The organism is Pacificimonas sp. ICDLI1SI03, assembly GCF_054740865.1.
On sequence record NZ_JBSQAU010000001.1, the window covers coordinates 853,139 to 908,777 of the forward strand.

56 protein-coding genes and 4 tRNA genes (2 of these 60 cut by a window edge) are annotated in these 55,639 nt (G+C 60.8%); 19 read left to right on the forward strand and 41 right to left on the reverse strand.

Annotated elements, in window-relative coordinates:
• Positions 1-722, reverse strand: the 5' portion of a protein-coding gene (locus tag ACSMXM_RS04045; RefSeq protein ID WP_460314166.1) for a lipopolysaccharide biosynthesis protein. It extends 619 nt beyond the left edge of the window; only the first 722 of its 1,341 coding nucleotides appear in the window; its start codon is at positions 720-722; its stop codon lies off the left edge, out of view.
• 107 nt (positions 723-829) lie between these two features.
• Here ACSMXM_RS04045 and ACSMXM_RS04050 point away from each other — a divergent pair, with 107 nt between their 5' ends.
• Positions 830-1,900, forward strand: a complete 1,071-nt coding sequence (locus tag ACSMXM_RS04050; protein WP_460314168.1) for a CDP-alcohol phosphatidyltransferase family protein — start codon at positions 830-832, stop codon at positions 1,898-1,900.
• Positions 1,897-2,328, forward strand: a complete 432-nt coding sequence (locus ACSMXM_RS04055; protein WP_460314170.1) for an HIT family protein — start codon at positions 1,897-1,899, stop codon at positions 2,326-2,328. Before ACSMXM_RS04050 ends, ACSMXM_RS04055 begins: the two co-directional genes overlap by 4 nt.
• Positions 2,329-2,355: 27 nt before the next feature.
• On the opposite strand, the gene ACSMXM_RS04060 is transcribed toward ACSMXM_RS04055, so the two are convergent.
• The 7 genes from ACSMXM_RS04060 to ACSMXM_RS04090 all read right to left on the reverse strand — a co-directional run bounded on the left by ACSMXM_RS04060 (position 2,356) and on the right by ACSMXM_RS04090 (position 8,968).
• Positions 2,356-3,105 carry a phosphocholine cytidylyltransferase family protein gene (locus ACSMXM_RS04060; protein ID WP_460314172.1) on the reverse strand — a complete coding sequence of 250 codons (750 nt, stop codon included), beginning with the start codon at positions 3,103-3,105 and terminating at the stop codon, positions 2,356-2,358.
• A complete protein-coding gene (locus tag ACSMXM_RS04065; protein ID WP_460314174.1) occupies positions 3,098-3,895 on the reverse strand; it encodes an NTP transferase domain-containing protein in 798 nt (265 codons plus the stop codon). The genes ACSMXM_RS04060 and ACSMXM_RS04065 overlap by 8 nt, the downstream gene beginning before the upstream one ends.
• Before the next feature lie 31 nt (positions 3,896-3,926).
• On the reverse strand, positions 3,927-4,664 hold the full coding sequence (locus ACSMXM_RS04070; protein WP_460314175.1) for a sensor histidine kinase: 738 nt from the start codon (positions 4,662-4,664) through the stop codon (positions 3,927-3,929).
• Between the two features lie 53 nt (positions 4,665-4,717).
• The gene (locus tag ACSMXM_RS04075; RefSeq protein ID WP_460314176.1) at positions 4,718-5,761 is read right to left on the reverse strand and encodes a hypothetical protein; all 1,044 of its coding nucleotides are present in this window, start codon (positions 5,759-5,761) and stop codon (positions 4,718-4,720) included.
• 147 nt (positions 5,762-5,908) lie between these two features.
• A complete protein-coding gene (locus tag ACSMXM_RS04080; RefSeq protein ID WP_460314178.1) occupies positions 5,909-7,381 on the reverse strand; it encodes a capsule assembly Wzi family protein in 1,473 nt (490 codons plus the stop codon).
• 85 nt (positions 7,382-7,466) lie between these two features.
• Positions 7,467-8,621 (reverse strand): hypothetical protein, encoded by a 1,155-nt coding sequence (locus ACSMXM_RS04085; RefSeq protein ID WP_460314180.1) that lies wholly within the window; start codon positions 8,619-8,621, stop codon positions 7,467-7,469.
• Positions 8,622-8,683: 62 nt separating this feature from the next.
• A complete protein-coding gene (locus ACSMXM_RS04090) occupies positions 8,684-8,968 on the reverse strand; it encodes an Hpt domain-containing protein (protein WP_460314182.1) in 285 nt (94 codons plus the stop codon).
• A gap of 159 nt (positions 8,969-9,127) precedes the next feature.
• Here ACSMXM_RS04090 and ACSMXM_RS04095 point away from each other — a divergent pair, with 159 nt between their 5' ends.
• Positions 9,128-11,419 carry a coiled-coil domain-containing protein gene (locus ACSMXM_RS04095; protein WP_460314184.1) on the forward strand — a complete coding sequence of 764 codons (2,292 nt, stop codon included), beginning with the start codon at positions 9,128-9,130 and terminating at the stop codon, positions 11,417-11,419.
• 51 nt (positions 11,420-11,470) lie between these two features.
• Here the strand turns inward: ACSMXM_RS04095 and ACSMXM_RS04100 are convergent, their stop codons facing one another.
• From ACSMXM_RS04100 to cpdR, 3 genes are all read right to left on the reverse strand, one after another.
• A complete protein-coding gene (locus tag ACSMXM_RS04100) occupies positions 11,471-12,160 on the reverse strand; it encodes a 6-phosphogluconolactonase (RefSeq protein ID WP_460314186.1) in 690 nt (229 codons plus the stop codon).
• Between the two features lie 42 nt (positions 12,161-12,202).
• Positions 12,203-12,277, reverse strand: a tRNA-Val gene (locus ACSMXM_RS04105).
• Between the two features lie 49 nt (positions 12,278-12,326).
• Positions 12,327-12,716 (reverse strand): cell cycle two-component system response regulator CpdR, encoded by a 390-nt coding sequence (gene cpdR / locus ACSMXM_RS04110; protein WP_460314188.1) that lies wholly within the window; start codon positions 12,714-12,716, stop codon positions 12,327-12,329.
• 96 nt (positions 12,717-12,812) lie between these two features.
• Here cpdR and ACSMXM_RS04115 point away from each other — a divergent pair, with 96 nt between their 5' ends.
• Positions 12,813-13,691 (forward strand): N-formylglutamate amidohydrolase, encoded by an 879-nt coding sequence (locus tag ACSMXM_RS04115; protein ID WP_460314190.1) that lies wholly within the window; start codon positions 12,813-12,815, stop codon positions 13,689-13,691.
• Positions 13,692-13,886: 195 nt separating this feature from the next.
• Here ACSMXM_RS04115 and ACSMXM_RS04120 read toward each other — a convergent pair whose 3' ends face one another.
• Entirely contained in the window at positions 13,887-14,441 is a 555-nt protein-coding gene (locus tag ACSMXM_RS04120) for a cytochrome b (protein ID WP_460314192.1), read from the reverse strand.
• 79 nt (positions 14,442-14,520) lie between these two features.
• On the reverse strand, positions 14,521-15,330 hold the full coding sequence (locus ACSMXM_RS04125) for a SapC family protein (RefSeq protein WP_460314194.1): 810 nt from the start codon (positions 15,328-15,330) through the stop codon (positions 14,521-14,523).
• A gap of 126 nt (positions 15,331-15,456) precedes the next feature.
• Here ACSMXM_RS04125 and ACSMXM_RS04130 point away from each other — a divergent pair, with 126 nt between their 5' ends.
• The 3 genes from ACSMXM_RS04130 (at position 15,457) to ACSMXM_RS04140 (ending at position 18,203) form a co-directional block, all read left to right on the forward strand.
• Positions 15,457-16,851: a leucyl aminopeptidase family protein gene (locus ACSMXM_RS04130; RefSeq protein WP_460314196.1), complete on the forward strand. Its 1,395-nt coding sequence runs from the start codon at positions 15,457-15,459 to the stop codon at positions 16,849-16,851.
• A gap of 91 nt (positions 16,852-16,942) precedes the next feature.
• Positions 16,943-17,347: a MarR family transcriptional regulator gene (locus ACSMXM_RS04135; protein ID WP_460314198.1), complete on the forward strand. Its 405-nt coding sequence runs from the start codon at positions 16,943-16,945 to the stop codon at positions 17,345-17,347.
• On the forward strand, positions 17,295-18,203 hold the full coding sequence (locus ACSMXM_RS04140) for a C40 family peptidase (RefSeq protein ID WP_460314200.1): 909 nt from the start codon (positions 17,295-17,297) through the stop codon (positions 18,201-18,203). Before ACSMXM_RS04135 ends, ACSMXM_RS04140 begins: the two co-directional genes overlap by 53 nt.
• 25 nt (positions 18,204-18,228) lie before the next feature.
• On the opposite strand, the gene mltG is transcribed toward ACSMXM_RS04140, so the two are convergent.
• The 3 genes from mltG to ACSMXM_RS04155 all read right to left on the reverse strand — a co-directional run bounded on the left by mltG (position 18,229) and on the right by ACSMXM_RS04155 (position 20,880).
• Entirely contained in the window at positions 18,229-19,197 is a 969-nt protein-coding gene (gene mltG / locus ACSMXM_RS04145) for an endolytic transglycosylase MltG (protein WP_460314202.1), read from the reverse strand.
• Positions 19,198-19,290: 93 nt separating this feature from the next.
• Positions 19,291-20,547 carry a beta-ketoacyl-ACP synthase II gene (gene fabF, locus ACSMXM_RS04150; RefSeq protein WP_460314204.1) on the reverse strand — a complete coding sequence of 419 codons (1,257 nt, stop codon included), beginning with the start codon at positions 20,545-20,547 and terminating at the stop codon, positions 19,291-19,293.
• Between the two features lie 93 nt (positions 20,548-20,640).
• Entirely contained in the window at positions 20,641-20,880 is a 240-nt protein-coding gene (locus ACSMXM_RS04155; RefSeq protein ID WP_460314206.1) for an acyl carrier protein, read from the reverse strand.
• A gap of 143 nt (positions 20,881-21,023) precedes the next feature.
• Between ACSMXM_RS04155 and budC the strand changes: the two genes are divergently transcribed.
• Positions 21,024-21,794, forward strand: coding sequence for a meso-2,3-butanediol dehydrogenase (budC, locus tag ACSMXM_RS04160; RefSeq protein WP_460314210.1), 771 nt, complete (start codon positions 21,024-21,026; stop codon positions 21,792-21,794).
• 41 nt (positions 21,795-21,835) lie between these two features.
• On the opposite strand, the gene ntrC is transcribed toward budC, so the two are convergent.
• From ntrC to dusB, 3 genes are read right to left on the reverse strand one after another with little or no spacing between them, the layout of a single operon-like run.
• Entirely contained in the window at positions 21,836-23,263 is a 1,428-nt protein-coding gene (gene ntrC / locus ACSMXM_RS04165) for a nitrogen regulation protein NR(I) (protein ID WP_460314212.1), read from the reverse strand.
• Complete coding sequence (locus ACSMXM_RS04170) at positions 23,260-24,336, reverse strand: two-component system sensor histidine kinase NtrB (protein ID WP_460314214.1); 1,077 nt, start codon at positions 24,334-24,336, stop codon at positions 23,260-23,262. Before ACSMXM_RS04170 ends, ntrC begins: the two co-directional genes overlap by 4 nt.
• An 8-nt stretch (positions 24,337-24,344) precedes the next feature.
• Positions 24,345-25,367: a tRNA dihydrouridine synthase DusB gene (gene dusB / locus ACSMXM_RS04175; RefSeq protein ID WP_460314216.1), complete on the reverse strand. Its 1,023-nt coding sequence runs from the start codon at positions 25,365-25,367 to the stop codon at positions 24,345-24,347.
• Positions 25,368-25,450: 83 nt separating this feature from the next.
• Here dusB and ACSMXM_RS04180 point away from each other — a divergent pair, with 83 nt between their 5' ends.
• Together ACSMXM_RS04180 and ACSMXM_RS04185 are read left to right on the forward strand one after the other, a co-directional pair.
• A complete protein-coding gene (locus tag ACSMXM_RS04180) occupies positions 25,451-26,578 on the forward strand; it encodes a bifunctional 2-C-methyl-D-erythritol 4-phosphate cytidylyltransferase/2-C-methyl-D-erythritol 2,4-cyclodiphosphate synthase (RefSeq protein ID WP_460314217.1) in 1,128 nt (375 codons plus the stop codon).
• Between the two features lie 25 nt (positions 26,579-26,603).
• Positions 26,604-27,131, forward strand: coding sequence for a CinA family protein (locus ACSMXM_RS04185; protein ID WP_460314219.1), 528 nt, complete (start codon positions 26,604-26,606; stop codon positions 27,129-27,131).
• Here the strand turns inward: ACSMXM_RS04185 and ACSMXM_RS04190 are convergent.
• The 6 genes from ACSMXM_RS04190 to ACSMXM_RS04215 all read right to left on the reverse strand — a co-directional run bounded on the left by ACSMXM_RS04190 (position 27,062) and on the right by ACSMXM_RS04215 (position 30,973).
• Entirely contained in the window at positions 27,062-27,553 is a 492-nt protein-coding gene (locus ACSMXM_RS04190) for a type II toxin-antitoxin system RatA family toxin (protein ID WP_460314221.1), read from the reverse strand. The two genes, ACSMXM_RS04185 and ACSMXM_RS04190, sit on opposite strands and share 70 nt — an antisense overlap.
• 108 nt (positions 27,554-27,661) lie before the next feature.
• Positions 27,662-27,738 (reverse strand) — tRNA-Arg (locus tag ACSMXM_RS04195).
• 100 nt (positions 27,739-27,838) lie between these two features.
• Positions 27,839-28,642 (reverse strand): NUDIX hydrolase, encoded by an 804-nt coding sequence (locus ACSMXM_RS04200; RefSeq protein ID WP_460314223.1) that lies wholly within the window; start codon positions 28,640-28,642, stop codon positions 27,839-27,841.
• A gap of 67 nt (positions 28,643-28,709) precedes the next feature.
• Positions 28,710-28,784: transfer RNA gene (locus ACSMXM_RS04205), tRNA-Ile, on the reverse strand.
• A gap of 20 nt (positions 28,785-28,804) precedes the next feature.
• Positions 28,805-29,848 (reverse strand): polysaccharide deacetylase family protein, encoded by a 1,044-nt coding sequence (locus ACSMXM_RS04210; protein ID WP_460314225.1) that lies wholly within the window; start codon positions 29,846-29,848, stop codon positions 28,805-28,807.
• Between the two features lie 18 nt (positions 29,849-29,866).
• Positions 29,867-30,973: a polysaccharide biosynthesis/export family protein gene (locus ACSMXM_RS04215; protein WP_460314227.1), complete on the reverse strand. Its 1,107-nt coding sequence runs from the start codon at positions 30,971-30,973 to the stop codon at positions 29,867-29,869.
• A gap of 30 nt (positions 30,974-31,003) precedes the next feature.
• Here ACSMXM_RS04215 and ACSMXM_RS04220 point away from each other — a divergent pair, with 30 nt between their 5' ends.
• Complete coding sequence (locus tag ACSMXM_RS04220) at positions 31,004-31,660, forward strand: ABC transporter ATP-binding protein (protein WP_460314229.1); 657 nt, start codon at positions 31,004-31,006, stop codon at positions 31,658-31,660.
• 37 nt (positions 31,661-31,697) lie between these two features.
• Here the strand turns inward: ACSMXM_RS04220 and kdsA are convergent, their stop codons facing one another.
• From kdsA to ACSMXM_RS04250, 6 genes are all read right to left on the reverse strand, one after another.
• Positions 31,698-32,534 (reverse strand): 3-deoxy-8-phosphooctulonate synthase, encoded by an 837-nt coding sequence (gene kdsA / locus ACSMXM_RS04225; protein ID WP_460314231.1) that lies wholly within the window; start codon positions 32,532-32,534, stop codon positions 31,698-31,700.
• Positions 32,534-33,385 (reverse strand): 3-deoxy-manno-octulosonate cytidylyltransferase, encoded by an 852-nt coding sequence (locus ACSMXM_RS04230; protein WP_460314233.1) that lies wholly within the window; start codon positions 33,383-33,385, stop codon positions 32,534-32,536. Before ACSMXM_RS04230 ends, kdsA begins: the two co-directional genes overlap by 1 nt.
• A gap of 5 nt (positions 33,386-33,390) precedes the next feature.
• Positions 33,391-34,689, reverse strand: coding sequence for an HlyD family type I secretion periplasmic adaptor subunit (locus ACSMXM_RS04235; RefSeq protein WP_460314234.1), 1,299 nt, complete (start codon positions 34,687-34,689; stop codon positions 33,391-33,393).
• The gene (locus ACSMXM_RS04240; protein WP_460316354.1) at positions 34,689-36,503 is read right to left on the reverse strand and encodes a type I secretion system permease/ATPase; all 1,815 of its coding nucleotides are present in this window, start codon (positions 36,501-36,503) and stop codon (positions 34,689-34,691) included. Before ACSMXM_RS04240 ends, ACSMXM_RS04235 begins: the two co-directional genes overlap by 1 nt.
• Before the next feature lie 2 nt (positions 36,504-36,505).
• A complete protein-coding gene (locus tag ACSMXM_RS04245; RefSeq protein WP_460314236.1) occupies positions 36,506-38,410 on the reverse strand; it encodes a TolC family protein in 1,905 nt (634 codons plus the stop codon).
• A 111-nt stretch (positions 38,411-38,521) separates the two neighbouring features.
• Positions 38,522-38,851 (reverse strand): PilZ domain-containing protein, encoded by a 330-nt coding sequence (locus ACSMXM_RS04250; RefSeq protein ID WP_460314238.1) that lies wholly within the window; start codon positions 38,849-38,851, stop codon positions 38,522-38,524.
• A gap of 38 nt (positions 38,852-38,889) precedes the next feature.
• Between ACSMXM_RS04250 and dgcA the strand changes: the two genes are divergently transcribed.
• Positions 38,890-39,876, forward strand: coding sequence for an N-acetyl-D-Glu racemase DgcA (dgcA, locus tag ACSMXM_RS04255; RefSeq protein WP_460314240.1), 987 nt, complete (start codon positions 38,890-38,892; stop codon positions 39,874-39,876).
• A 112-nt stretch (positions 39,877-39,988) separates the two neighbouring features.
• On the opposite strand, the gene ACSMXM_RS04260 is transcribed toward dgcA, so the two are convergent.
• From ACSMXM_RS04260 to ACSMXM_RS04270, 3 genes are all read right to left on the reverse strand, one after another.
• Entirely contained in the window at positions 39,989-40,486 is a 498-nt protein-coding gene (locus ACSMXM_RS04260) for a pyridoxamine 5'-phosphate oxidase family protein (protein WP_460314241.1), read from the reverse strand.
• Between the two features lie 164 nt (positions 40,487-40,650).
• A complete protein-coding gene (locus tag ACSMXM_RS04265; protein ID WP_460314243.1) occupies positions 40,651-41,829 on the reverse strand; it encodes an acetyl-CoA C-acyltransferase in 1,179 nt (392 codons plus the stop codon).
• Between the two features lie 79 nt (positions 41,830-41,908).
• The gene (locus tag ACSMXM_RS04270) at positions 41,909-42,358 is read right to left on the reverse strand and encodes a MaoC family dehydratase (protein WP_460314245.1); all 450 of its coding nucleotides are present in this window, start codon (positions 42,356-42,358) and stop codon (positions 41,909-41,911) included.
• 77 nt (positions 42,359-42,435) lie between these two features.
• On the opposite strand from ACSMXM_RS04270, the gene ACSMXM_RS04275 reads away from it, so the two are divergent.
• The 4 genes from ACSMXM_RS04275 (at position 42,436) to ACSMXM_RS04290 (ending at position 47,709) form a co-directional block, all read left to right on the forward strand.
• Positions 42,436-45,423: an L-glutamate gamma-semialdehyde dehydrogenase gene (locus ACSMXM_RS04275; RefSeq protein ID WP_460314247.1), complete on the forward strand. Its 2,988-nt coding sequence runs from the start codon at positions 42,436-42,438 to the stop codon at positions 45,421-45,423.
• 161 nt (positions 45,424-45,584) lie between these two features.
• Positions 45,585-46,364 carry a TatD family hydrolase gene (locus tag ACSMXM_RS04280; RefSeq protein WP_460314249.1) on the forward strand — a complete coding sequence of 260 codons (780 nt, stop codon included), beginning with the start codon at positions 45,585-45,587 and terminating at the stop codon, positions 46,362-46,364.
• Positions 46,361-47,128, forward strand: a complete 768-nt coding sequence (locus ACSMXM_RS04285) for an MBL fold metallo-hydrolase (protein ID WP_460314251.1) — start codon at positions 46,361-46,363, stop codon at positions 47,126-47,128. Before ACSMXM_RS04280 ends, ACSMXM_RS04285 begins: the two co-directional genes overlap by 4 nt.
• Complete coding sequence (locus ACSMXM_RS04290) at positions 47,125-47,709, forward strand: retropepsin-like aspartic protease family protein (RefSeq protein ID WP_460314253.1); 585 nt, start codon at positions 47,125-47,127, stop codon at positions 47,707-47,709. The genes ACSMXM_RS04285 and ACSMXM_RS04290 overlap by 4 nt, the downstream gene beginning before the upstream one ends.
• Before the next feature lie 17 nt (positions 47,710-47,726).
• On the opposite strand, the gene trmFO is transcribed toward ACSMXM_RS04290, so the two are convergent.
• On the reverse strand, positions 47,727-49,067 hold the full coding sequence (gene trmFO, locus ACSMXM_RS04295) for a methylenetetrahydrofolate--tRNA-(uracil(54)-C(5))-methyltransferase (FADH(2)-oxidizing) TrmFO (protein WP_460314255.1): 1,341 nt from the start codon (positions 49,065-49,067) through the stop codon (positions 47,727-47,729).
• 72 nt (positions 49,068-49,139) lie between these two features.
• Here trmFO and ACSMXM_RS04300 point away from each other — a divergent pair, with 72 nt between their 5' ends.
• Complete coding sequence (locus ACSMXM_RS04300) at positions 49,140-50,411, forward strand: glycosyltransferase (RefSeq protein WP_460314257.1); 1,272 nt, start codon at positions 49,140-49,142, stop codon at positions 50,409-50,411.
• 27 nt (positions 50,412-50,438) lie between these two features.
• Here ACSMXM_RS04300 and ACSMXM_RS04305 read toward each other — a convergent pair.
• The 4 genes from ACSMXM_RS04305 to glpK form a co-directional block, all read right to left on the reverse strand.
• Positions 50,439-50,514, reverse strand: a tRNA-Ala gene (locus tag ACSMXM_RS04305).
• A 66-nt stretch (positions 50,515-50,580) separates the two neighbouring features.
• On the reverse strand, positions 50,581-50,736 hold the full coding sequence (locus ACSMXM_RS04310) for a hypothetical protein (RefSeq protein ID WP_460314259.1): 156 nt from the start codon (positions 50,734-50,736) through the stop codon (positions 50,581-50,583).
• Positions 50,737-50,789: 53 nt separating this feature from the next.
• Positions 50,790-50,969, reverse strand: coding sequence for a hypothetical protein (locus ACSMXM_RS04315; protein ID WP_460314261.1), 180 nt, complete (start codon positions 50,967-50,969; stop codon positions 50,790-50,792).
• Between the two features lie 129 nt (positions 50,970-51,098).
• Entirely contained in the window at positions 51,099-52,574 is a 1,476-nt protein-coding gene (gene glpK, locus ACSMXM_RS04320) for a glycerol kinase GlpK (RefSeq protein ID WP_460314263.1), read from the reverse strand.
• 40 nt (positions 52,575-52,614) lie between these two features.
• On the opposite strand from glpK, the gene glpD reads away from it, so the two are divergent.
• Positions 52,615-54,120, forward strand: a complete 1,506-nt coding sequence (gene glpD, locus ACSMXM_RS04325; RefSeq protein WP_460314265.1) for a glycerol-3-phosphate dehydrogenase — start codon at positions 52,615-52,617, stop codon at positions 54,118-54,120.
• A gap of 44 nt (positions 54,121-54,164) precedes the next feature.
• Entirely contained in the window at positions 54,165-54,440 is a 276-nt protein-coding gene (locus ACSMXM_RS04330) for a hypothetical protein (protein WP_460314266.1), read from the forward strand.
• An 84-nt stretch (positions 54,441-54,524) separates the two neighbouring features.
• Here ACSMXM_RS04330 and ACSMXM_RS04335 read toward each other — a convergent pair whose 3' ends face one another.
• Complete coding sequence (locus ACSMXM_RS04335; RefSeq protein ID WP_460314268.1) at positions 54,525-55,178, reverse strand: OmpH family outer membrane protein; 654 nt, start codon at positions 55,176-55,178, stop codon at positions 54,525-54,527.
• Positions 55,178-55,639, reverse strand: partial view of an outer membrane protein assembly factor BamA gene (gene bamA, locus ACSMXM_RS04340; RefSeq protein ID WP_460314269.1) — the 3' end only. Its footprint extends 2,286 nt past the window's final position; 462 of the gene's 2,748 nt are visible here — the last part of the coding sequence; its start codon lies off the right edge, out of view — the gene reads right to left on this strand; the stop codon is at positions 55,178-55,180. The genes ACSMXM_RS04335 and bamA overlap by 1 nt, the downstream gene beginning before the upstream one ends.

Genomic DNA, 55,639 nt, shown 5'->3' on the forward strand with positions numbered 1-55,639 from the left:
ACCGCAAAACGCCCAAGACCGGGTGTGTCCTGAAGCACCTGACGAGGGTGCGCTGGTACTTCCGACCAGCGAAGCGACCGGCTGGCACGAAGGGCCAGCGCCCATGAAAGCGCGCACGCGGCAAATTCGGCCAGCGACCATACAAGGATGAAGCTGCCGATCGATGGCGTGGCCAGCCACACGATGACCGCACCGACCAGCCGCGCGGCCGTCACCGCAGCCTCAACATTGGCAGCGACGGCAAAGCGATCATAGAGGCGAAGGATACCGTTGGGCGTCGATTTTACGAACAGGAGCGAAGCTGCAGCGAAGATAAGCGCGTAACGGACCAGCTGATCCGACCAGCCGAACACCGGCGCGAGACTGAGTACGAGAATCACGGCCAGCACAGCACCGACCAGGGCCCCGGCGATATCGAGCAGGATGCAGAATTTAAGCAAGGCAACGAGATCCCCCTCCCTGCCCGCCCGGAGCCGGTCCATTCCAAAGCGCACGACGACCTGCCAGGTCTGAAAGGAGACGAATGCGGTGACCGCCTGCGCCGTGCCGATGATCAGCGCGAACTGACCGTAATCCACCGGCCCCAGCGTGCGGGTAAGTATGGCAAGATAGATCAGGCTGAAAACGGCCGCGGCGGTGCGACCGCCGAGTAGCCAGGCGAAATTAGCCGCCAACCCTCGCAGACTGCCGGAACGTTGGCCGTGATAAATACCGTCGCTCATGAGCCAGCGCCTAGCCCGACACCGTGCGCCGCGCCAGCGGTTGGCGATGCGCTTCATCGGGTGTAGCAGGCCCTTCTAGAACAGTTTTTCTCCGCAGGTGATTATCAATGCCCGATCGTGTCCGCTTCACGGGCGAAAACAAGACAAGATTGTGGGGCCTGACCGCAGAGGAGCGTGCACGCCGCCTGGCAACGAAACATGAAGAGAAGAACGGTGCTCTATCCGGCGACAGTTACATCGAGGTCGATCGCCGCTTTGCCTTTGACCCGCAATGGTATGCCTATGTCGCTGAACGTCCCGGACTTGTCCTCACCCTCGGTGGCGAAACCGTCCTCGCTCATCGCGGCGCGCCGGAGCGCGTCGTCGCCCACGAAAGCGGCCGCACCATCTACAATCATGAACTGAGAAAACGGGAGCGCCCATTTCTCGACCGCTTGACGCCAGAGACAGTCCCGACTCTGGAGCGTGCAAGCTACTATTCCGCGTATAAGGGCGTCACAGATGCCTTGACCAAATATCTATGGCCCGAATGGGCGCTGTTCCTGACGCGCATTGCCGCTCGTCTTGGAATGACGCCGAACATGGTGACGTCGATCGGGGCCATTCTGTGTGTGGCGACGTTCTTTTTGTGGATGCACGGCTGGTATTGGACCGGCATGGCGAGTGCGTTCATCTTCATGGTGCTCGATACAGTCGACGGGAAACTTGCGCGTTGCACCATCACGTCCAGCTGGTGGGGAAATATTTTCGATCATGGTATTGACCTGGTCCACCCGCCCTTCTGGTGGTGGGCCTGGGGTGCGGGCCTTGGCGCTGTCGGCCTCTCGATGGATCCGACGCTGTTCTGGGGGCTGATCGCTCCGCTTGTCGCGGGTTATGTCTTGCAGCGCCTGATTGAAGGCTATTTCATCCGAGTGGCCGACATGCATATCCATGTTTGGGAGCGCGCGGACACCCGATTTCGCCTTGTGACCGCACGCCGGAACCCCAACATGGTCATCCTGTTGCTCAGCCTGCTTTTCGCCCGGCCCGACTTGGGGCTATGGGCTGTCACGATCTGGACCGGCCTGTCACTCGTCTTTCATTTCGTTCGGCTATGCCAGGCTGCGATGCGCCGCCGCAGCGGCGAAGAGCTGACAAGTTGGCTGGTTGGAACCGACATGAAAGAACCTGAATGAACGATACGATCGAGAAATTCGGATATCCAGCCACTCTGATCCACGAATATGATCATTGGGTGGTGCTGTTGCGCCCCGCCCAGCCGACCCTGGGCAGTCTGGTTCTCGCGGCAAAAAGCGACGCGCTTGCCTTATCGAAGTTACCAGCCGAAGCCTTCGAAGAGCTTGCTGATGTGACAGCGCATATCGAAGCTGTCCTGTCGGAGGCAGTGAAGTTCGAGAAACTCAACTATCTCATGCTGATGATGGTCGACCCTCATGTTCATTATCACGTCATTCCGCGTTATGAGGGAGATCGCAGCCGGGCCGGACGAGCCTATGCGGACGCAGGTTGGCCCAAGGTGCCGCAGTTAGGTGAGGCTGTGAACCTGTCCGAAGCCGATATTGCCGAGCTCACCGGCTGGCTGAAGAGCCTGTGGCCGCGATAACAACCCTTCCGTGGCGATAGCTGTGGGTCAGCTGATCCAGCTTTTCGTAAGGCTCCGGCCCGATTCCACATCTCTGGGAAAATCCACTTCACCCCATTCATGTCCCACGATTGGGGTCACGAAAACGGGGCTTTTGGGATCGAGCGCGAGGTAATGAATGACACGCAGATACCAGTTTCTAAGCCCCTCGTCCGTGGCCATCATTTCCTCGACCTTGTCACGGAATCGTTTCGCGCCGTCGTCCTGAAAACGCAGCAGCCCGATGGATTCGGCATGGCTTCGTTCCACCGGCAGGCGCTTGCCAATGTCGAGAAGACGTTCGCCATCTAGTTCAACGCGCATGTCGTCACTGTCATATCCCTGCTTCTTTATGTCCACTGTCACGCGGATGGGGGCAGAGGGAGCGGCCAGAACGAGGGCGATCAATTCGCGCGAAACCAGCGTATCGCCGTTCAGCAGCAAGAATCCGCGGTCCATATATTCGCGCGCCAGCCAGACAGAACCCAGATTGTCTGCAACATTGTAAAATGGATTGAAGATGGTCTGGATACGCACGTTTGCCGGATCGGTTCGTGCCGTCAGCTCGGCATCGATCATGTCCGCCCGAAAGCCCGTGACCACGAAGATTTCTTTCATCCCATTAGCGATGAGCATGTCGAGCTGCCATGACAGCAAGGTCCGACCGTTGAAATCGATCAGGCACTTCGGCCGATCTTCTGTCAGCGGCAGCAATCGCGACCCCTGCCCTGCGCTCAGTATGATAGCTCTTTCAATCACGTACGCTCGGTTCCTCGCGTTGCTTCAGAATAGATGTAACCTGCAGCAGGTCGGATTCGGTATCCACGTCGATAGCGGCCTCCGCTTCGTCAAGAATAACGGCCTCCACCGTGCATCCCAATCGCCTGCCGGCAAAGCGGAGCGCCTGCTGCAGCGAAAGCAGCCGCATTACGACCCCTAGCAGAAGGAGCGGACCAAAAGCAGCGACAATTGCGCGACTGGCCTTTCTGTCCTGTTCCACGGATTGCCATAGGTCTACAGCGGCTGCGGCGCTGGGATGTGCAAGAAAGAAGAGGTTGGCACCGGAATAGGCGCCACCCCGAAATTTCAACCAGGTTCTCTTCGATTCAGGAAACCGCGCCATCAGCGTCTTGCGCTCGACAACGGCAAAGCAGACGTCGGCTTTGCTGGCTCTCGCCGCGGCCAAAAATGTTTCCAGCAGTGCCGGCGTCAGAAGCGCGTGATCCGCCGTCGTCACGAGATACGGCCAGCAGCCGTCCAGCTCTGCGCGCACGGCGGCACTGACCGAGTTGCCACTGACTTTCGCCTCGACGCCCAAGGTCCCCAAGCCTGCCTTTTCGACCATCTCGTCTGCGCGTTGGGAGATTATGCGTGTGGCCCCAATCGAGGGCGTTTGCAGCAAGGCATCGACGACACGGCGCAGCATGGAACGTCCGCCAATCTCAATGAGTGGCTTTGGAACATTCCCCCGCCCCAAACCGCGTTCGGCATGCGCCGGACGGGCGCCGGCAAGAAGCAGGGCCGTCACCAGTTTGTCATTCTTCTTCACAGGATCGGCCTATCCGTCCCGATGAAGAGTGTCAGCCCTCTAAGGGCAATTCGAGAATGAACACGGCACCATTGCAGGGCCCATCTGCGTCAGGGTCCTCCACATAAAGCCGCCCCCCAAGCTCGGTCGCATGTGCTCGCGCGATCGCCAGCCCTAGTCCCTTCCCTTCAATCTCGCTCTGCAGTCGTTCGAATCGGGAAAAAATTCTTTCACGATCCGCAGGCGGGATCCCAGGTCCGGAATCGCTGACCCGGATGTAAACCGGATCGCCGGCCTGCAGCGCCACCTCGACCGTTCCGCCATGCTCGCTGAATTTGATGGCGTTGGACAGAAGATTGATGAGGATCTGCCTAAGCCTTTTTCGCCCTGTACGTGCGACGATTGCCGGGCCCTCACCGCCCTGCAGCAGCAAGGTCGCACCAGCGGCATCGGCGGCGGGCAGGAACATGGCCCAGACTTCCCTGACGATGCGCCGAACATCTCCCCGCGCGGCATGAATTTCCGTTTCTTCTTGTTGGTCAAGATCGACGAGCACGCGGCCAAGATGTTCGCACGCGTGTATTATGTCGGCGGCAAAAGCATCGTAGGTGCCGTGATCGCGAATCAGGCGGGCTTGGCCCAGCATTGCGGACAAGGGTGAGGACAGGCGCTCTCCCAATGTCTGACGCGCCGCCTGCCGCGTCTTGCGCGGGGGGCGAACCAACATGGTATCATGCCCGAACACGTGCAGCAGGTCATCGGCCGATACCGGCGTGACATCAACAAGCATGAAATGGGTCCATCGTTGCGTAGCCGTAACCGACTGGCGCACGAAAGGGAATATCATTCCGAAGCTGAAACGTCCATCGCCGCCCGCATGGCTGGGTCTATGCGCCAATAGCTAAGCAGATCTTCGCTGCCCCGGTTCGACAACAGATCCTCGATCGCAATCGCGGCCTCGGCGACATCTTCCTGCACAGCCTCCCTCGCCGTTGCTGCAAATAGCTGCCTCGCAATAGCGGCGATCTGCGTTTGCGGCAGCTTCATCGCGGTCAGCAGCGCCAGCGTCGCGTCGATCTGGACGCGGAATAACAGGCTCCACGCAGTTCCCAAAGAGATGCTTGCCTTTGCCGCCACAGCCGCCGTTAGCATCAGAGGGTCGCCGGCAGCGATCAGACGACGCAGCAAAAGCGCGTCAATCTCACCGCGTTCTTGGAGGCGAGCGGCGAGACGCATGGCGCGGTGCTGGGCCGAATCGGAAACATCCCGGCGGGCGTTCAGCCGTTTCGCTGTCAGGCTCCAAAGAGGCAGACGAGCAGGCTCGTCGCTGCGGGCAAGCGCGGCGGCGGCAGTCCAACACAGGATGTTTGCCAACGGGGGCGGCAATTCCTCTGCATGCAATTGCGGCGCGCCTTCGCGATTGAGCCGTGAACGCATGATGTCCTGATAGGCGATTGCGGGTGTCGACAATGTATCGTCTTCCGACGCGATAAGTCCGTCGAGGAGAGACCCGTCCGCTGCATCGACCTGTTCAGTACCATAGGCGCCCGCCCTGAGCCGCCGACCGAGCCTGTGCTCCTCAGCCCGGTGAATTACTGCGGAGGCCACCTCCGGCTTGCGCAGGGTACGATCCGCTTCGAGCGCGGCGATGACCGGTTCGAGATCGAGATCGGGCCGAACCGCCGACGCCGCGAGATCATCCACCAAACCGCGCAAAACGCTGGAAAAGGCGAAAAGGGCCAAGGAACGCTGCTCGTCACTGAGCAATGGCAGCACGGGATCGAATAACGCATCTACATGCTGACGGGAGGGCCGCGCAGCGCGTGAGGGCGCTGCAGCCAGATGCGCCAGCCGCGCATCGATCCCCCAGCCTGCCGTTTTCTTCACTCGACTCGCCTGCCCTTAATCTGGCCGTGGATCCATAATCCCCACCGGTCCGACGACCTTAGCTGCGCAGTGCTTCCAAAATCTTAAATTTGCCTCAACTTCAAGGCGTTTTTGTTTCTGGTGGAAAACGACTTCGTTCAAAAGAAGCTAGAACCGCGTTCGCCAGCCGATCTCTGCCGATATGCGAGCGGACGACCGGTCGGGCGTGTTCGGGCGGTCGTCCTGCAGACGAAGCTCTCCGCTGAGATCACCGAAGGAGGTTGGGATAACGGCGCCCGTCGTCAGCATGTTTACCCGCTCCCGATTGCGCGACAGCGCCATGTTTCCGATCCGATCCGGGCTATTGAGTTCGGCCCGCCGATATGCCGCATAATAGCGCCTGTTGCTGGTATCGGTGATTGAGCCCTGGAGGGTGATCAATTCGCTGTCACCGCCAATACTGGCACCCAATATATCGTTACGGTAGGTGAACCCCTCTCGATAAATGCTATTATTGTAAGCACTTCCCGGGAAGGTTATCGGATTCAAAAATGAGTTGGCGTCGAAGAAACCCTTTAACAGGGTGTTGGTATATTCGACATTTGCGGTCCAGCTGGCTCCTTGTTCGCCGAGCGCGCCGGCTGCCGTTGCGCCGTACATGCGCACGAAGCGATCCAGCAGGAATATGCCTGCCTCATCCTCTGCTTCCCATTCCATGTAGGTGCTGGCCGCAACATTGCCCGCCATGAACCTGTAGGTCAGGTCGAAGCCCCCCAACTGGTTGCCGGGCTCGTCTAACGTGCCCGTGTTTTCCGCGTCGCCAAAGGGGAACAGGGCATCGAAGACCGTGCCGGCACCGCAGGGGCGATTACGCCCGCAAAGCTGCAGCGCGCGATTCAGCCCAATTTCGAAACCATCGGCGGGTTCGAAGGATGCGCGAAAACCTACGACCGCGGGATTGTCATAGCCGGTCGATTCGCGCTTTTCGGTCAGTATTCCGGCGAAGGCGTCGAACTTAAAGGGGCCAAGCCAGCGCAAAACCGGCAAGTCGATAGGCGTCGGTTGCAGCCGCTTTATGCCGATTTGCGGTATGGGCCGCGCATTGTTTGAGAACAGCAGGGCACTATCCTGCCCCGGCCCCCACCAATGCTGCACATAGCCGGCATAAAGTGCCCAGTTTCCGGCGGCATAAGCGGCATAGCTGTTTTCGGCATGGAAGTCCCTGCCATCCTGACCGTCCCGATAGCCGCCACCCAATGATAGCGTCAGCCGACCACTGTCGAATTCATAGCGAAAGCCGGCATCTACCGTCTCGCGCGCTGTGTCCTCAAAGTCGCGCAGCAGATCGGGATCTGTTGTCGCCTGAACCCGGGCCTCTACCCTGGTGGATTGCAGGTCACGAGCGGATAGCCTCTCAAGCCGGCGCACGGCGGCAAGTATATGCGGTGCCGGCGCACCTTGCCTTGCAAGCGCCAGTCCTGGTGCCACCTGCATCCACGGCAGCGGCCAGCTACCGAGGGGGCCTTGGATAAATCCCGCAGCGGTCAAAAGCTCTACATCCTCGCGCACCTGGCGATCGCCTGCCGGCAGCCAGGGACCGGCATGCAGCGGCGGCGCACCGGCAAAAAGCAACAAAGTCATCGCAATCTTGACGCTAATTCGCACTTATCAACCCCGCTGGATCGCGCCTCGCCTCAGGGAGCGCAGTGATGATCGATTAGCCCGGTTACGGTGCGCTGCAACCCTTCATCCGCGCCCCCTGCCGCCAGAAAATGCTGCCGAGCGTGATCGCGCAGCTCCCGGCAAGAGCGAAGACGACGTCCCCCGATAACAGCCAGATCAAGGCGGCCAACGCTGTGCGGACGAGGACACCCGCACCTTTTGGCCATCCTCCGCCCGCCTGGCCTGAGGCGAGGACGCGCTCCCGTCGGTCAAGAACGATCAGCATGCACAATCCTCCGGCGAGCGCGATAACATTGGGGAATGGCCACGCCAACGCAGCCAGCCAGCCGAATTCGAGATGGCCGGCCCTGATTCGGGCCAGTCGGCTGCTCACTAGGCCGTGGTGCGTTATCCGGCCGAGGGGCAGCGCGAGCGGCGATGTGAGCGCGGACAGGAGCGCCAGCACAAATCCTGCCCTGGGCATGGCAAACAGGAAAGCGGGTATCGCGAAAATCCCACAAGCGATGACAGCCATCGCAAACCAGCCCGGCTCCACACGCAAAGCCGTCAGACCTCTTAGAATAGGCCGGAGCGCGCGCGCAGTGTGGCGACCGGGAAGCTGCTGGATGAGCCAGCGTTCCGCCGCAGCGTTGTTCGCGACCTCGTGTCTTTCGGTTGCCGGGTCGAGAGGAATGAAATGCGGTGCGCTGCGCGCCTGCATCGCCCGCGGCATGGCAAGCTCGATGTCCCAATCGGCAACCTCTTTCAACGCATCGCTAACGTTCTCATGCGCGTAGACGGCGAGGCCTGCGCTCAGCATCCCGTCGCCAATCAACTGGTCGCTGGGCCCGGCATCCGGCGACCGTTCATAACTGGCGATGAAAACACCTTCGGCTTGCCTAGGCGGCAGTCGTGCCTGGATAGCATCCGAGAAAAGTACGCCGTCACGAACAAGAATCGCGGCATCGACATCATCCAGATGCGCGGCGATGTCGCGCGAATCCCGCAGCACGGTGACAGACGCTTCCCCCCTCAGGCATTCGAGCGCTGCGGCAAGTCCTGGCGGCATCCGGTCGACGAAGATGATGAATTTTTCCGCGCCCAGATCACGACACAGCGCTGCTTGCCGCTCAAGAAGAGTGGTGCCGAGAATCTCCCGCTCCGCGAGACAGCCACCGTGAGCGTCCGTGGCGCGTGCGGAAAGGATGGCGAGGCGCAAAAAACAGATCTCCAGGAAGGTTCGGCTCCTCAAGCACAGGGCGGGCCTGTGCCGGAACCCCCTTACTCCGGAAATTCGGCGGCGAAGGCCTCGTCGATCAACTTCATGCAGTCTGCGCGGGGTATCGCGCCGCTTTCCGCATCGGCGGCAATGGCGGCAAGGTGATCCGCTCCGATTGCGAGTGCGCCGCCCTTCAACCGATGGGCGCAATCCCGCCACTCCCGCTCCGCGGCCGTCGCCTTCATATCTTCAATCGAGCGCAAGATGGCGAGCCGGAACTCCCGGATCAGCGCCTGCATTTGGACAGGGTCACCCCCGGTAATATCGTAAAGAGCGCTGGAAACCATAACTGCCCTCCTAATCACCTGAACATTAAGCGAGGATGCACGCAGACCCAATAGGCGACTGTCCAGCGCGGGGGTGTGCTGCTACAACGCGGATACCTGTTAACCGAGACGGAGCCCCGGGCCATCGCCACGCAGCCCTTAGACAATCAAGAGGCCTCGATGGCCCCGGTCACTCAGCCGCCCATGGACGCTGCCCCACCCATGGATGCCGCCACCGCCTGGTACCATGACGATGAGGACCCGGCACCCGCGCGGACGCCGCGGATCATCTGGATCGCGGCGATTCTCTCGATCATCTGGCTTGCCGCTGCGGCTGCGCTGATCTGGCTAATCCAGCAAGACCTTGACCCTGCCGATGTTCCGTTGACCGAGTGGGCAGCGATATCCGCGGGCACCTTTGCACCGCTGACGATGTTATGGATGATGGCCTATTTCATGTCGCGGTTCGATCCGCGGCGCGCCCCCCAAACGTTGGCGCGCATAGAGGCCGCAGAGGCACGTTTCGAAGAAAGCGCCACAATGGTGCGACGCCAGGTCGAAGGCGTCGACGGGCTGATTGCTGCCGTCGCTGCACGGATGGATGATCTGGGGTCTGGGCTTGATCAGATAGGTGCGGACCTGGAGCGTGTGACGAACCGCGCGGCGGAAACGACGGAGGCCGCGTCGTCCACCATGGCGGCGGATCGCGAACAGATCGAGATCCTGATCGCGCAACTGGCTGAAAGGGCGGATCAGACGCATGCACGAATTGCCTCGCTCGGCGAAATTCTGCCTGAACTGACTGAACGGACGACCAGCATTGGCGACGCGCTTTCCGGGCATGCCGAGGCCGCGACGCTGCGCATCGACGAACTGACGGCTCGTTTTCAGCAGATAGACCAGCAGGATAATGAATTGTCGTCCACGGCGCTGCGCCGCGCGCGGGAGGCGGATACCCTGCTAGCGCATATCGATGCCACGGCGCGGGATGTGGAAGCGCAAATGCAGGAGCGAGGAAACGAGCTTCACGAGCGTATAGACAGGGCGCTTGAACGTACCGCCTCTGCGTTGGAAGAGATGCGAAGCGGCGTCGGCGCGCAGACGGACGTTCTGAATGCCGCAATCGAGCGGGCCAATGTTTCGCTGGACGAGACCGGGCGCAGTGCGGTCGAAAGCATAGAAGAACGCCTTAATATTCTTGTCGAAAGATCGCAGGCGCTCGCCACGGGATTTGTCGAACAGGACGAACGCAGTGCCGCCCTTTTCGAGCGCGCCAGTGGCGGTTTTGCTGGTCTCGACAATCGCCTGAAAAATACGCGCCTGGCGCTCGAGGGACTGATCGAGACGCTGGAGGGGCGGCTGATATGGCTGCAAGGCGAGGCAGAGGCAGCGGGCGCGCCGTTGGCACGACATGGGGCGCTTGCCGACAATCTGTCCGAATCAATCAGCACGACACGGAGCGAGATTGAAGAGGTTATCGGGCTGATGAATGCTCGTTTGCCGGAAGTCACCAGTGGCAGCGCTGCAGAGGTAGAGCGGATGCGTACGGGCGTTGCCGAACTGCAGGCCGATTTCGACCGGCTGTCCGACGCCGCCGCGGCCCTTTCTTCGCCAGTGGCAACCACTCGCGCGGAAATCGGCGAATCGGTCGCCGCGATTGAGACTGCGCGGCTATCCTTGGTGCAAACCACGGACGAGTTGAACGACAATCTACGGCAGGCGCACCTATCGCTGACCGAAACGCAGCAATTGGCGGAAGGCACGGCGCTGGGATCTGCAAGCCAACTGATCGATGCGCTTGGCCGCGTGCGGGAGGTTGCCGCCCAAGCCTCCGAATCGGTCCGGGAGACGCTGGCACGCGTCGTCGACGAGGCGGTCGAAGCCCTGAAGCGGGCGAGTGACGATGCCGTCCGCGACAGTGCGTCCGGTCCGTTGAGGGAGCAGATCGGGGAGATTGAGGCGGTCAGCGCGCGTTCCGCAGACGCGGCGAATGCTGCCGCCGAGCGTTTATCGCGCGCGCTCGTGTCTGTTGCGGAGACGGCCGCGGCGGTGGAGGCCCGGGTCAAGGACGCGGATGAGCATCTGGACCGGGCGCAGAAGAACGACCTGTCGCAGCAGGCGAATCTCCTGATCGAAGCGCTGAATTCGAATGCCATCGACATTACCAAGGCGCTGTCCACCGAGGTCACCGAGGCCGCCTGGAAGCAGTATCAGTCCGGTGACCGTAGCGTCTTCACGCGCCGCGCCGCTCGTTTGGTAGAAGTTGCAGATTCGAAGTCGATCGCGCGCCACTTCGAGGAGGAAGCGGAATTCCGCGATGCCGTGCGCCGCTATATCCACGATTTCGAGGCAATGATGCGGCGGGTCATGACGGACCGCGACGGCGATGCCTTTTCAGTTGCTCTGCTATCGTCGGATGTTGGGAAGCTGTACGTTGCCCTGGCGCAAAGCACGGAGCGTTTGCGTAGTTAAACGCGCTAGGGCGGATTTATCCGCCCGCCAGCCCGGCGATCTTCAGTCCGGTTATTCCGCGGCGACGACATGTGCGTCAACGGGTACCGCGACGTCCGCCAGAATGCGCGCGAGAATACCGTCATCACCCTCGACCGCATTTTCCGCCTCGGCCTTTTGCAACGGGCTTGAGAGCGCGAGCAGCAAGGTCCGTGCGTTCGTGATCGTACGCTTCGACAGGCTGATCGCCTCCGCACCCCTCTCGTCGAGCATGCCGAGGCAACGGCGGTCGTCTGCTGCAGTCAGGGCCTCGTCAATGTCGGGTCCCTGCTTCAGCCCGATCACGCCACCGTCATCGTCCATCGTAAGAACGACGAGATCGAATGGCCAGTTCAGCGCCTGCAGGCGCGCATCGGCGTCGGCGGCGGCCCGCTTATAATCGTCATTGGCCGCCGACAGGGGCAGGACGCGCGCGCCCTTGGGCATGAAAATTCGGGCTAGAGTCGCAACCTTCGACGTAGGATCGTCAATGGCAACGATACCGTCATGCGTCGGAACGATCATGACGTGGCGCCAGTCGCGCTTGCCCTCTGCCAGACGCGCATAAGCATCCAGCAGAAAATCTTCGGCGGGAAGAGCGATGATCGCCTCTCGCCTGGCATCAAGAGCCTGGTCGATGATGAAGCCGATATCGCCTGCCACGGAAGAGGAGAACTCCTCCGCATCTTCGGCTTCCCAAAGTTCGAATTCGTCGACGTCCATTGGGACAAGCCTCCCGGCGTGAAACAAGAGCGGAGGGGAAGATGGTGGGCGCAGGAAGGTTCGAACTTCCGACCCCTGCGATGTCAACACAGTGCTCTACCACTGAGCTATGCGCCCACTCAGGAGGCGCGATGTAGCGGTGCGCTTCGCAGACTGCAACCGCCAATTACGCGGCAAGCATTCTTTCGATCTCTCCGGTCAATTCGCGCAGGTGAAATGGCTTCGACAGAACCCGCGCGCCCTCTGGGGCGCCGCCGTCTTTCGACAGCGCAACCGCCGCGAAACCGGTGATGAACATGACACGCATGCCGGGGGCAAGCGCCGCCGCGCGCTGCGCGAGTTCAATGCCGTCCATTTCAGGCATCACAATGTCCGTCAAAAGGAGGTCGAAGCCCCCGGCGGTAATATGCGGCAGTGCCGTGGTACCTCGATCAACGGCCACGACATCATATCCGGCGCGCTGGATCGCGCGCTCCAGAAAGGCGCGCATGGAATCGTCGTCCTCGGCGAGCAGAATGCGTCCGCGTCCCGCGCGGCCTTCCGGCTGATCCGTCATGCTTTCACCTGATTATCTGATGTTGCCACGCGCATAATGCGCCTACCTTAAAACTCTATCAAGACGTTCTGGACAGGCGGCGACTTTCCGCCCCTTGTGGAACGCGCTACTGTTGGCGCCATGCTGCCCTTCCACCTTCGCGACATAGCCGGCGAGCGTGTGCCGCCGATTGTGCTGGCATCTCCGCACAGTGGCACACATTATCCTGACAGCTTTCTGGCGGACGTCGCGCCGGGGCGGCTTGCGCTGATGCGGGCGGAGGATCGCTTCGTCGACATGTTGGTATCGCGAACGGCGGAAGAGTTGGATCTGCCGCTTTTGACGGCCGTTTTCGGGCGGACCTATATCGACTTGAATCGTGATCCGACAGAATTGGACCCCCTGATCCTGACCGGCGCCCCCCGCTTCAAGCTGAGCGAGCGGGTAAGAGCGGGCCTGGGCGTTCTGCCCCGCGTCGCAACTCCGGGCGTGGCCATCTATCGGGGACCACTGCGACTGGAGGAGGCATATCGGCGGATTGTGGAGGTTCATGAGCCCTATCATCGTCAATTGGCAACGCTGTTGGCGCGTGCCCGCGGAGCCAATGGATATGCGGTGCTGATCGATTGCCATTCAATGCCTCCCCTGCCCCCACGGCAGGGGCAAGCCGGCGCCGCAATGGTGATCGGCGACAGAAACGGGATGAGCAGCGATCCGCGCATTGGGGATTGGTTACAGGCTTTGCTGGAACGCGATTTCCGCACTGCACGCAATGCGCCCTATGCGGGCGGCTATTCGACCGAATATCACGGGAATCCAGCGCTGGGAACGCATGCGGTTCAGCTGGAAATCGACAGGTCGCTATATCTTGATCCCGCTTCGCTGTCGCCGAACGGAAATTTTACCATAATAGAAACCACCATACGCGCGGCGCTTACCCGGCTTCTGTCGCGTTTGAAAACTGACTTCAGCTCTTTACGGCAGGCGGCGGAATAAAAGGCCGCCGGGTGGCGGAGGGGGGTATCCGGCCCGGCGGCAGTGATAAAGTCGCCCGCACAAAGGGGGAAATGCGAGCGATCTGACCAAGAGATGTGATGTTGATCGATCAATTCAAGGAGCGTGACAATCCGCCACGTTATGATTTCTCGCCCTTTCCATTCGTACGCCGCCGTTCTCGGCAGGCTTTGCCATTCAGCGCCGGCGAGCCGCAGGAAGCATGCGAGCGAGGACATCGTCCCTGTCCAGGAACTGATGCTTCAACGCGCCCAGAACATGCAGAACGAACAGAATAATGAGCGCCCAGGCGCCCAATTCGTGGAACTGGTGTGCCGCATCAGCCAGTCCGCCAGCAGGCAGGGCCGGCACCGGGAAAATTCCGTACCAATCCAGTCCTCGGTCCGCCGAAATGCCGAACATCCAACCTGACAGCGGCATGAGCAGCAGGAGGGCGTAAAATGCGACATGGGTGCCTCGTGCCAGCACGATTTCCCATCCAGCCATGTGCTGCGGCAGTGGAATGAACCCGCGGCGCAAGCGGATGAACAACCTTATCAAGGTCAAGGCCAGGATCGTCAGTCCGGTGGACTTGTGGATCATGTAAACCGTCGCCATGGCAGGGTCTTCGCGGCTCAGCCCCTCGGCATATTGAATGCCCAAAAACTGGCCTATCACCGCGAGGGCAATCAGCCAGTGCAGGGTTATCGCCGCACGAGAATAAGAACTGCGTCTGTCGATCGCCATAGCCATAGCGGCGTCCTCCCTCCCTAAGACAGTGCCGTATCGTCGCCTCCCCGCGACGATACGGCAAATATTTGGCCGGAAAACCTCAGCCGTTGGTAACGGTTCCGTCGTCCGTGGGAACGCTCAGCGGCGTTTCCGGCACTGGAGTGCCCTTTGCGAACAGCTCACGAATGATCTGAACGGACAGGAGATGCGCGTAAACCAGCGGCAGGGCACCGTTCTGTATCAGCTTGCGTGCCTGATCGCCGCGCAATTCCTTCAGCTTCTCCTCGTTGACCATCTGGAAACCGCGATAGATGGACGGCTTGCTGTCACCCGGAGGCTGAATGGACACCTCTCCATCCATCAGAAGCTCCTGAGTTGAGAGCTCCTGAACGAACGCGCGTGTACGCTGGATGGATTTTTCATATTCTTCGCAGAAGTTTAGAACGTTCTTCGTCACCTGCGACGGCTCGGTTCCGTCGAAAAACGCCTGCTCCTTCCCTTCGCCGATTTCATCGCAAGTATCGTCGAAGCACAGCGAAAGATCCTCCGATTCCTGACGCAGGCGGGCCAGCATGAAGGGATAGCGGCGAATATAGGCCGGCACGTAAACGCCCTCCTGCCAATTGCCGTCCTCCTTGACGAAGAAATTCTGGCCTTCCTGCAGACCAAGAAGGACGAGAGGAGCAGGCGTTGCGCCTGTCGAAAAAATAATGGGAAAATGGCGGCCCGCCGATGCGAATTCGTCCACCGTGATTGGAACGGCGTGAACACCCTTCACAAACTGCAGATTCTCACGGCGGTCGATACCATAATTGCCGTGCAGCTGCGATGATAGCGGCGTCAAGGACTTGTAAAACAAGGGCAGTTGCTGGGCGGCTGCGGCCGCGCCATTTGAAGGAGTGGTTGCCATGAATTTCCCTTTGGGATTTTAGTCGAGGATAAGCGAAATCTGTGCCGCGGGACTTAGACGCTCGCCGTCTTTCTCGCAAGGCGACACTCATTGCGTTTCCGCAGCGGCAGGCATAGCAATCCGCTGATGCAGGACATGAAAACCTATTTAGCCGTCGATCGCGATCAGGGCGCCCGCGCCCTGACCCCCGTCACGACCTCCGACTTTGAGCCATGGAAGGAGGAACTGAGCCCGCGGGCGCGCGCGGCGGTGGAGGCGGCACAATTTACGGGCGAGGCCTTTACCCAGGCCATTCTACCCGGCAGCGATGCCGACGCCTGGAGCGTGGCCGTTGGCTTGGGCGCCGCCGGAGAGGCAGACATGTGGGCGCTCGCCGCCTCGGCAAAGGCGCTGCCGCAGGGAACGTACCGCCTGGACGGAGAGGCGCCGCAGGGTGCGGCGCTTGGCTGGGCGCTGGGGCAATACCGCTTCGACCGCTATTTGCGTGGCGACGCGCCTCAGCCGCGGGTCCTCCTGGTCGCCGATCAAGACATCCTTACCGAAACCGCCATGCTTGCAGAGGCGCAGGCCCTCGTCCGCGACCTCGTCAATACGCCTGCGGAGGATATGGGGCCTGCCGATCTTGAGGTGGCTATTCGGCACGAAGCCGAAACTTTCGGAGCGGCGATTAAGACGATCACGGGCCCCGCGCTTCTGTCGGAGAATTATCCTGCCATCCATGCCGTAGGCCGCGCCGCTGCGCCGGGGCGGGAACCACGCCTGGTACGGCTGGACTGGGGCGATGCAGACGCGCCGCAGCTGACACTGGTCGGCAAGGGAGTATGCTTCGATTCCGGCGGACTGGATGTGAAATCTGCCGCAGGGATGCGGCACATGAAAAAGGATATGGGAGGCGCGGCGCATGCCATTGCCCTCGCCCGGCTCGTCATGCAGTCGGCCCTGCCCGTCCGGCTGACCCTGCTGGTTGCGGCGGTGGAAAATTCAGTCTCTGCAAATGCGCTGCGCCCCGGTGACGTCATGGCGACTCGCAAGGGGCTGTCGGTCGAAATTCATAATACGGACGCAGAGGGCAGATTGGTATTATGCGACTGTCTTGCGCTTGCCGAAGAGGAGGAGCCTGACCTCCTCATCGACTTCGCCACTCTGACGGGCGCGGCGCGGGTCGCCCTGGGGCCGGACCTGCCCGCCATGATGACGCGCGACGACGATATTGCCGACGCCCTGCAATTGGCAGGCTCCAAGGTCGACGATCCGATATGGCGGTTGCCGCTTTGGTCCCCATATTTGAAGATGTTGAAGTCGGAAATCGCCGACCTGTCCAATGCGGCGAGTGGCGGCTTTGCCGGCGCCATCACTGCGGGACTGTATCTTTCCCGGTTTGTCGAAGCGGACACGAAATGGGTTCACTTCGACACCTTCGCCTGGATGCCCGCAGCCCGGCCCGGACGGCCGCTCGGAGGTGAGGCTCTTGGCCTTCGTGCAAGTTTTGCGATGATCCGGTTGCGCTACACGCCAAACTGATGCATCCATTTAACTATGTTTGCAAAGAGTGCGTTAAACTTCCCTAATCAATTGTGACCTTTCGACTTAGCGAGAGGGACCGGGGCGAGATATGACAGACTATCGCACAAATCGTGCCGCCTCCGTTACAAGTGGGCTGGCCAGTTGGATGCAGACGCTGATTGGTTACGTGCGTTCGGCAAAGCCCGACCTGACGAATAGACAGATGGCAATATTGTTGCTGGTCTATCTGGAGCGCGGTCCTCATACGGTTCGCGGACTGGCTGCGCGCCTGTCCGTATCGAAACCGGTGATCACGCGGGCGCTTAACACGCTGGGTGCCTATGGCTATATCCGTCGTCAGAAAGACGAAAGCGATCTTCGCAACATCTTCGTGGAGCGCACGGCATCCGGCGAAGATTTCCTTGAAAGTTTTGAGGACCTGATCGCCCGTGAGGATGAAAATGACCGCGACAGCGACAGCCGATACAGCCGGGACCAGCCCGCTACCCATTGATGCGCTGGATCCGCGTATTGCCGCCTACCGGCCGGAGGTGGCCGACGCGGCATTGACGGGTCATGTCGATGCACAGCGGTATGAAATGCCCGTCCCCCATCGCTTGGTGGATGGCGTTAGTGAGATGGTGCGCGAGGCGCCCCTGCAAAGTGCAACCGCTGTCAGCGAATTGCTGCCGGGCGAACGGTTCGACATCATCGATGAGGCCGAAGGGTGGGCGTGGGGCTATTGCCATCACGATCATTATGTCGGCTACATCGCTTCCGAGCATCTGAGGGCCGATGCGCCGGAGCGCACGCATCGTATCATTGCGCCGACCGCGCTCTGCTTTTCGCGTCCCGACATCAAGTCCGATGTTTCCCATACACTCCCGATGAAGGCAGAGATTGCTGCAGAGCCATTCGACGAGGCGTTCCTGCGCCTGAAGAACGGCACCTTCGTTCACCATCGTCATGCCAGCGGCTTCGCGGATTATCGCGACGATCCCGTATTGGTGGCAGAGGCGTTCCTGGGCTCTCCGTATCGCTGGGGTGGGCGCACGAGGCGAGGTATCGACTGCTCCGGCCTGGTCCAGATCGCTTTTGCCGCCTGTGGGATCGCGTTGCCCCGGGACAGCGACCAGCAAATGGCGGCCGTTGAAATGCAGGTTGAGAAACTATGGCTAAGGCGCGGCGATCTTGTCTTCTTCCCCGGCCACGTGGGGATCATGGTTGATGCCATACGCATGATACACGCCAACGCATTCTGGATGACGACCATCATCGAACCGCTGGATGACGTGATCGATCGCCTTCGGCCGAACTATGATGTCCCCTTTACGGGTGCGCGACGCATTGACGGGCTTAATTTGGGCTAGAGCGAAGCCCCCGCTGCGTTTCCTATCAAATTCCCTGTTCACGGCGGAACGCGCGCCATTTGCGAACATTTTCATTATGTTCCGCCAGAGTCTTCGCAAAAACATGGCCGCCGGTACCGTCGGCTACGAAATAGAGGGCATCGGTATCAGCAGGGTTCAGCACCGCTTGCAGCGACGCGCGGCCTGGATTGGTTATCGGCCCTGCGGGGAGCCCATCCATAGAGTAGGTATTATAGCCGTCGACCCGCTCTATTTCCGATCTCAGTATTCGGCGACCCAGCGGTTTCCCACGTGTCTGCAGATAGATGATGGTCGGATCAGCCTGCAGCCGCATACCTTGGCGCAGCCTGTTTGAATAAACGCCCGCCACCATGGTGCGTTCTTCGGGCGTTCCCGTTTCCTTTTCCACGATTGAGGCAAGGATGATCGCCTCTTCCGGTGTCGTCACCACCGTATCGGAGCTGCGATTCTGCCACGCCGCCGCCAGTTCATCGGTCATTGCCTGCTGCATGCGTTGCAGCACGGCTGCACGCGTTTCATTTCGTTCATACTGGTAAGTGTCCGGCAAAACCGAGCCTTCCTCGGGTACGGGCACGGAACCGGTCAGAAAATCGGCAGCCATCAAGCGCTCGTGCACCAATATGGACGGTAGTCCCTCAGGGACGGTGATGCGCCTTTGCACCGGTTCCGCCGTCTGCATGATATTCAGCGCCTGAGAGGGACTGACGCCCGCAGGAAAGCGAAACTCCCCAGCCCTGATTGGCATGTCGCTGCCCAGGAATCTGGCTAGCAAGGTAAATCGCTGCGCATCCGCCAGCACACCCTGCTCTTCCAGCAACTGTGCCGCTGCTGTCTGGCTGCTGCCACGCGGAATAACCACGTTGCGCCCTTCCGCGAGCGGCCCCTCATCCGTCCATGACGAGACGACAGTGAAGGACCAGATCGCGCCACCGGCGACGATGGCGAACAGCAGGATCAGCAAAAAACGGCGCATCGCGGCACCTTACGCATATCAGCAGGGTTTCACCACGCTGTCTCCCGCATATTCGTCAGTCGCTCATTCCAGGACGAAGCGGGGGCCAGCGGTTCAAACCTTCTGCATGACCAGGCTGGCATTCGTGCCGCCAAAGCCAAAGCTGTTGTTCAGGATCGCCTCGATCTTGCGCTCCTTCGGTTGCAGAGGCACGAGATCCACACCTTTGCAGCCTTCGGAGGGATTATGCAGGTTGATCGTCGGCGGTGCGACCTGATCTCGCATTGCGAGCAGGCAAAATATCGATTCGACGGCGCCTGCCCCGCCCAGCAAATGCCCGATCGCGCTTTTAGTCGAGGACATGCTGACCGTGTCGAGCGCACTGCCGAACAGACGACGGACGGCGCCCAGCTCGATCTCGTCGCCAAGTGGCGTCGAGGTTCCATGCGCATTGATGTAATCGATGGCGCTGGGGTCCAGGCCCGCGCGTGCCAGGGCATTGCGCATGGCACGAAAGCCGCCATTCCCCTCCGGGTGCGGCGCGGTCGTATGATAGGCGTCGCCCGTCAGGCCATAGCCGGTCACTTCGCCGTAAATAGTGGCACCGCGTTTCTTGGCGCGTTCCATTTCTTCGAGGATGACGATGCCAGCCCCCTCACCCATGACGAAGCCATCGCGGCCCTCATCATAGGGGCGACTTGCCGATTCCGGATCGTCATTGCGCGTCGACAGAGCCTTAGCCTGGGCGAATCCCGCGATCCCCAGAGGGCAGATGGCGCTTTCCGCGCCGCCCGCCACCATGACATCGGCATCATCGAGCATGATCAGGCGCGCGGCGTCGCCAATGGCATGAGCACCGGTCGAACATGCCGTTACGACGGCGTGGTTCGGTCCCCTGAAGCCATATTTGATGCTGACCTGGCCCGAGACGAGGTTGATCAGGCGGCCGTGAACGAAGTGCGGGCTGACACGGCGTGGGCCGCGCTCGTGAAGGACGATTGATTCCTTCTCAATGCCGGGTAGCCCGCCAATGCCAGAGCCGATCAGGCACCCAATCCGCTCCGATTCCTCTTCAGAGACGTTGGTGAGGCCCGCTTCTTCGATCGCCTGGCCGGCTGCGTCGATGCCGAACTGAATAAACAGATCCACCTGCCGCTGGATCTTGTGATCCACGCGCTTGTTCAGATCCAGCTGACCTTCGCCCTCGCCCATGGGTACTTCGCAGGCGATGGTGCAGGCGTGGCCGGTGGTGTCGAAACGGGTAATCTGCCCCGCGCCCGATTTGGATGCGAGAATATTCTTCCAGCTGGTCTCTACATCGCCGCCGAGCGGCGTATTGAGGCCAAGTCCGGTAATAACGACGCGGCGCATAGGGTACTCCTGAAACGAAAGCGGCGGCCCCTCCGCCTCGAGGAGGACCGCCGCACTCTTATCCGGTGAATTCGGGTCAGCGGCGGCGGTAGCTCAACCGTTCTGATGCTCATTGATGTAATTGATGGCGTCCTTGACCGTCAGGATCTTCTCAGCCGCATCGTCGGGAATCTCCACGCCGAATTCTTCTTCAAAGGCCATGACGAGCTCGACAGTGTCGAGGCTGTCGGCGCCTAGATCGTCGATGAAGCTGGCGTCCTCGGTAACCTTCTCGGGTTCCACACCCAGATGCTCGACGACGATCTTCTTCACGCGTTCGGCGACATCACTCATTCTGTTGATCCCCTTGGGTCTGTTGTTACGGCGAATGACCTAGTGCGTGGCCGGAACGCTGGCAAGGGCAAGAGCAGGGATTACCGGACCCGAAAGGCAAACAAGGCGTTAGAATAAAGATCCATTCCACAGGAGGAACCAGAATGCGCTTTCGCGGAAAGACCGTCATCGTCACCGGCTCGTCGAGCGGCATTGGCGAGGAAATCGCTCGTCGCTTCGCAGAAGAGGGGGCGAATGTTACGCTAAACAGTCGGAGCCGGGAGCGGCTGGAGCGGGTCGCCGCAAATCTGGAGGATGACCGAACCCTGATCGTCGAAGGCGATGCCGGAGAGCGCGAAAGCTGCGATCGCATCGTAACGGAAACAGTCAATCGCTTTGGCGCATTGGACATTTTGATCAACAACGCCGGAGCCGCTGTCGCCGGGCCGCTGGAAGACGCCAGTGATGAGGATATCGACAAGGTGATCTCACTTAACGTGAGGGGCGTCCTTTATCTTTGCCGCGCCGCAATACCGCACTTGAAGAAAAGTGGCGGCTCGATCGTCAATATCTCCAGCGTTTCAGGCAGCGGCGGCGACTGGACCATGCCGATCTATAATGCGTCGAAGGGAGCGGTCACCAATTTGACCCGTTCGCTGGCGCTTGGACTTGGAAAAGATGGCGTACGCGTGAATGCCGTCCTTCCCAGTCTGACGCGCACCGAACTGAGCGCGGATCTGATGAAACAGGAGGAACTCGTCGACAAGTTCAAGGCACGTATCGCACTAGGCCGTGTTGCGGAACCGGACGATATCGCGGGCCCCGTGCTGTTCCTGGCATCGGATGAAGCCAAATTCGTCACCGGAGTAAACCTGCCGGTCGACGGCGGTGTCAGCGCCTCGAATGGGCAGCCCAATCTGCAAAGAGCGGAGTAGCGATGGCGACCACGCGATGAGGGAATCGCGCTCTGGACTCGTCAGCCACGGTCTCGGAAGTCCAAAGCCTCTATCTTGCGACTTTCCAGCCTGCTTCTCAGCGTGTTACGATTCATACCCAGGAGCGCGGCGGCCTTGATCTGATTACCCCCGGTGGCGGCAAGCGCAGCGCGCAATATGGGTGGCTCGACCTCTGCCATGATCGCTTCGTAAAGCCCCCCCTCCCCGCTTGCGACGAGGCGGGCAGCTTCCGTTTCTACCGCCAGGGCGAGGCCCTGCGCCTCTCCCTGAGTTGGTGTGCTGACCCTCATGCCCTCCATGGCCTGCCGGACAGCCGCAGTGCCAACCACATCCTCGCGGGCGAGTGCGGCCATCCTGCGAACGATATTTTGAAGCTCGCGCACGTTTCCGGGCCAGTCATGGGCGGCAAGCTGATCGATTGCCGGCTGACTGAGTTTCTTCTCTGGCAGGCCTTCCGCCGCCGCCAGCTTCAGGAAATGCGCGGACAGTTCGGCAATATCGTCCTTGCGCGCGCGTAGCGGTGGCAGCGCGATGGGAACGACGTTCAGGCGGTAATATAGGTCCTCGCGAAACTCACCTGCCTCTATCGCCCCTTCAAGGTTTTGGTGTGTCGCGCAAATGATGCGAACATCCGTCTTGATCGTTCGCGCGCCGCCAACCGTCGTGAATTCACCGGACTGTAGTACACGAAGCAGACGCGTCTGCGCCTCGAAAGGCATGTCGCCGATTTCGTCGAGAAACAGGGTTCCGCCCTGCGCCTGTTCGAAACGGCCAGTAGAGCGGGCCTGTGCGCCGGTGAAGGCACCACGTTCATGGCCGAATAATTCCGTTTCAATCAGATCGCGTGGAATGGCAGCCATGTTGACGGCGGTGAACGGACCCGTGCGACGATGTCCGAGATCGTGGATCGCGTGCGCGACAAGCTCTTTACCGGTTCCGGATTCACCGAGAATCATAACGGTCAGCTCGGTGGGAACGACCCGCGCAATCAGCCTATAGACATCCTGCATCGCTTGACTGCGACCGATTAGGGGGAGCCCGTCGCCGGCGGCCGGTGGCTGCGCAAGGGGCTCATTGCCGCTACGCTGAAGTGCGCTCTCAACGGCTGCGGTTAACTCATTCAGATCGAATGGCTTTGGTAGATATTCGAAAGCGCCTTGCTCGGTTGCGCGCACTGCTGTCGCAAGCGTATTCTGCGCGCTGACCACAATTACCGGGAGTTGGGGCCGCCGCGCGAGGAGAGCAGGCAAGCTGTCCAGCCCGTCCCCATCGGGCAAACGCACGTCTGTAATAACGACATCACCGATGCCGTCGTCCATCAGGCGCGCGAGGCCGGCCAGCGTATCGGTGGTACGAACCTCATGACCCGCGCGCTGCAGGGCCTGGCGCACCACCGTGCGGATGGCGGCGTCATCATCGGCGACGACGATGGTGGCGGCCGTCCTCATGACGGCGGCGCCATAGGCAGCAATACGCGCATTATCGTACGGCCCTCCCGCTCGTCTCGTTCATATTCCACGTGCCCCTGATGGTCGGAGGCGATCTTCGCGACAAGTGCGAGGCCCAGGCCGCCAAGCCCCCTCTTGGACGAAACAAATGCATCGAACATATCCTCGACAATGTCGGCGGGAGCGCCCGGGCCATTGTCGATAACGCACACCTCTATGGGAACCTTCACCCGCCCCCTTCCGCCCGGTACGCCGATTTTCAGGCCATGCCGATAGGCAGTGGTCAGGGTGACGGTGCCGCCCTTGCCTGCGGCCTCCTGCGCGTTCTTCACAAGGTTCAGGAATAGTTGAACTAGGGCGTCGCGATCGGCCGCAACGGGCGGCAGGGATGGATCGTAGCTTTCGGCGATCTGGATGCCATCCGCCTGCGCAAGCTTGCGTACATGGCTGAGGATCGAGTGGATATTTTCGCGCCCCAAAATTGGCGGCCGGGGATCTGTGAATCGTTCCATGCGCCCAATGAGAGCGGAAATCCGGTCGACCTCTGAAATGATAAGGTCCGACAGTTCATCGCGATCCTCTCCGCCCAGCAATTGCGCCGCGCCGCGTATGCCCGACAGGGGATTTTTGATCTCATGCGCAAGCATGGCTGCCAGCGCGGCTGCTGACCGGGCGGCACCTCGATTGTCGGACTGCCGTTCGACGAGTGCGGCGACCGAGCGCCGTTGAAAGGCCAGGGTCATATGATTGCTTTCCCCCGTAACGGGAGAGATCAGAACGTCGGCGACGAAGGAAGGCGCGTCGATCAGGGCAATGCTGACATCATAGGCGCTGATGCCGTTAAGGTGGGTCGACGCTTCATGCAGCAGCGCCCGCACCGGGCTGTCCGCAGGTAGCAAGCCGGCCCACCCTTTCGTCGCCAAGGCGTCTTCCGATCGGCTGAACAACATTTCCGCCGCCGGATTAGCCTGAATTGGGTGACCGGAACGGTCCACCAGAATGATGGGGATCTGAAGGGCGTTTAACAGTTCCGCCGGCAAGGGCACTGCGCGTCGGCGGAAGCGCAGCGGCACGCGTACGCTCATGCAGCGAGGGCGTTCGGTGCGTAATCGTCGCCGGCATCAAGCCGCGCGGAATAGAAATCCGACATCATCGCCTTGACGGTCGAGGAATCGGGTTCCTGGTTGACCTTGTTGCGAAATTCCGCCGATCCGGTCAGGCCTTTTGTGTACCAGCCAATATGCTTGCGGAACATGTTGACCCCATTCATCTCGCCATATTGCTCTAGAACAAGGTCGTAATGCTCGCAGATCAGTTCATATTGTTCAGCAAGGGTGGGGTCCGGCACTTTCGCACGACCGGATAATGCCGCCATCACCTGATTGAGCAGCCAGGGCTTTCCATAGCATCCGCGCCCGATCATCACAGCGTCGGCACCGGATTCCTGAAGCGCGGTTCGCGCATCCTCGACCGAACAAATGTCGCCGTTTACAACGACGGGAACGCTGGTCGCCTCCTTCACGCTGCGCACAAAGGACCAATCGGCAGAGCCCTTGTACATCTGACAACGGGTGCGGCCGTGAATCGTGATCAGCTTGATGCCCAGCGATTCCGCCTTCGCCGCCAGTTCTGGCGCGTTCAGATGATTATGGTCCCATCCCATGCGCATCTTCAACGTCACCGGCAAGTTCACGGCGTTTACCGTTGCCTCCATCAGGCGTGCGGCAAGGTCGGGTTCGCGCATCAGGGCGGACCCGGCGTGTCCGTTGACGATTTTCTTCACCGGACAGCCCATGTTGATGTCGATGATCGCGGCGCCGCGCTGTTCGTTCAGCTTTGCCGCCTCTGCCATCACCGCAGGCTCGCATCCCGCCAGCTGCATTGACACAGGATTCTCGATGGGATCCCAGGCGACCTGCTGCAACGACCGGCGGGTCTCACGAACCGCTGCCTGGCTCGCCAGCATTTCTGTCACCGTCAAACCGGCACCGTAACGCTTCACAAGTTTTCGAAACGGCCCATCGGTCACACCCGTCATGGGGGCGAGAATGACCGGCTGCTCGATCCGGACAGGACCGACATCTATCGGATTCAATTCAGGCATATTGCTATCGTGCATAATAAGTCGGCAACATAGGGCGCACAGGGGGTGTTCGGCAAGAAGGCGTGGCAGTAAGGGGCGCTGCGATGAAAACCGTCGCCCTGATCGTTGCCGCCGGTAGCGGCGCCCGTGCCGGCGACGGCCCGCCGAAACAATATCGACTTTTGTCAGGAAAGCCCGTGCTCCGCTGGTCGGTTGAACGGCTGGCAGCTCATCCCGCCATTGATGAAGTCCGGGTCGTCATCGGATCGGACCAGCGCGACGCATATGATGCCGCGGTCGGCGATTTGTCGCTCGGCGAGCCTGTCATCGGCGCGGCCACCCGCCAGGACTCGGTCCTCGCCGGCCTTCAGGCGATTGGCGCGGCCGACCGGGTTCTGGTCCATGACGCGGCGCGACCGCTGGTGACCGCGCCTGTTATCGACCGCTTGCTCGCCGCGCTTGACGAACATGACGGAGCCGTCCCCTCCCTCCCCGTGGTCGACAGCCTGAGAAGGGGAGAAATCACCGTAGAGGCAGAGGTAGATCGAGAAGGCCTGCACCGCGTACAGACGCCGCAGGCATTTCGCTTCGCCCCTCTTCTCGCCGCGCACAGAGACGCACCTGCGGGGGCAACGGACGATGCAGAGATTGCGCGCGGCGCCGGCATGTCGATCGCTCTCGTCAAAGGCGACGAGCAGCTCTTCAAGCTGACCTATCCAGATGATTTTTCCCGCGCCGAACGCATGCTGGGCGCCGCCGGGTTTCGGACCGGCATGGGGTTCGACGTGCACAGGTTCGCCCCGGGCGATCATGTTTGGCTCTGCGGCGTCGAAATTGCCCACGATCACAGCCTTGCCGGTCACAGCGATGCCGATGTCGCGCTCCATGCGCTGACCGACGCGCTGTTGGGGACGATTGGCGAAGGAGATATTGGTGACCATTTTCCACCCACCGATGAAAAATGGCGGGGCGCCCCGTCGCACAGGTTTCTCTCGCATGCGCGTGACCTGGTTACCGCAGCAGGGGGAACGGTGGAGCACATCGACGTGACCATCATTTGCGAACGACCCAAAGTAGGCCCGCACCGCCTTGCCATGAAGCGCCGCCTCGCCGAGATCTTGCGGCTGCCAATGGACAGGATTAGCGTGAAGGCGACCACCACCGAACAGCTTGGCTTCACCGGCCGTGGCGAAGGTATCGCCGCGCAGGCCGTCGCGACAATCAGGATTTAGGTTCACCACCTGAGGAGACGAACGGATGGAATTATTTCCAAGCGATCTGACCGATCTCGCACGAAAGGTCATTGAGGAAAACCGGGCCGCCGGAAAGCTGATTGCGCTTGCGGAGAGCTGCACCGGGGGGCTGGTGTCGGGCGTCCTTACCGAAATTCCCGGCAGTTCGGACGTCGTGGGTCGCGGATTTGTTACCTATTCCAACGATGCAAAGCGCGAATTGCTGGGTGTGCACGAGGATGTGCTGGAAACCTTCGGCGCGGTTTCCGTCGCCACCGCATGGGCCATGGCGCTCGGCGCGCTGGAGCGCAGCCATGCCGACGTGGCAGTCGCCGTGACAGGCATTGCCGGCCCCGGCGGGGGAAGCGAGCAAAAGCCTGTCGGCACAGTCGTCTTTGCGCGCGCGCGACGCGGAGAGGACCCGGAACAGGTCGTGGCGGACACCAAGATATTCGCCGATGAGGGACGCACTGCCGTCCGGCTTCAGGCGGTCCGTTGCGCGCTGGAACTATTATTGCCGGATGCGCCCGCCCCGGCATCGGACGGCCCGTAAATTTGGGCGGCGCGCTTTTCAAAGGCTGTCACCATACGGCGAAACGCCTCGTGAAAGAATGTACCGGCCAATCGTTCGAAAAGTTTTTGCCGAAATTCGAAATCGACGCAGAAGTGCACATCGGTTCCGCCCTTTCCGTCGGGCTCGAACCGCCAGTCATTCTTTAGATATTTCAGAGGCCCATCCAGATAATCGACATGCAGCGATTGCGGTCGATCAAGCCGTACGCGGCTGGTGAAGGTCTCCCGCACCATCCGAAACCCGACGATCATGTCGGCGACCAGTTCGGTATCCGTGCGCGACTTCACACGGGTCGCCACGACCCAGGGCAAGAACTCGGCATAGCTTCCCACGTCCGCCACCAGGTCGAACATCTGGTGCGGGGTCCATGGCAGGTTTCGCGTTTCGGTATGTCGCGGCATGATGTCCTTCTACTTCGGCGGCGCTCGTTCGTGCTTCAGAGAGCGCAGAGATAGGTGCGACGCCCCGCCTTGCCCACCATTTTCAGAATCGCTCGAAAGCGCGGCGGGTGGTGACCCCGGCAGGATTCGAACCTGCGACATTCAGATTAGAAGTCTGACGCTCTATCCAGCTGAGCTACGGGGCCGTTTCCGCATGCCTACTGAATCGAGGCTGGCCGCATGTCAACGTGGCAAGGGACTCGGGCCTCGCGAAAGACATTCGCCGTATCTATGACGGAAGCAGCCTTAACCGCGTCTTGCCTTTTTCAGAAGCTCGCTCGTTACCGGATAGCCTAGCCCATCTGGAATGCAAAGATGCGGCAGTCCATCGATGTCACGAATTTCTGGCGAGATCAGGCGGATGGCCGTTGCTTCGGCATGCGCGAACAAAGAATCCACATCGCTAAACTGAGCAAGCCGTTCCAGATTCCGATGGGTTGGAAAGACGACCTTGCCATCACCGCGGGCGGCGCTTTCCAAGGCATCCGTTGCCGTGGTCCAGAGACTGGTGACCGCTTCCGTCCCGTCATGTCCAGCCACCAGTTCGCCGGTCGCGCGCGCCAGATAGAAGCGGGTGTCATAACGGACCGTCTCGAAACGCACAGGCGGACACCAGCGCGACCACGGTGTCAGACGATCTAGATCTATGCTGTGGCCGAGCCTTCGCAGGAATTCGCCGAAATCGAGGCTGCGATTGGCAATGCGCGGGGCTGCGTCCGCGAGCATATCCGGCTCAATGGCGGGGCCGCTCGTCAACAGCACGCCGGCCTCTTCGAAACATTCCCGCACCGCTGCCACACGCGCGGACGCGTCGGCGGGATCCAGCATTGCGGAAGGGTCCGCCGCGCGGGCGAGTCGCTCATCCGCCGGGTCCACCTTGCCGCCGGGAAAAACCATCATCCCCGCCGCAAAGCCCATGGTGTTCGCCCGCTTCTGCATGAAGACCAGTGGCGGACCGGCGGAATTTTCCTTCACCAGCACCAAGGTTGCCGCAGCCATGGCTGGATTTTTCGGATTCTGGGGATGCGCCGGATGCGAAAGATCGTCCATGCCCCCGGTCATGGGGTGGCGGCGGGCAATTGCCAAGCCGTCTATTTAGTTTCCCGCATCATCCCGCTGGTGGGCCCGGAGGGACTCGAACCCCCAACCGAGCCGTTATGAGCGGCCTGCTCTACCATTGAGCTACAGGCCCCACCCGCGAGATAGCGGCGCTTAGCCTGCCGGTTTCCTCGCTTCAACCGCGGGAAGATCGCGGACCGATTCGGCGGCAGCAATAACTTCTTCGCAGGACACCGGTTTGACCCCCCGCCGCTGTAGCGTCCCGAGAACCATGTCGAACCAGTTGAAGAATCTCGACAGGTCTTCCGCATCGCGAACATAGGGCGTGTGCCCGGGCTCCACGGACGGAGAGTGAAAACTGATGGAAATCACCGGGACGCCCTGGTCCAGCATCTGTTCGACCGCCTGCACGGCGTCCCCTGCGGGAATCCCTTCTGGCGTGAGGGCAATGCGGCTGAGCAAGCCGCCCCGGGAGAGGATGCCGTTCAGATGCGGGATGCGACTGGCGAAGCGAAAGGCTGACTCGCCGAACCCGCGAAAACCGCCGGTGAACGCGCTGGACAATGGCAATTCCAGCAAACGCTGCTCAGGCCCGGTCCAATACGGCGTAGGTTGAATGCGGCGAAAACAGGGTCCGCCCTCTTCCGTATAGTCAAAATAGGGCCGCACCGACACGTCCATACGGTACCCGAATTCGTCCAGCAGCGCCTCTGTATTCGGGCCAACGCCATATCGACCGGCGCGATAGACAAACGGGCGTTCGCCAAAGCCCGCCGCGATCGCGTCACTCAGGGCCTTCATTTTGGCGCGTTCTACGGAGCGCGGCAGGTTGCCTGGAAAGCTGTTCTTCTCGACCACCTGTTCGATAAAGGGGGGATTGACCCAGGGGTGCAACTGGGCGCCAATCGTCGCGCCCCCCTCATCCTGAAATCTGCGAAGAACCTCAATGGCGTCGGGGTCGGTCGCCACAGGATAATCGACCAGATAAGCGGGCTTTGCGCCATAGCCGCGCATCAGTTCATGGATAGCGGGCAGGGCGCGGACGGCCTTCACGTCTGTCGCATCGCGCCGCCGCGGCTGCGACCAGTCAAATTCCTCCTCCGTATCCACAAAGATCAGGAATCTCTGGCCAAAATCTTCTGAGAACCGGACATATTGTTCGGGGCGCGGAGCAAACATGGCAGGATGGTAGCTCATGGCCTCTTAACGAATACCCTACCTGGTGATTTCACGAATGGTAAAAACTGGCGTGAACAACCGATTGATGACATCGACCAACTTCGACGGACGGTTCGCGCTGGCAGTAGCCACATAAATCAGATCCTTGTCACGCATAAAAAACCGCTGCGCGAGGAAGTAACCGGACGGACGCAGCAGGTCCACTCGATAGATGGCTGGCCCTGCCGGATCGTCACGGAATACGAACACTGCGCTGGGGTCCGCTATGGCCTCGGACGGCCCGCCTGCACGTGCTACCGCCTCTGCAAGCGTAACGGTTTCGGTCTCGAAGGGGATTTCGCGAACGCTGTTCAGTCCTCCAAAGGCGGTCAGGGATCGCCGGTCGGGCAGCAATTCAATCCGGTCGCCCGGCATCAGGCGCAGGTCGGCGGTCGAGCCGCTGGAAAGGGCGGAAAGCGGAACTTCGACGGTTTCATTGTTTCTGGTAAACCGCAGGCGCACTTGTTCCGCCGGCGCGGTGGGGGCACCCGTTAGTGCCAGTGCATCCGACAATGTTTCTGCCGCAGCCGACAGATCCAGGCGGCCGGGCCGACCCACGAGACCCGAGATCATTACCGTATTCGTCAAATTGCGGCTGATCGTTACCTGAGCCTGCGGCTCCTGGCTCAGGCCGCGATATGCCGCTTCTATCTCTTTCGCCGCCTCTGGCTGTGTCAGTCCTCCAACTTTTATCTCTCCAGCAAAGGGCAGCGGGATAGTGCCGTCGGCGGCTACTTCCAGCGCCCCCAGCGGGCGCGCCTTCGCGGACGAATCGAAACCTGCTGCCGGAATCCCCTCCTGGCGGGAAAACAGCGCAGCGCCCACTTCGTACAATGTCACCTGCAATATATCGCCTTGGCCGATCCGTTGCGGCCCAGGCTGACCAGCCGCCAGCGCTGCGAGCGAGGATAAGTCGGCGGCCCTGTCGGGCGGGGGTGGCATAGTTGCCGTATCGAGGTCGATGATGCGATAACCGATGCTGGCTGCAGCAGCGGCTTCTTCGTCCAGGACCTCCTTCGCGGTGGGTCCGGCCGTTGGCATGGTGGCGCATGCCCCCAGCAGCAAGGCTGTAACAAGAAGGAGGGGGCGTGCGGGAATGGTCATTTTCAGTGTCCGGCCCTAAACCTGCCTACGATGATTCGGCTACAGAATGTCACCAAGGGCTACCGGCTTCGGGGCTTTAACAAGTCCGTTTTGGCGGGCGTCGATTTGCTCGTGCAGCCCGGCGAGGCAATCGGCATCTTAGGCGCGAATGGCGCAGGAAAGTCCACGCTGATGCGCATCATGGGCGGGGTTGAGCGACCTAGCTCGGGCACCGTGGAAAGGACCATGTCCGTCAGCTGGCCCCTCGGCTACGGCTCCTGCTTTCAATCCAGCCTGACGGGCGCAGACAATGCGCGCTTCATCGCCCGCATCTATCGCAAGGATCCCGACGCCCTGATCCGGTTCGTCGAGAATTTCGCGGAATTGGGTCCGTTCATGCGCCAACCCGTAAAAACCTATTCCGCCGGCATGAGCGCCCGGCTGGCATTCGGCATCAGCCTGGCCATCGACTTCGATTGCTATCTGGTCGATGAAATCACTGCAGCGGGCGATGCGCGTTTTCGCGAACGCAGCCACGCGGCGTTGACGGAGCGGTCACAGAACCGCACCCTGATCATGATCAGCCATGACCCGGAGACGCTTCGAACCTATTGCCGCACGGGCGCGGTTCTGGATGGCGGGCGGCTGCATCAATTCGACAATGTCGACGAGGCCATTGAACGGCATTTGCATCTTCAAGGCGCCTGACCCAATTGCCGTTCCGAGCGTCGGCAATCGCTGCAAATCAGCCGTCTTGGTCGAGCGGTTCCGCCTTCACCATCCCGTCGATATCCATCAGCCGCTTCATCAGATCCTCCAACCTGTCCAGCGGCCAGCTATTGGGACCGTCGGACAGCGCAGCATCGGGATCGGGATGCGTTTCAAGAAAAAGCCCGCTGATGCCAGCGGCAACGGCCGCCCGCGCCAGAACGGGTACAGTATTCCGGTCGCCGCCTGATTTCGTTCCTAGAGCTCCCGGCTGCTGGGCGGAATGTGTCGCGTCAAATATGACCGGACAACCGGACGCCCGCATGGCAACGAGCCCCCGCATATCGACCACCAGGTTATTATAGCCGAAGGCCGTGCCCCGTTCCGTCAACATCAGCGCGGCATCTTCGCCGCCCGCAGCACGTGCCTTTGCCACCAGAGGTATGGTGTCAGCCGGCGCCATGAACTGGGCCTTCTTAATATTTACCGGTTTTCCGCTTGCCGCCGCCGCCTCGATCAGGTTCGTCTGACGTGAAAGAAATGCAGGAATTTGCAGAACATCCACTATTTCTGCCGCCGCCGATACCTGATGCACCTCGTGCACATCGGTCAGTACGGGTAGGCCGCAATTCGCCCGCACCCGCTGCAAGATGCGCAGCCCCTCCTCCAGCCCCGGCCCGCGGAAGCTGTCATGCGCGGTGCGGTTCGCCTTGTCGAAACTGGATTTGTAAATGGCGAAGATACCCAGCCGCTCGGCAATAGCGGCGATTTCATCCCCGGTTTTCAGCGCCTGGCTCTCGCTCTCGATGACGCAGGGGCCGGAAATCAGAAAGAGCGGTCGCGATAGCCCGACATTCCTGCCGCAAAGTTGCATTATGAAATTCCTCGCACCTTAAGCGCGGCTTCGACCAGAGGGACGTCGTGGGGATTGTTGACCTCCCAGAAATCATCCTGTGGCTCGATATCGAGAATGTCGACGCGCGTTCCAGCATTCAGGAACCGCAATTGTTCCAACCCCTCGGCGCCCTCCATTGGGGGAATAGGCAAGTCAGGATATGCCGCCAATGCGGACCGCCGATATGCATAAATGCCAAGGTGTAGCCTCAGCGCGATTGAAGGATCGCTTTCAACACCGAAGGGCAGCAATCGTTTGGAGAAATAGAGCGCCCGCCCTGCGGCATCAATAACGACGGAGGTGCCCCCCACGCGCCCTTCTTCCGCGTCCGCGATCAATCGGCTGCGGACGCTGTCCGGCGCGATGAACGCCGCGCTTACCACGTCCGCTTCCGGATGGTCCGCCAGATACCGCGCAAGTCTGCAGGCGAGACCCCCAGGAGTAAGCGGCGAGTCGCCTTGCACATTGACGATGATGTCCTTGTCCGGCAGCGCAGCGAGCGCGGCCGCACAGCGTTCGGTGCCATTACGGCATGACGGTGGCGTCATCAGCACCCGGGCGCTGAAAGCCTCCGCCGTTTCCCGAATACGTGGATCGTCCGTGAGAACGCAAACGCTGTCAGCCATCCCCCCGGCTGCTGCCGCCTCCCAAGTGCGCTGGATCAGCGGTTTCGCGGCACCGGTCGCCCCTCTCAGCAACGCAAGCGGCTTTCCGGGGAAACGCTGCGACTCATATCGCGCGGGTATGAGAATTACGGCCTTCTCTGGCAGGGGGGAGAAGACGTTTTCCATGCGGCGATTCCGATCTCTCGCCTCTCGGGCGAGCGGCATTCGCCCTATTCCCTAAAGGCGCGTTGTTGCAAGCGCGTGATGGGCCGCAGAATATAGCTGCCGATGCTCCGCTTTTCACCAATCAGGCTGACGTCGGCGGTCATGCCCGGGCCGATCGGCAGTCTGCGACCGGCCTTGTCGATGATCGCCTGGGAGTCGGTCTGCACACGGACTTCATAGAAGCTTTCGCCCGAACGCTCATCAAGGGTGGCATCTGGGCTGATCGTGACGACCTCCCCGCTCAGCCCGCCATACACCGTAGGGTCATAGGCGGTGATGTTCACCTTCGCATCCTGGCCGATCGCGACCCAGCCAATGTCCTGCGGACGGATCCGTGCCATGACGACCAGCGTCTCGTCGTTCGGCACCATCTCTACAAGCGGTTCCCCTGGCCCAACGCTGCCGCCGACGGTTGTTTTCAGGACCCGGTTGATGCGGCCGTCGAGCGGCGCGCGCACAATGGCACGGTCGACACGACCCTGCAGTGCAGGGGTCGCTTGCCTCCGGGCGCTCAGATCGCTTTGCGCCTGAGCCAGTTCGGTTGCGGCGCGCGCGCGCCAGTCTTGGCGCTGCTGATTCAGGCTGGCACGGGCTTCAGCCACGGCCGCCTGAGCGCGCGTAACCCCGGCTGCTGCTGCGGCGGCGTCTGCGCGAGAGACGGCGGCGGTGTTTTCTGCCTGAATAAGGCTGAGGCGGGGCTCGATGCCCCGCTCGACCAAGGGACGAAGCAAGGATAGCTCGCTCTCAGCAGCGTTCGCAGCACTGGTCCGCGCCGCAAGCGCCGCCTCAGCTTCTGCCACGCTGCGTTCCGCCTGATTTACACGCGCCACCGCCGCATTCGTCAGGCTGGATAGGTCCGCCATTCGGCTGGCGTAGAGGGAACGTTCGATTTCCACCTGTTCGGCGAAGGAACCGCCCGTGCCACCCGGAAACACGGGATCACGGCCGGCGACCTCTCCTTCCAGGCGCGCGATCTTTGCGCGAAGGGCCTCGACGGACACCCGGTTCGAACCAAATTCGGAACCCGTCTCGACATCGTCTAGGGTGATCAGCGGGTCGCCTTGGCTCACCACCTGACCGTCTCGCACATGAATGCGCTCGATGATGCCGCCCTCAAGATTCGATATCGTCTGCAATTGCTGCGACGGGATTACCCGGCCCTGCCCCCGCACGGTGACATCGAGTTCGGTAAGCGCCGCCCAGATCATGAAGATAACCACCGCACCGGCGATGACGAACAACAGCAGGTTCGCCGCCTTTCGCGGCTGAATCCGGGATACACGGTCTTCCAGCATTCCGGGCATCAGGGCTTCATCCGCGTGGTAACCAGACCGCCGCCATTGCCAGGACGCTGGTCCGATTGTCCGGAGGTTTGGGCTACGCTGCCCTGACGTTTCCTAAGCAGCTCCATAACCTTTTCTTTCGGGCCGTCGGCCACGACCTTGCCACGATCCATCAGGATGATCCGGTCGACGAGTTTCAAGAATGGCGGTCGATGCGTGATCACGATCGTCGTGCGATCGGCAACCTCTTGCTGAATGCGTTGCAACACTTTTTCTTCGGTCTGCGCGTCCATCTGGCTCGACGGTTCGTCGAGTAGAAGGATATTCGGTCGCCCGGCAAGCGCGCGAGCAAGGCCGATGGACTGGCGCTGGCCGCCCGACAACCCCTCGCCCCGATCCGCCAGCCGGCGATCATAGCCATTCGTCACATGCTGCATGAACCCGTGGGTGCCCGCCATCTTTGCGGCGCGAAGCATCTCTTCGTCATCGATATGCTCGCGACCAAGGGTGATGTTGTCGCGAACCGTGCCGGACAACAGCACCGTTTCCTGCATCGTGGTGCCGATCTTCGTCCTCAGCGTCATGGGATCGATCTGCCGCACGTCCAGACCGTCGACCAGAACCGTCCCTTCCTCCGGCTCGTACAGGCCAAGCACAAGTTTTGCGATCGTCGACTTGCCGGAGCCTACGCGCCCCAGAACCGCGACATGTTCCCCCGCGCGGATGGTAAAGCTGACGCCGTCCAGCGCCTTTTCTACCGTATTAGGATATTTGAAGCTGACATTACGAAACTCGATATCGCCGCGCGGGTTCGCCAGCTGCAGCGCCTCGCCCGACGGCCCTTCCCGGCGTGTATTCATCAGGCCGTTGATCTGTCGATATGCCGCACGCGTGGTCGTCAGGCGCGAAAGCAGATTGGCGATCTGCGCCAGCGGTGCGACGGCACGACCGGCGAGGATTGAGCAGGCAATCAGGCCGCCCATGGACAATTCATTCTCGGCTATCCGCCCGACGCCCACAATCACGACCCCGGCATAGCTGATCATCTGCGCCGATTGACTAAGCGTAATGCCGATATTGCCGATCAGGCGCTGGCGCAGCGACGTTTCCGCATGTTCGTCGATGGCGTCGACCCAGCGCCCCGTCAGCATACGCCCGGCACCCGCGACCTTGACGGTTTCGAGGCCGCCAATGGTTTCGACGAGGACAGTCTGCTTCAGAAGCCCCTGCCCCATGCCCTTTGCGCTCAGCCGATCCATCGCCGGGTGAGTCAGATACCCAGCCAGAATGACCAACGGCACCATTGCGGCAGGAACGAAAACGACAGGTCCGCCAATGACGGCGATAACGGTGAGCGTCAGGAGAATGAACGGCACATCGACGATTGCCGTCACGGTGGCGCTGGCGAAAAAGTCGCGCAAGGTTTCCAACTCGCGCATCAAACCGGCAAGGGCACCTGTCGACCCCCGCTTCGCGTCCAGACGAACGGAGAGCAATTGTTCGAAAACCCGGCTGCCGACGTCGCGGTCGATACTGGCGCCGGCAAGATCGGTGAAATAGCTTCTCAGCAGTTTCAATATGAAATCGAAAATAATGACGATGCCAAGGCCGATCGAAAGCGCGATCAGCGAATCGACCGCATTGTTCGGCACCACGCGGTCGTAAACCACCATCGTAAACAGGCTGGAGGCGAGTGCAAAAATATTGATGAACACCGCAGCGAGCGCGACGCGGTGATAGACCGAGCGGTTCTCACGCATCGGCTCCATCAGCCAGTCGGCGAACCGCGGCGGTTTTGCCGTGAATTCCATGTCGGCAGACGCGGCCGTTTGCATGCTCACTCCAGATTTCCTCTTGTGTCGATGCCCAGCGCCTCGAGCAGGCGCCCGGTTCGGGCCAGCAGCACATAATGAGCGGCGTCGCGCTCGGTCAGTGCCTGCACATAGCGCCCCGCGACCGCGAAATAACTGTCTTCCGCCTGCAATACGTCAAAAAGACTGCCACGTGCGACGGCAAACCTTTCGGCCAGCACATCGCGGGTCCGGCGGCTGGCAAGATAATTGTTTTCCAGCGCCTCAAGCTCTGCCTCCAGCGCATCTACATCCGCCCAGGCGATGGCCGCCTCTCTTGCCGCCTCCTCCGCTACTGCGTCGGCGCGCGCGCGAAGTGCCGCCGCCGCCGCCTTTTGCGCATCTGCCCGCGCGAAGGTGCCGGCGAAAAACCGCTGCCGGACATTGATCGTCGCCCGGATGTCGTAATCAGTCGAGCCGTCGCGGTCGAACACGCCATAGCGCCCGCCCTCCACGCCGGCGGAAACGGATGGCAGGCGGTTGGCATCGACAGCGCGACTTTCATCATAACCCGCATCTGCCTTTTGCCGCGCCGCCTCGACCGAGGGCGATTCGCGCGCCAGAAACTGCGCCATGTCTTTCGTTATCGCAGGAACGTCGGGTGCCGGAGCGCGCTGAGTGCCCGGCGGTGGCGGCGAGCCGATCATTTCTGTGTAGCGCGCCTCCGCATTCGCAGCGAGCCGACGGTATTGCGCCAGGCTGGCGCCAGTGGTCGCGAGGGAACTTTCAACGCGGGCGAGGTCGCCCTCCGCGTTGACGCCACTTTCGATGCGGCCTGAGATCGCCTCCCGGAACTCCTGCTGATTAGCAAGAAACGCTTCCGTCAGGTCGACCAGCGCGCGATAGGCGAATACGTCGTACCAAGCCGCCACGGCGGAAAGTGCGGTGCGTTCGGCAGCCGCGTCAGTTTCCAGGGCCGCAGCGGTCAATTCGTGCTTCGCCGCCTCGATGCGCGCGGAAGTGGCGCCGAAATCCAGGATCGTCTGTTGTACGATGAACGACGCGTCGAGGCGCCCTCGCGCCCGTGCGCGTTCGACCACCGTATCGACGTCATTGCCGAAATTGCGCGTAATGCTTTGCCGACCGGCGATGCCGAGTTCGATGTCGGGAACGAGGCCCATCTGGGCCTCCCGCCGCTCGGCCCGCTCCCTGTCTACATTCGCCTCTGCTTCTGCGATGCTGGGATGGCGCGCGACGGCTGTCGCAATGACGGCCCGAAATACTTCCTGACTTTCCGTCTGCTTGGACAAGTTAAGAAGCGGGTCATTCTCGGCGGTGATCGAAAGCGGCGCGCCGGAGGGTAGCGGCAGTCGTGGCGCGCCGGCTGTTTCGTCCTGCGCCCCCGTATCGACGATGCGTTCCGACGGGCTTTGAAAATAGGCAAGCTGTACGGGCGAAGCGGTATGTTTCGCAGGACCATCCGGGTTTGATCCGGAACTGGGGGGAGACGGAGTTTGCGCTGGCGTGGTCGCAATGCCGCTCGATCCGCTCTGCACGCGCGGGAGGTTGGCAGGCCTTAGCTTCGTTAAAGCCGCAAACGCTTCCGCGCTGGTTTCGGAGAGGGAAATGAGCAGCTTCCCATCCCGGTGTTCGCTGCCACTGATCTGCATGGGTTTTATCAAATCAAGGGCGAGCCGTGCCGTGTCGGGCTTATACTGGCCGACGCGCATGGATGCGATCGCCCCTTCGCCGTTGATTTTGCGATTTTCCGTGCGGATGCCAGGCAGGTCGAGCACAAGACGAGCGGGATTATTAAGCGCGAGAAATCTTGGCTCGCCGTGCGCCCCGCGCACCGACATTGTGACCGTTCCGCCGTCTTCGGTGCGTTCAAAGGCAAGGGTTTCAATGACTGCCTGCCCCGCCGCAGGAACGGGAACAGCCAAGGTTATCATCAGAAAGATCATTGACTGGTGGCGGATCGCCATCAAACACCTCGGATAAACAGTGGGCCGCCGCCCCTTAGACGGTTAACGGCGCCGGGACCAATGCCTAGGGCGGACAGGTTAAGGAAGCGTTTTGCCTAGCAGGCGCGACAGCCAGTGCCTGGCAGACGGCAAGCCGCGCGTTTCCGCTACCATTGCCTCGGAGTCGATGAATCGAAGGCCGACCATATCCCCTTCACGCCAGACCAGCCGAGCGGGACGACTTCCCATACGTACACTTTTGAAGGTCAGCACGCCATCCCCGGAAATTTCAGCACTGAGCTGAACTCTCGCACCAGTCATCGTGACATCCAGCACACGAACGTTCAGGGTCTTCCCATCGACGTCCAGTGCAGCAAGATGATCGGTGTCGGCGCGGACCTGGCGGCGCGGGTCTTGGTCCTTCGTCATGGTTCGCATATGCCGCAGCGAACTGTATGAGACAAATTATGCCACAGCCTGTTCTTAGCGTCCGTATCGAGCGGTTCCCCACCGAAGGAGCCTTCACCATATCGAGGGGGGCGAAAACCCATGTCGATGTGGTGGTGGCGGAGATATCGGTCGGCGATGTGCGGGGACGCGGCGAATCTACGCCCATCTACTACCGGGGCGAGACGGCGGAAGGTGTTGCCGCCGAGTTGTTTCGCATGGCCGCTGCGGTCGGTGGCTCCATCTCTCGTGAAGACCTGCTCACGGAAATGTCGGCGGGGGCAGCGCGAAACGCGCTCGATGCGGTGCTGTGGGATCTGGAATCAAAATTGACGGGTACGCGGGTCTGGCAACGCCTCGGTCTGCCGCGTCCCTCCCCAATGTTGACGGCCTATACGATCAGCGTCGGTGAGCCGGAAGTGATGGAGGCGGCGGCCCGCAAGGCGGCCAATCGGGAGTTGCTGAAGGTCAAGCTGGCGGGCGAGGGAGACGAAGATCGTATCGCCGCCGTGCGCCGCGCCGCACCCCATGCCCGCATTATCGCCGATGCGAACGAGGCGTGGGGCGACATAGACATACCGCGTATGGTGGCATCATTGTCCCCGCTCAGGGTGGAACTGATCGAGCAGCCCCTGCCGGCTGGGCGAGAGGCCGATATGGAAGCCCTGGGCGGAGATATCCCGTTTTGCGCCGATGAGAGTGCCCACGATCTGGCGACGTTGGACGACTGCCTGGGGCGCTTCGATTTCATCAATATCAAGTTGGACAAGGCCGGTGGCCTGACAGAGGCCATGCGGATGATTGAAGCGGCCAAGGCCGCCGGTGTGGGGATCATGACGGGCTGCATGCTGTCGACTTCGCTGGGGATCGCCCCGGCTTTTTTCGCCGCCATGAAGGGCCAGTTTGCCGATTTGGATGGGCCGCTGCTGTTGGCCCGGGACAGGGAACATCCTCTCACGTTCGAAAATTCGGACGTTCACCCGCCCGCGCCGGAATTGTGGGGCTGAATTGGGCGTCTTGGGACAGGTTTGGGATTTCAGCCCGTCAGGCTGATGACCGGCGGGTCGTAGAAAAAAATCTGCGGAGAGGCTGGTCTGCACCAGCCTCTCCGAACTGACATCAGGCTGCGAAGCGGGTTTCGCGCTGATGCTTGCGTCCTTGTTCGTGGGCGCTCTTGTTGAAGATGGCGCTCGCCATTTCCTTCATGAACGATCCGGTGCCGGCTTCCCAGAATTCAGCGCGGCCGAGATCCATGCGGATCAGTGTCACTTGAGGATCGTCACGTCCTTCTTCGAACCAGGCAGCGACCATAGGCGACCAGAATTTGTCGATCTTTGCTTCGTCATTGTCGATCGTAAGAAGACCGTGAACGCTTGCGAAGAAATCATGCCCCTTCGATGAAAAGCTGACTACGGCGTCACGCTCGCCAGCCTGCGCGGCCTTGACGAAGCCATTTTGGCTGGAGGTGAAGAAATAGAGGTCGTTTGGAAAATCATCGTCGAACTGAGCAGTCATTGGCTGGCTGTGCGAATGATCATTGCCACTGATGGCCAGCATTACGAAGGGACTGTCGTCCAGATGCTTCCAGAATTTTTTCTTGAAATCGTCGTCGGTCATATGTGCTTCCTCTCGTAAATCCAGTGCTTTTCCAGACGAGAAGGCAACGAGAGACCCGGCGTCAATGTTCCGCATAAAGCTGGACGAAACGCCGCAGGACGGGACGCACCCGTGGAAGCGCGCTGGTCCGGGGATTGGGAACACCCCGGACCAGCGCGTACCGGTTACAGAACCTCGAACAGGCCGGCAGCACCCATGCCGCCGCCGACACACATGGTGACACAGACATATTTGGCGCCGCGCCGCTTCCCTTCGATCAGCGCGTGACCAGTCATCCGAGCGCCAGACATGCCATACGGGTGGCCGATCGAAATGGCGCCGCCATTCACGTTCAGCAACTCGTTCGGAATCCCCAGCTTGTCGCGGCAATAGAGCACCTGCACCGCGAAGGCCTCATTCAACTCCCAAAGGCCGATATCGTCCATCTTGATGCCGGTCTGCTTAAGCAGTTTCGGTATCGCGAAAACAGGCCCGATGCCCATTTCGTCTGGCTCCAGTCCGGTGACCGCCATGCCGACATACCGGCCCAGCGGAGAGAGGCCGCGTCTCTCCGCCTCCTTGGCCTCCATCAGAACGGAGGCGCTGGCCCCGTCGGAAAGCTGCGACGCGTTCCCGGCCGTAATAACCTTGTCCGGCCCCATTACGGGCTTCAGACCCTGCAGACCCTCCAGCGTTGTCTCGGGCCGGTTTCCTTCATCCTTGTCCAGCGTAACCTCGTGCTCGCTGACGTCACCCGTCTCCTTGTTCTTCATCAGCATTGTGCGGGTAAGGGGAACGATCTCGTCATCAAACTTGCCGGCTTCCTGAGCGGCGGCGGTTCGTTGCTGCGACTGCAGGCCATATTCGTCCTGCGCCTCGCGGGAGATGCCGTAACGTTCCGCAACGACTTCCGCCGTTTGCAACATTGGCATATATATGTCGGGGTGCATCTCGACGAGTTCGGGGTCGGCGCCGACGCGCATCTCTGGCGTCTGGACCATGGAAATGGATTCCACGCCGCCGCCAATTGCAATGGTCATATTGTCGACCATGATTTGCTTCGCTGCAGTGGCGATGGCCATCAGGCCGGACGCGCACTGACGATCCAGCGACATGCCGGAAACGCTAACAGGCAGTCCTGCGCGAAGCAGTGAATTGCGGGCTACATTGGTGGCCTGAACGCCCTGCTGCATGGCGGCGCCGATGATGACGTCATCAATCTCGGCACCCTCAATGCCGGCGCGCTTCACTGCATGTTCGATTGCGTGGCCAGCGAGCGTTGGCGATGGTGTATTGTTGAATGCCCCGCGATACGCGCGGCCAATAGGCGTCCGGGCGGTGGATACGATAACGGCTTCCCGCATTTAAGTTTTTTCCTTTCGGTATTCTTTCGTCCTGATTTTTGCAGGACGCATTTAATTTCGGTTGTTTATCCAGATCCGGTCAGGTGTAGACCAGGTTGATCCACTCGGCCTTCAGGGCGGGTTTGGTCTCACCCTCTATCTCTACCGTGACGTCATAGGTTGTCTGTATAATGCCGCGGGCGCGCTCGCGGACCTCTGCCATTACATAGCGGCCGCGCACGCGCTTGCCGCTTTTTACCGGTGTCAGGAAACGGACCTGGTTCAGGCCGTAATTGACGCCCATCTTGGCGCCCTCAACCATCGGCATGACGCCAATGCCCATTCCGGCAATCATGGAAAGAGAGAGAAATCCGTGTGCTATGGTTTGGCCAAAGGGTGTCTCTGCGGCCGCCTGCGGATCGACGTGGATGAACTGGTCATCCTCAGTAGCCTCGGCAAATCGATCGATCCGGTCCTGGGTTACCTCAAACCAGTCGGAAATACCCACTTCATTCCCGGTTAGCCCTAGAAATTCCTCTTTTGACATCATTCTTGGCGCCACATGGCACTCCTTGCATTGATTTGAGTTCTAGCTTCTCTATGCCTTCCCTCATGAATATGCACCCTATGACAGACATGAGCCCCGACCCCTTCCTTCAGGAGATGCGCCGACTGCACCGTGCGCCCGAACCTGAGGTTCTTTCCGAACTTGTTGATTCTGCGCGACTTACACGAGCGGAGCGTAGTCGCGTCGAGGGACGTGCCTTCGGCCTGCTCGCGGACCTGAAAGCCGCGGAACGCGACAGCTGGGTCGCGAAATTCCTTCACGAATATCGACTTAACACCGATGAGGGGATCGCCTTACTCGCGCTTGCCGAGGCATTCCTGCGGGTACCGGACGATTCGACGCGCGACCTGCTGATTGCCGACAAGCTGGGCGATGCGAACTGGAACACACATAAGGGAGCAAGCGACTCTCCCCTTGTAAACAGCGCCACTTGGGGCCTCGTTGTGACCCGCACCCTGGTAGGCGACAGTGCCAAGAAAACGGCGCTTTCCCGTCTGATCGGTCGAACGTCCGAACCTTTCGTCCGCAGTGCCGTGGCCGCCGCGATGAAGATAATGGGCCAGGTGTTCGTGATGGGCCGGAGCATAGACGAGGCACTCGTCCGCATGGACAAGCCAGAGCATCGTGGCTTCACCGCCAGCTTTGACATGCTGGGCGAAGCCGCCCGAACAGAGGCCGACGCCGAACGCTATTTCGAAGCCTATGGCAAGGCAATCGACCGTCTGGGCGCCAGGCAGGGCGCGGATCGTCACTCCATTTCGGTCAAGCTGTCGGCGCTGCATCCGCGATATGAAACGGCGAAAGCGGAAACCTGCGTCCCTGCCCTTTCCGAAATGCTGCGTGCATTATGCGTTCGCGCAGCGAAGGCGGGCGTGGGCCTCGCCGTTGATGCCGAAGAATCCGAACGCCTGAAAATATCCTTGGATATCATCGCCGAAACGGCCCGGGCGCCTGAACTGAAGGGCTGGGACAAATTGGGCATGGCCGTCCAAGCCTATGCCAAACGCGCACGCACGATTGTCGGCTGGGCCGAGGCGCTGGGCGCCGAGACGTCGCGGATCATTGCGGTGCGTCTGGTAAAGGGCGCCTATTGGGACACAGAGATAAAGCATACGCAGCAACAGGGCCTCGAGGACTATCCGCTCTTTACCCGCAAGCCTTCGACGGATGTATCCTACCTTGCCTGCGCGCGTGATATGCTGGATTCCCCCCATATCGAGCCTGCCTTCGCCAGTCACAACGCGCTGACCGTCGCCACCATTTTGGAATGGGCGGGCGACCGCCGCGACTTCGAGTTCCAGCGTCTGCACGGAATGGGCGATGGGCTGTATAACAATTTGGTGCGGGATGAGGGCTATAAATGCCGCATTTACGCCCCCGTGGGCGGCCACAGTGACCTGCTCGCCTATCTGGTTCGGCGCCTCCTTGAAAACGGTGCGAACTCCAGTTTTGTGCACCAATTGGCCGACGAAAGCGTCAGTCCGGAGGATCTTCTGGCCGATCCGGTTCGGAAAGTCGAAAATGTAGATCTTAGCCGGCACCCTTCCATTCCGCTGCCAAAAGACGTCTTCGAGCCTGCGCGTTCGAATTCCATCGGTATCGATCTGGAGGACAGCCTGATCCTTCGTGAGACCGAAGCGGCAATCCGTGAATATAAAATGCCCTCCGCGCCTGCCGAAATCTCAGCAGCCGAGGTGGAGAGCATGATTGCGAAGGCGCAGGCGGTTGCCGGCGAGTGGTCGCGGACGGATGTCGAAAAACGCGCGATTGCGCTGGAGCGCCTTGCCGACCGGATGCAGGAAGAGATGATGCCACTGATCGCACTGTGCGTTCACGAGGCAAAGAAGACCTATGGCGACTCCGTTGACGAGGTTCGCGAGGCGATCGATTTCTGTCGCTATTACGCCCGCCGCGCGCGCGAGGACTTCGCGACAATCGAGCTGCCCAGCGTGACGGGGGAAACGAACGAACTGACTCTGGAGGGGCGCGGCGTCTTTGGCTGCATCGCGCCGTGGAATTTCCCGCTGGCCATCTTTACAGGCCAGATGGTGGCGGCCCTCGTTGCCGGGAATACCGTCATCGCCAAGCCCGCGCCGCAAACGCCCCGCATTGCGAAGCGCGCCGTCGAACTGGCGCATGAATGTGGCATTCCAAAAGACGTGCTGCACTTCGCCTGCGGTGGTGCAGAGCCGGGTCAGGCACTCGTCAGCGACCGCCGGGTAACGGGCATCGCCTTTACCGGCTCGACCGCCACAGCGAAGGGTATCCAGCGGACGATAGCCGAGGATGACGAGCGCCCTATCGTGCCCCTGATCGCGGAAACGGGGGGCTTGAATGCGATGATCGTCGATTCGACCGCACTGCCGGAACAGGTTGTTTCCGACGTCGTGACGAGCGCCTTCATGTCGGCCGGGCAACGCTGCTCCGCGCTGCGTTTGCTGGTGCTGCAAGAGGAGGTCTACGACCGTACGATCAAAATGCTGATGGGCGCCATGGATCTGCTGCAGGTTGGCAATCCGCTGGACCCCAGAACCGATATCGGACCCGTGATCGACGCCGATGCGCAGGAACGGCTGGAAGCCTATCGTCAGTCCGTTCGGGCGCAGTGGGTCCACACGATCCCGGTCCCGGACGACGACACCTATGTCGCGCCTACCATCATTCGCGTTGAAAGCCCCGAGGATCTCGGGCGCGAGTGGTTTGGCCCTCTTCTGCATGTCACGACGTGGAAAGCCGGTCGTCTCGCGCATACCGTTGAGCGGATAAATGCGCGCGGCTATGGCCTGACCATGGGCCTGCACAGCCGAATTGTGGACGCGTCGGAGGAGGTGGCTACCCTGGCGCGGGTGGGCAATCTCTATGTGAACCGGTCGATGATTGGCGCCGTCGTGGGATCGCAGCCTTTCGGCGGGGAGCGCATGTCCGGAACGGGGCCGAAGGCAGGCGGGCCGCATTATCTGCCCCGCTTTGCGGTCGAACGCACCGTTACCGTGGATACCACCAGCGCAGGCGGTAATGCGAGCCTGCTATCCATCGACGCAACCTGACGTAGCAGGGGTCGATCCCGGCTCCTGCCGCGCGGCATAAGGACGAGGGTATTTCATCCCCCTTGAGTTCGATAGGCTGCATCACGACCTAGTCATCGCGCCGCGCTCTTCTGCCTGCGGGTTTCGTGTGGCGCGGATGCAGCTGAAAGAGGACAGATTTCATGGCCGTCGATAGCCACTGCCACCTGAATTACGAAGGCGTCGTGGAACGGCAGGCCGAGGTCATCGAAAATGCCCGCAACGCCGGCGTCACCGCGATGCTCGGCATCTCTACCCGCGCCTCCGAATGGGATGAGGTCGTGGCACTGGCGGAGCGGGAGCCAGATGTGTGGGCCTCGGTCGGAATTCACCCGCACGAGGCCGACAGTCATGAGGAGATTTCCACCGCCCGGCTTGTCGAGCGCGCCGCCCATGAACGGGTCATCGGAATTGGCGAGACGGGTCTCGACTTCTACTATGACAAATCGGATCGCGAACGGCAGCGCGGCAGCTTTCGCCGTCACATCGCCGCATCGCGAGAGACGCAGCTACCGCTGATCGTGCACACGCGCGATGCTGAGGAAGACACGCTGAATATCCTGCGCGAGGAAATGGCGGTTGGCCCCTTCCCCGGCGTCATTCATTGTTTTACGGCCAGCGAGGCGTTCGGCTATGCCGCGCTGGATCTTGGTTTCTATATTTCCCTGTCGGGCATCGTCACTTTCAAGAATGCGGCCGACCTTGCGCAAACCGCGGCAAAACTGCCATCCGATCGCATATTGATCGAAACCGACAGTCCGTTTCTCGCGCCGGTTCCAAAGCGCGGAAAGCCATGTGAGCCTGCATTTGTAATGCACACCGCCGCGTTCCTGGCTGAAAAGCGCGGTGTCTCGATTGCGGATCTTGACGAGCAGACCACCGACAATTTCTACAGGTTGTTTACAAAGGCCGCCCCCGCATGAAGATCACGATGCTGGGGAGCGGCACCTCCTCCGGTGTCCCCAGAATTGGCAATGACTGGGGCGCCTGCGATCCGGCAGAACCCCGTAATCGCCGCCGCCGCGTATCGATCCTCGTCCAGACTGACGAGGCCAATATATTGGTGGATACCGGTCCCGATTTCCGGGAACAGATGCTGGACGCGAACATCCGCCACCTCGATGCGGTGTTGATTACACACAGCCATGCCGATCATACTCATGGTATCGACGACCTTCGTCAGTTCTTTCATCTGATGGGGCGGCCAGTGGAATGCTACGCTGCGCCGGGCACCTGGGACCACCTCTACGATCGTTTCAAATATGTCTTTGAGGGGAGGGAGGGGTATGAACCCACCGCCAGGGCCAACAGCTTTGGCCCGGGAAGCCTGACGATCGGCGATATACAAATCACGGCCTTTCCGCAGGTTCACGGCTATATCACCTCTTGGGGATTCTGTTTTGAACGGGAGGGGGAGCGTGTCTGCTATTCCACCGATTTCAACGAGATAACCGAGGAAGGTCGAAGTCGGGTCAGAGGCTGCGATCTGTGGATCGTCGATAGCCTGCGTCGCCGGCCGCATCCCACCCATGCCCATCTCGACCGCACGCTCGGATGGATAAAGGAGCTGGGCGTAAAGCGCGCCGTCCTTACCCACATGGACAATAGCATGGACTACCGCACCCTTTGCGCCGAACTGCCGGCCGGAGTGGAACCTGGATACGACATGCTGCGGATCGACCTGTGAACAGCGAATGGCAGACGATGAATTTCGTCTATCTGGCAGGATTTCTGATATTTATCCTCCTTGCGTTCATTCCCCGTCTAAAGAGCGTAGGCTTCTCAAAAAGTGTCCAGATGGCGCTGGTTTGGGTATTGATTTTCGGTGGCCTGCTCCTCCTGGTGGGCGAATGGCCGCGCATTCGCGCGGCGCTCGACCCCTCGCAGCCAAGGATGGAGGGGGTCGAGATGCGGGTCCGCGCCGCTAATGACGGGCATTTCTACATTCGGGGACAGGTTAACGGCGCGCCGACAAGCTTTCTGGTCGATACAGGCGCGAGCGATATCGTGCTCAGCCCCGAAACGGCAGAGCGCGCCGGACTACCTGCGGAATCGCTGAACTTCGACGGTGTCGCCATGACCGCCAACGGCCCCGTCCGCATCGCCGCCGCCCGCCTCGATAGCTTGCAGATCGGCCCGGTCAGCCGGTCCGGCGTAGTGGTGTCGGTTAATGAGGGCGCTTTGGACCAGGACCTTCTCGGAATGTCCTTTCTGAACCGGCTTTCCGGCTGGCGCGTAGAGCGCGGCGAACTGATACTCACCCCTTAACGCCTGCTGACGACTTATCAGGCAGGGGCGGCGGCAATCCACGCGTTCATGTCTTCCAGCGCGCGCCGGGCATAGCCGGCCTTCCGCTCCTTCTTACCGTGCGCATAATCCAGCATGGGGAAGAGACCGAAATTAACGTTCATCGGCTGGAATGTATCTGCCTCCGCGCCGCCGGTGATGTGCGAAAGCAGCGCGCCGTGGGCGGTCGTGACGGGCGGCGTCTGCGGCGTTTCCCCCTTTGCCTCTGCCGCCGCATAGCGTGCCGCCATCAGGCCAATCGCAGCGCTTTCGATATAGCCTTCGCAGCCGGTAATCTGACCGGCGAAACGGATGTTCGGCCGCGCCTTCAGACGCAGGGTCTCGTCCAGCAGCACAGGGCTTTTGATGAAGGTGTTGCGATGCAGACCGCCCAGGCGCGCAAATTCCGCCTGCTCCAGTCCCGGGATCGTCCGAAACACCCTCACCTGCTCGCCATGCTTCATCTTGGTCTGAAAGCCGACGATGTTCCACAAGGTGCCGAGCGCATTGTCCTGCCGCAGTTGAATCACTGCGTGCGCACGTTTTCCGGTAGCGGGATTGGTCAGCCCGACCGGCTTCATGGGCCCAAAACGCAGAGTCTCACGACCGCGTGACGCCATCACCTCAATCGGCATGCAGCCTTCGAAATAGGGGGTAGAAGCCTCCCATTCCTTGAACTCCGTCTTTTCTGCCGCCAGCAAGGCATCGATAAACGCCTCATATTGGTCGCGATCCAGCGGACAATTTATATAATCCCTGCCATCGCCCCCCTCCGACGCCTTATCCCAGCGCGACTGGAACCAGGCGGTCTCCATATCGATGGAATCGAAATGGACGATGGGCGCGAGTGCGTCGAAAAACGCCAGCTGATCCTGTCCCGTCAGGGTCGCAATATCCTCCGCCAGCGCCGCGTGAGTCAGCGGACCGGTCGCGACGATCCATTGTCCATCGTCTGCGCCCGGCAGGCGGTCCACGATCTCTCGCCTGATTTCCACCAGCGGCTCCGCCTCCAGCGCAGCCGTCACGCCTGCCGAAAAAATATCGCGATCTACCGCCAGAGCGGACCCGGCCGGCACGCGCGCGGCGTCCGCTTCTCGCATGATCAGCGATCCCAGGCGGCGCATCTCCTCATGCAGGACGCCGACCGCATTGGCGGTCGCATCGTCGCTGCGGAAGCTGTTGGAACAGACGAGTTCTGCTAGGCCGTCAGTTGCATGGGCGTCGGTTCGTGCCACCCCGCGCATTTCGTGCAGGATGACGGGGACGCCGGCCTGCGCCAATTGCCAGGCAGCCTCGGAACCGGCCATCCCGCCGCCGATGATGTGTACGGATTGTGTCATGTGCAGACAGATATGCAGGCGCCGGGCCAGCGTCCACCTTGTCTGTTAAGGTGCGCCCGCTAACAGGGGCACATGCGTATCCTGATCATATCCGGAATGTTCCCCCCCAACGCGCCGACAGCCACGGTCCGTGCGCCCAAATTCGCTCGCTATCTGACAGAACGGAACCATGATGTCCGTGTGCTGGCCGCGCAGAATTTGCAATTTCCTGCCGCCGTCGATCCGGAAATCCCCCGCGACAGAATTACCCATGTGCCCTATGTACGTTTCGGCAAGTCGGCGCCCCTGACCGAGGCAGACCAAAGACGCCCGGCCCCGTCCGGTAAGGCGCGAGCCTCGCAGGGTTCACCGTCACTTCTGACGCGGCTCAAGCAGAGCTGGTGGCGGCTGCGGCAATTGCCCGACGCCCACCGCCCATGGGTAGAACCCGCCATTGCGGCTGGCCTGAAGCTGATAGAGGAATGGCGGCCCGACATTCTGTTTTCCACCGGACCGCCCGACAGCTCCCACATGGTTGCCGCAGCGCTGAGTGAAAAGACAGGCGTTCCCTTCGTTGCGGAGCTTCGCGACCTGTGGGCGGACAATCTTTATGCCGACAGCCGCCCTTTCGTAGAATGGGTGGAAATGCGGCTGGAGCGCAGGGTGCTGTCAAAGGCATCTGCGATCGTTGCCGTTACCGAAGGTGCGGTGGAACGCCTGTCCGCGCGCTATGGCGTTCCGGTCGTGCAGGCGGCGAACGGATATGACCCTGCTGACTTTACTGGATTGGAGACCGTGTCGCCGCTGGATCCCAAGGCGCTGACGATTGTCCATGCCGGGTCCACCTATGGCGGTCGCCGTTCGCCACGCCCCCTGTTCGCAGCACTGGGGACGATGGGCGCGGCGGCGAATGATATACGCGTATGCCTTTACGGGGAAGACGCAGAAATCGGCCTCGAAATGGCGCAGGAGGAAGGGGTGGCGCATCTCGTAGAGACGCACCCGCCTATCCCCCGCGCCGAAGTTCTGCGGATCGAACGTGCTGCCGACATTCTGCTCCTGCTTCGTTTCGACACCGAAGGAGAGAAGCACGTCGTCGCCGGGAAACTATATGAATATGCCGGCGCCCGTCGGCCCATCCTCTGCCATGGCCAGTTGGAAGGTGAGGCAGCCGATGTGATCCGGCGGAATAAATTAGGCCTCGTTTCTAACGATCCCGCAGAAATAGCCGCGTGGCTGTCGGAAAAGACCCAGCAACGTAAGGCAGGCAGGCTCCCTGACCTGCCTGATGGTCCCGCACTCGCCCTGACGCGCAGCGAACAATTTGCGAAGGTGGAAAGATTACTGAACGACGTCGTCGGTTAAAACATGGTCGGACGATGCGGTGGGGTCTGGTGGAGCTGAAGGGATTCGAACCCTCGACCTCTGCCTTGCGAAGGCAGCGCTCTCCCAACTGAGCTACAGCCCCCCGAAGTTTTGCGGGACTCCAGACCGGCGCGCGCTATAGGAAAGCAACGCGGTTTGGGCAAGCGCCTTACTCCGGCGCATTGGTGGGCTGCTCTTTCTTCTCTGGCTTCCCGGTCACGGCCAGATCCTCGTTCAATTGCTCGTCGGCAATCAATTCCCCCTTGTTCTTGATCGTCTTGGCCAAACTCTTGGGGTCCATTCCGTCTTGAGCGGGCGTTTTCATTTCAGTCCTTTCGGCGCTACCTCCTTCGACAACGGAGGACGCCCGAAAAAGTTCTAAAGCGGCGCGGTAAGCAGCCAGATGTTCACCACCGTCACGGCCGCGACGGCAATCATCAACAGCCCCTTCGTTCGTTCCGTTCGGGGACGGCGGAGGACGATAAAAATTCCCGCTGCTGCCAATATTACGGCGAACACCACCGCCAGTGACAAGGCAATCTGAACCACGCTTCCCATTCGATCCCCTCTTATAATTCATTGAACAAAGCCGTGCCGGTCATGCCGAAAACGGCCCGCTTGAAACCCGCATCATGCACATCAGGGACGGGTTAGTACGGCGATCACGACAGCAGCCACCGCTTCCGATCAGAGCCCTGCCTGCACTTGGGCAACCGCCTTTTTCCACGATGCGCGGCGCTCATCGCGGGTCGCTTGCGACCCTTGGGGGGCAAACCGGCGTTCAACGTGGCGCATATTCGCAACCGCATCTTCCAGCGAGGCAAACAAGCCCGAACCCACCCCTGCCAACATCGCGGCACCCAGCGCAGTCGTCTCAATAATCTCTGGCCGTTCCACCTCGATATTCAGCGTATCAGCGAGATCCTGGCATAGCCAATCGTTCCGCACCATGCCGCCGTCGATTTTCAGAATGCTTGGGGCTATTCCGTCGGCTGCCATAGCGTCCAGAACGTCCGCCGTCTGGTTTGCCATTGCCTCCAGACAGGCGCGCACGATGTGGGCCTTTTTTATGCCACCTGTCAGCCCCGAAATGACGCCCCGCGCCTCTGGCTCCCAATATGGCGCACCGAGACCGGCGAAGGCAGGTACGAAGACGACTCCGTCGCAATCCGGCACGGAACGCGCCAGGGATTCAGTTTCGGCAGCGCTCTCGATCAGGCCCAGACTGTCACGCAGCCATTGAACCGCACTGCCGGCGACAAAGATGCTTCCTTCAAGGACGTAGACCGTCTGATCGCGCAGCTTCCAAGCGAGCGTGGACAGCAATTTATGATTCGAGATTGTGGGCTGCGACCCCGCATTGGCGATCAGAAACGCTCCTGTCCCATAGGTGGCCTTCACTTCCCCGGCCACAAGACACCCCTGCCCGACCGCCGCGGCATGCTGATCACCCGCCGCGCCGGTTATGGGCACCATCAGATCGCCAAGGCGTGCCTCGCCCAGAAGGCCAGCACAATGGCCGATACTTGGCAACAAATCCTCGGGCACACCGAGCAGACTGCACAATTCGGGCGACCAGGATGCTTTCGTCAGGTCCATCAGCAAGGTACGCGACGCATTCGTGGCGTCGGTTTCAAATATGTCGCCGGCCGAAAGACGATAGCGCAGATAGGTATCGACCGTTCCAACACACAGACTGCCCGCATTGGCCGCCGCACGCACCTCTGGCCAATTATCCAGCGCCCATGATATCTTTGTGCCGGTAAAATATGGGTCCAGCAACAGGCCGGTCCGCGCCTGAATCTTAGGCTCATGCCCTGCCTTTTTCAGCTCGGCGCACAGGGTGGCCGTGCGCCTGTCCTGCCATACAATGGCGGGGGCCAGCGGCCGCCCGGAGCGGCGGTCCCAGAACACGACCGTTTCACGCTGGTTCGTGATGCCGATGCAATGGATGTTCTCAACGCCGATGCTGGTCGTAACGGCCTCTATACATGCCTTGGTGGCCGTCCAGATCTGTTCGGCATCATGTTCAACCCAGCCCGGACGGGGGAAACTTTGCTTCAGCGGTTGCGCAGCCTCCGCCGCGATGCGCCCATCCGAGGTAAACACGACCGCCCGCGTCGATGTCGTACCTTCATCTATAACAAGAATATGTTCACCCATATCGCTTCCCTAGCGCGCAGCGGGCGTTAAGGAAAACGGCATGCCCCCCACTCCCGACAAGACTTTTCGCGACACGTGCGACCTCCTCGTGATCGGGGGTGGCATCAATGGCTGCGGCATCGCCCGTGATGCGGCGGGACGCGACCTGAATGTCGTACTTGTAGAAGCAGGCGATATTGGCGGCGGCACGTCCTCCGCATCGACGAAGCTGATCCATGGCGGCCTTCGCTATTTGGAATTCTACGAATTCAAGCTGGTCAGGAAGGCGCTGGCAGAGCGGGAGGTTCTGTTGAACCTGGCGCCGCATATCAGTTGGCCCCTGCCCTTCGTCCTGCCGCTGTCGGAGGATACGCGGCCCGGCTGGCTCATTCGTATTGGCCTATGGCTTTATGATCGTCTGGCCAAGCGAACCTCCATCCCGAATTCCAGCAAGATCGACCTTAGGCGTGATCGTGCCGGTTTTGTCGTCGCGCCCAAGTACAAGCATGCCTTTCGATATTGGGACGGGTGGGTCGATGATAGCCGCCTGTGCATCCTGAACGCCCAGGACGCGCTGGCACGGGGCGCCGAAATCGTCACGCGCGACGGAGTTGAGAGCGCCTTTCCGTCGGACGATGGGTGGCTGGTCGTGCTGCAATCAGGACGGGAGCTATACGCGCGCAAGATCGTGAATTGCACTGGCCCTTGGGCAGAACAAGTCGCGCAAGATGTGCTGGGCGTTGAGGATGCGCCGCGGTTGAACCTCGTTCAGGGGGCGCACATCGTCGTGCCGCGCATCGGCCGACAGGAAGACGCGCTTATGCTGCAACAGCCAGACGGGCGCGTGGTTTTCGTTCTGCCATATCATGACCGTTATAGCCTGATCGGTACCACGGAAACGGCGATTGCCAGTCCCGACGAATCAGCGACCACGGATAGCGAGGTCGATTATCTGCTGGACGCGGCGAACCGCTATATATCCCGCCCGATTGCTCATGACGACATCATCGCCGCGTTCGCCGGCGTGCGCCCGCTGGTTCTGGAGGAGGGCAAGGACGCGCGCGAAACCAGCCGCGAATGGCTGTTGCACGACCATGCCGGAACTGAGGCTCTGACGGTGATCGGTGGCAAGTTGACGACATATCGCTTGCTGGCGGAGGCGGTACTGAAAAAATTATATCCCGAAACGAGGCCATGGACGGCGACGACGCGCCTGCCCGGGGGGGACATTCCGGTAGTCCGGGGAAAATCGGCGCGGGACGCCTTTCTGATCTGGCGAGCCACACTTGTGGAGCGCTTTGCAGATTACGATCCCGACATCGTGGTGCGACTGGCCAATGTCTACGGAACACGCGCGGTGTTGATGCTGGAACAGGGGCTTGGCCGCAACCTGGGCGGGATTTTTGAGACCGAACTGGATTACCTTAGCGCGGAGGAATGGGCGACAAACGCGGAGGATGTTTTGTGGCGCCGCACGAAATTGGGCCTGAGCGTGGAAATGGCCACCGTCACCAATATTGAAAGCTGGTTCGCGAAAAGCTTCGGCGCATCATATACGTCGCCTTAAGCCTTTAAGTTCTACTATTCCCCGTTGACCACGGGAGACCAAAGATGGACAGCTTGCCGTCCAGGATTAGCGAGAGTGCAACTGCCTGCGACTATGCGGTAGAAACCGTGATTGGGTTTCTGGACGCGCTGAATGACGCCATGACGCTGGCCAGGCCGGGAACGGATGCGTCGAGATTTGCATCCGACCTGAGGCGGCTGGGCGATGGTGCAGGTTTTGTCGCTCGGGAAATCGAAGCGATCATGCATGGCGCGGCGCAGGCCGCCTCCATTAAGGAAGCCAGCCCAGAACCTCTAAGAAAGCGCGCCTTCCCGTCGTGATCGCCCGCGGCGTCGGCCGGGCAGAAAAGGCGCCAGCTTCTTCATCGCCAATACGCTGAAGAAGCTGGCACCCCGAATTGAGACTTACTGAGCGGGCGGCTGGGCAGCGGCCGGGGCCTGCTGCTGCGGTCGTGCTGCGCGCATGGTATCACCGGGTTCCCAGTCTGCCGGAGGCTGCACGGTAACGCTTTGGATACGGCGGTTAAGTTCGGCGACAACCTCGTCGGTCAGGTTCGCATCGCCGCCCGGCGCCATTGCCACGACAGCTTCCGGACGCAGCACCAGGTCAACATTCTTCGCCGTCATTGCGGCGCGAACGGCCTCGTCCAGATGAACCTCGATCTGTTCGGTTGCATAGGAATTTGCGAGCGCGATCGGCTGCTGAAGTTGCTGCTGTTCCTGCTGCGCGCGCGCCTGCAGCTGTTGTAAAGCCATTGCCGACGGCCGGACGCTTTCATCCGTGGCGTTCGGCTGCGAGCGGGCGTTTTCGAAATTTGTCCTCGCCGTCGTCAATTCCGCCTGCAGCGCCTGAACCCGCGTTTCGAGGTTTGATATTTGCGACGCATAGGTCGTGCGAATGGCGGTCTGCGCATTCTGGAATGCGGTCGTGCCCTGGATCGCGCCTTCCGGGCTAATGATGGCAACGGCCTGTGCTTGCGCTAGGGCCGGAAAGGCCGGAGCAGTCAATACCGCCATGGAGAAAGCGGTGCCGGAAAGAAGAGCTTTGAATTTGGTCATCAGAAAGACGTCCCTACATTGAATTGGAAGACTTGGGTGTCATCACCCGGCTCCTTTACCAGAGCCTTTGCGATATCGAACCTGAACGGTCCGAATGGTGAATTCCAGGATGCACCGATACCCACGGAAACACGCGGCTTGGCGCTGTCGCCAAAAAATTCCTCGCGGAACACAGGCACGTCGGTCGTCAGCGTGTCGTCCTCATCATCGGGGTTGGTGAATGTCTGCTCCTGTGTGAAGATTGGCGTGATATCATTCACCGGATCGAAGTCGACATCGAACAGGGCGCCAGCATCTACAAAGATTGACGGGCGGATGCCCAGTTCCGCAACGCCTTCGCCAAGCGGGATCTGCAATTCCGCGCGCGCCAGATAATAGGCCTGGCCGCCGATGGCGTCATCCTGCCGGGCATTACCTTCCTGCCCCAATTCGACGAAGTCGTCCTCCCCGTCGAAATCGAT

Coding starts and splice junctions, on each gene's coding strand:
- ACSMXM_RS04050 (WP_460314168.1), top strand. CDS start 830: ATGCCCGATCGTGTCCGCTTCACGGGCGAAAACAAGACAAGATTGTGG.
- ACSMXM_RS04235 (WP_460314234.1), bottom strand. CDS start 34,689: ATGCCCGGAATGCTGGAAGACCGTGTATCCCGGATTCAGCCGCGAAAG.
- ACSMXM_RS04215 (WP_460314227.1), bottom strand. CDS start 30,973: ATGACCATTCCCGCACGCCCCCTCCTTCTTGTTACAGCCTTGCTGCTG.
- ACSMXM_RS04135 (WP_460314198.1), top strand. CDS start 16,943: ATGACAGACTATCGCACAAATCGTGCCGCCTCCGTTACAAGTGGGCTG.
- fabF (WP_460314204.1), bottom strand. CDS start 20,547: ATGCGCCGCGTCGTTATTACCGGACTTGGCCTCAATACGCCGCTCGGC.
- cpdR (WP_460314188.1), bottom strand. CDS start 12,716: ATGACGGATCAGCCGGAAGGCCGCGCGGGACGCGGACGCATTCTGCTC.
- ACSMXM_RS04200 (WP_460314223.1), bottom strand. CDS start 28,642: ATGGACGATCTTTCGCATCCGGCGCATCCCCAGAATCCGAAAAATCCA.
- ACSMXM_RS04125 (WP_460314194.1), bottom strand. CDS start 15,330: ATGGCAACCACTCCTTCAAATGGCGCGGCCGCAGCCGCCCAGCAACTG.
- dgcA (WP_460314240.1), top strand. CDS start 38,890: ATGCCACAGCCTGTTCTTAGCGTCCGTATCGAGCGGTTCCCCACCGAA.
- ACSMXM_RS04260 (WP_460314241.1), bottom strand. CDS start 40,486: ATGACCGACGACGATTTCAAGAAAAAATTCTGGAAGCATCTGGACGAC.
- mltG (WP_460314202.1), bottom strand. CDS start 19,197: ATGCGCCGTTTTTTGCTGATCCTGCTGTTCGCCATCGTCGCCGGTGGC.
- ACSMXM_RS04285 (WP_460314251.1), top strand. CDS start 46,361: ATGAAGATCACGATGCTGGGGAGCGGCACCTCCTCCGGTGTCCCCAGA.
- ACSMXM_RS04190 (WP_460314221.1), bottom strand. CDS start 27,553: ATGCCGCGACATACCGAAACGCGAAACCTGCCATGGACCCCGCACCAG.
- dusB (WP_460314216.1), bottom strand. CDS start 25,367: ATGCCTGAATTGAATCCGATAGATGTCGGTCCTGTCCGGATCGAGCAG.
- ACSMXM_RS04210 (WP_460314225.1), bottom strand. CDS start 29,848: ATGAGCTACCATCCTGCCATGTTTGCTCCGCGCCCCGAACAATATGTC.
- ACSMXM_RS04220 (WP_460314229.1), top strand. CDS start 31,004: ATGATTCGGCTACAGAATGTCACCAAGGGCTACCGGCTTCGGGGCTTT.
- ACSMXM_RS04080 (WP_460314178.1), bottom strand. CDS start 7,381: ATGACTTTGTTGCTTTTTGCCGGTGCGCCGCCGCTGCATGCCGGTCCC.
- kdsA (WP_460314231.1), bottom strand. CDS start 32,534: ATGCAACTTTGCGGCAGGAATGTCGGGCTATCGCGACCGCTCTTTCTG.
- ACSMXM_RS04250 (WP_460314238.1), bottom strand. CDS start 38,851: ATGACGAAGGACCAAGACCCGCGCCGCCAGGTCCGCGCCGACACCGAT.
- ACSMXM_RS04245 (WP_460314236.1), bottom strand. CDS start 38,410: ATGATAACCTTGGCTGTTCCCGTTCCTGCGGCGGGGCAGGCAGTCATT.
- ACSMXM_RS04120 (WP_460314192.1), bottom strand. CDS start 14,441: ATGGCTATGGCGATCGACAGACGCAGTTCTTATTCTCGTGCGGCGATA.
- ACSMXM_RS04300 (WP_460314257.1), top strand. CDS start 49,140: ATGCGTATCCTGATCATATCCGGAATGTTCCCCCCCAACGCGCCGACA.
- ACSMXM_RS04055 (WP_460314170.1), top strand. CDS start 1,897: ATGAACGATACGATCGAGAAATTCGGATATCCAGCCACTCTGATCCAC.
- ACSMXM_RS04280 (WP_460314249.1), top strand. CDS start 45,585: ATGGCCGTCGATAGCCACTGCCACCTGAATTACGAAGGCGTCGTGGAA.
- ACSMXM_RS04100 (WP_460314186.1), bottom strand. CDS start 12,160: ATGGACGTCGACGAATTCGAACTTTGGGAAGCCGAAGATGCGGAGGAG.
- budC (WP_460314210.1), top strand. CDS start 21,024: ATGCGCTTTCGCGGAAAGACCGTCATCGTCACCGGCTCGTCGAGCGGC.
- ACSMXM_RS04155 (WP_460314206.1), bottom strand. CDS start 20,880: ATGAGTGATGTCGCCGAACGCGTGAAGAAGATCGTCGTCGAGCATCTG.
- ACSMXM_RS04185 (WP_460314219.1), top strand. CDS start 26,604: ATGGAATTATTTCCAAGCGATCTGACCGATCTCGCACGAAAGGTCATT.
- ACSMXM_RS04335 (WP_460314268.1), bottom strand. CDS start 55,178: ATGACCAAATTCAAAGCTCTTCTTTCCGGCACCGCTTTCTCCATGGCG.
- trmFO (WP_460314255.1), bottom strand. CDS start 49,067: ATGACACAATCCGTACACATCATCGGCGGCGGGATGGCCGGTTCCGAG.
- ACSMXM_RS04310 (WP_460314259.1), bottom strand. CDS start 50,736: ATGAAAACGCCCGCTCAAGACGGAATGGACCCCAAGAGTTTGGCCAAG.
- ACSMXM_RS04330 (WP_460314266.1), top strand. CDS start 54,165: ATGGACAGCTTGCCGTCCAGGATTAGCGAGAGTGCAACTGCCTGCGAC.
- ACSMXM_RS04090 (WP_460314182.1), bottom strand. CDS start 8,968: ATGGTTTCCAGCGCTCTTTACGATATTACCGGGGGTGACCCTGTCCAA.
- ACSMXM_RS04275 (WP_460314247.1), top strand. CDS start 42,436: ATGACAGACATGAGCCCCGACCCCTTCCTTCAGGAGATGCGCCGACTG.
- ACSMXM_RS04270 (WP_460314245.1), bottom strand. CDS start 42,358: ATGATGTCAAAAGAGGAATTTCTAGGGCTAACCGGGAATGAAGTGGGT.
- ACSMXM_RS04265 (WP_460314243.1), bottom strand. CDS start 41,829: ATGCGGGAAGCCGTTATCGTATCCACCGCCCGGACGCCTATTGGCCGC.
- ACSMXM_RS04240 (WP_460316354.1), bottom strand. CDS start 36,503: ATGCAAACGGCCGCGTCTGCCGACATGGAATTCACGGCAAAACCGCCG.
- ntrC (WP_460314212.1), bottom strand. CDS start 23,263: ATGAGGACGGCCGCCACCATCGTCGTCGCCGATGATGACGCCGCCATC.
- ACSMXM_RS04140 (WP_460314200.1), top strand. CDS start 17,295: ATGACCGCGACAGCGACAGCCGATACAGCCGGGACCAGCCCGCTACCC.
- ACSMXM_RS04180 (WP_460314217.1), top strand. CDS start 25,451: ATGAAAACCGTCGCCCTGATCGTTGCCGCCGGTAGCGGCGCCCGTGCC.
- ACSMXM_RS04095 (WP_460314184.1), top strand. CDS start 9,128: ATGGCCCCGGTCACTCAGCCGCCCATGGACGCTGCCCCACCCATGGAT.
- ACSMXM_RS04130 (WP_460314196.1), top strand. CDS start 15,457: ATGCAGGACATGAAAACCTATTTAGCCGTCGATCGCGATCAGGGCGCC.
- glpK (WP_460314263.1), bottom strand. CDS start 52,574: ATGGGTGAACATATTCTTGTTATAGATGAAGGTACGACATCGACGCGG.
- ACSMXM_RS04230 (WP_460314233.1), bottom strand. CDS start 33,385: ATGCCGCTCGCCCGAGAGGCGAGAGATCGGAATCGCCGCATGGAAAAC.
- ACSMXM_RS04070 (WP_460314175.1), bottom strand. CDS start 4,664: ATGCTTGTTGATGTCACGCCGGTATCGGCCGATGACCTGCTGCACGTG.
- glpD (WP_460314265.1), top strand. CDS start 52,615: ATGCCCCCCACTCCCGACAAGACTTTTCGCGACACGTGCGACCTCCTC.
- ACSMXM_RS04315 (WP_460314261.1), bottom strand. CDS start 50,969: ATGGGAAGCGTGGTTCAGATTGCCTTGTCACTGGCGGTGGTGTTCGCC.